This is a genomic window from Cryobacterium sp. (assembly GCF_026786305.1).
In the GTDB taxonomy this organism is placed as follows: Bacteria; Actinomycetota; Actinomycetes; order Actinomycetales; family Microbacteriaceae; genus Cryobacterium.
The window spans coordinates 1-57,671 of sequence record NZ_JAJAYI010000067.1 but is presented as its reverse complement, the minus strand read 5'-3'; the positions used below and the strand labels follow the sequence as shown (position 1 = coordinate 57,671).

The 57,671-nt window shown below is 65.4% G+C and carries 57 protein-coding genes (1 of these 57 running past the window's edge); 44 read left to right on the top strand and 13 right to left on the bottom strand.

Translation table 11 applies throughout. The features are described 5' to 3' along the window. The 16 genes from LH475_RS07630 to csrA form a co-directional block, all read left to right on the top strand. Window positions 1-801, top strand: the 3' portion of a protein-coding gene (locus tag LH475_RS07630; protein ID WP_297413222.1) for a flagellar hook-length control protein FliK. 639 nt of this gene lie to the left of the window's left edge; only the last 801 of its 1,440 coding nucleotides appear in the window; the start codon falls outside the window, past its left edge; the stop codon is at window positions 799-801. A gap of 33 nt (window positions 802-834) precedes the next feature. After that, on the top strand, window positions 835-1,260 hold the full coding sequence (locus LH475_RS07625; RefSeq protein ID WP_196843856.1) for a flagellar hook capping FlgD N-terminal domain-containing protein: 426 nt from the start codon (window positions 835-837) through the stop codon (window positions 1,258-1,260). 73 nt (window positions 1,261-1,333) lie between these two features. Further along, window positions 1,334-2,506: a flagellar hook protein FlgE gene (locus tag LH475_RS07620; protein WP_196843855.1), complete on the top strand. Its 1,173-nt coding sequence runs from the start codon at window positions 1,334-1,336 to the stop codon at window positions 2,504-2,506. A gap of 169 nt (window positions 2,507-2,675) precedes the next feature. Next, on the top strand, window positions 2,676-2,909 hold the full coding sequence (locus tag LH475_RS07615; RefSeq protein ID WP_196843854.1) for a flagellar FlbD family protein: 234 nt from the start codon (window positions 2,676-2,678) through the stop codon (window positions 2,907-2,909). After that, the gene (locus LH475_RS07610; RefSeq protein WP_196843853.1) at window positions 2,909-3,697 is read left to right on the top strand and encodes a MotA/TolQ/ExbB proton channel family protein; all 789 of its coding nucleotides are present in this window, start codon (window positions 2,909-2,911) and stop codon (window positions 3,695-3,697) included. The genes LH475_RS07615 and LH475_RS07610 overlap by 1 nt, the downstream gene beginning before the upstream one ends. Further along, the gene (locus LH475_RS07605; RefSeq protein ID WP_196843852.1) at window positions 3,694-4,545 is read left to right on the top strand and encodes a flagellar motor protein MotB; all 852 of its coding nucleotides are present in this window, start codon (window positions 3,694-3,696) and stop codon (window positions 4,543-4,545) included. The genes LH475_RS07610 and LH475_RS07605 overlap by 4 nt, the downstream gene beginning before the upstream one ends. Window positions 4,546-4,619: 74 nt before the next feature. Beyond that, entirely contained in the window at window positions 4,620-5,531 is a 912-nt protein-coding gene (locus LH475_RS07600) for a flagellar motor switch protein FliM (RefSeq protein ID WP_297413221.1), read from the top strand. Further along, window positions 5,528-6,235 (top strand): flagellar motor switch protein FliN, encoded by a 708-nt coding sequence (gene fliN, locus LH475_RS07595; protein ID WP_297413220.1) that lies wholly within the window; start codon window positions 5,528-5,530, stop codon window positions 6,233-6,235. Before LH475_RS07600 ends, fliN begins: the two co-directional genes overlap by 4 nt. After that, entirely contained in the window at window positions 6,236-6,745 is a 510-nt protein-coding gene (locus tag LH475_RS07590; RefSeq protein WP_196843850.1) for a flagellar biosynthetic protein FliO, read from the top strand. A gap of 119 nt (window positions 6,746-6,864) precedes the next feature. After that, window positions 6,865-7,629 carry a flagellar type III secretion system pore protein FliP gene (gene fliP / locus LH475_RS07585; RefSeq protein WP_297413238.1) on the top strand — a complete coding sequence of 255 codons (765 nt, stop codon included), beginning with the start codon at window positions 6,865-6,867 and terminating at the stop codon, window positions 7,627-7,629. Then, window positions 7,626-7,901 carry a flagellar biosynthesis protein FliQ gene (gene fliQ, locus LH475_RS07580; RefSeq protein ID WP_196843849.1) on the top strand — a complete coding sequence of 92 codons (276 nt, stop codon included), beginning with the start codon at window positions 7,626-7,628 and terminating at the stop codon, window positions 7,899-7,901. Before fliP ends, fliQ begins: the two co-directional genes overlap by 4 nt. A gap of 1 nt (window position 7,902) precedes the next feature. Continuing rightward, entirely contained in the window at window positions 7,903-8,661 is a 759-nt protein-coding gene (locus LH475_RS07575) for a flagellar biosynthetic protein FliR (protein ID WP_196843848.1), read from the top strand. Further along, window positions 8,662-9,792: an EscU/YscU/HrcU family type III secretion system export apparatus switch protein gene (locus LH475_RS07570; RefSeq protein WP_196843847.1), complete on the top strand. Its 1,131-nt coding sequence runs from the start codon at window positions 8,662-8,664 to the stop codon at window positions 9,790-9,792. Between the two features lies 1 nt (window position 9,793). Next, window positions 9,794-11,845: a flagellar biosynthesis protein FlhA gene (locus LH475_RS07565; protein WP_297413219.1), complete on the top strand. Its 2,052-nt coding sequence runs from the start codon at window positions 9,794-9,796 to the stop codon at window positions 11,843-11,845. Beyond that, entirely contained in the window at window positions 11,820-12,860 is a 1,041-nt protein-coding gene (locus LH475_RS07560; RefSeq protein WP_196843845.1) for a hypothetical protein, read from the top strand. Before LH475_RS07565 ends, LH475_RS07560 begins: the two co-directional genes overlap by 26 nt. Before the next feature lie 117 nt (window positions 12,861-12,977). Next, the gene (gene csrA / locus LH475_RS07555; RefSeq protein WP_196843844.1) at window positions 12,978-13,310 is read left to right on the top strand and encodes a carbon storage regulator CsrA; all 333 of its coding nucleotides are present in this window, start codon (window positions 12,978-12,980) and stop codon (window positions 13,308-13,310) included. A 20-nt stretch (window positions 13,311-13,330) separates the two neighbouring features. On the opposite strand, the gene LH475_RS07550 is transcribed toward csrA, so the two are convergent. Genes LH475_RS07550 through idi form a run of 8 tightly spaced genes read right to left on the bottom strand, consistent with a single transcriptional unit; the run spans window position 13,331 to window position 19,360 of the window. After that, a complete protein-coding gene (locus LH475_RS07550; RefSeq protein ID WP_196843843.1) occupies window positions 13,331-13,699 on the bottom strand; it encodes an RNA-binding S4 domain-containing protein in 369 nt (122 codons plus the stop codon). A 45-nt stretch (window positions 13,700-13,744) separates the two neighbouring features. Next, window positions 13,745-14,641: a prenyltransferase gene (locus LH475_RS07545; RefSeq protein WP_196843842.1), complete on the bottom strand. Its 897-nt coding sequence runs from the start codon at window positions 14,639-14,641 to the stop codon at window positions 13,745-13,747. After that, window positions 14,634-14,954: a lycopene cyclase domain-containing protein gene (locus LH475_RS07540; protein WP_297413218.1), complete on the bottom strand. Its 321-nt coding sequence runs from the start codon at window positions 14,952-14,954 to the stop codon at window positions 14,634-14,636. The genes LH475_RS07545 and LH475_RS07540 overlap by 8 nt, the downstream gene beginning before the upstream one ends. 1 nt (window position 14,955) lies before the next feature. Continuing rightward, window positions 14,956-15,273 (bottom strand): lycopene cyclase domain-containing protein, encoded by a 318-nt coding sequence (locus LH475_RS07535; protein WP_297413217.1) that lies wholly within the window; start codon window positions 15,271-15,273, stop codon window positions 14,956-14,958. Next, window positions 15,270-16,877, bottom strand: a complete 1,608-nt coding sequence (gene crtI / locus LH475_RS07530) for a phytoene desaturase family protein (RefSeq protein WP_196843839.1) — start codon at window positions 16,875-16,877, stop codon at window positions 15,270-15,272. Before crtI ends, LH475_RS07535 begins: the two co-directional genes overlap by 4 nt. Next, the gene (locus tag LH475_RS07525) at window positions 16,874-17,764 is read right to left on the bottom strand and encodes a phytoene/squalene synthase family protein (protein WP_297413216.1); all 891 of its coding nucleotides are present in this window, start codon (window positions 17,762-17,764) and stop codon (window positions 16,874-16,876) included. The genes crtI and LH475_RS07525 overlap by 4 nt, the downstream gene beginning before the upstream one ends. Window positions 17,765-17,781: 17 nt before the next feature. Further along, window positions 17,782-18,828, bottom strand: a complete 1,047-nt coding sequence (locus LH475_RS07520) for a polyprenyl synthetase family protein (RefSeq protein ID WP_196843837.1) — start codon at window positions 18,826-18,828, stop codon at window positions 17,782-17,784. Then, on the bottom strand, window positions 18,821-19,360 hold the full coding sequence (gene idi / locus LH475_RS07515; RefSeq protein ID WP_196843836.1) for an isopentenyl-diphosphate Delta-isomerase: 540 nt from the start codon (window positions 19,358-19,360) through the stop codon (window positions 18,821-18,823). Before idi ends, LH475_RS07520 begins: the two co-directional genes overlap by 8 nt. 81 nt (window positions 19,361-19,441) lie before the next feature. On the opposite strand from idi, the gene LH475_RS07510 reads away from it, so the two are divergent. From LH475_RS07510 to LH475_RS07480, 7 genes are all read left to right on the top strand, one after another. After that, the gene (locus LH475_RS07510) at window positions 19,442-20,017 is read left to right on the top strand and encodes a MarR family transcriptional regulator (RefSeq protein ID WP_297413215.1); all 576 of its coding nucleotides are present in this window, start codon (window positions 19,442-19,444) and stop codon (window positions 20,015-20,017) included. Between the two features lie 46 nt (window positions 20,018-20,063). Beyond that, entirely contained in the window at window positions 20,064-20,618 is a 555-nt protein-coding gene (locus tag LH475_RS07505; RefSeq protein ID WP_196843834.1) for an adenine phosphoribosyltransferase, read from the top strand. A gap of 56 nt (window positions 20,619-20,674) precedes the next feature. Then, entirely contained in the window at window positions 20,675-21,214 is a 540-nt protein-coding gene (locus tag LH475_RS07500; RefSeq protein ID WP_196843833.1) for an NUDIX hydrolase, read from the top strand. A 10-nt stretch (window positions 21,215-21,224) separates the two neighbouring features. Beyond that, the gene (locus tag LH475_RS07495; RefSeq protein ID WP_297413214.1) at window positions 21,225-21,842 is read left to right on the top strand and encodes a CDP-alcohol phosphatidyltransferase family protein; all 618 of its coding nucleotides are present in this window, start codon (window positions 21,225-21,227) and stop codon (window positions 21,840-21,842) included. A 211-nt stretch (window positions 21,843-22,053) separates the two neighbouring features. Next, window positions 22,054-22,467: an FHA domain-containing protein gene (locus LH475_RS07490; RefSeq protein ID WP_297413236.1), complete on the top strand. Its 414-nt coding sequence runs from the start codon at window positions 22,054-22,056 to the stop codon at window positions 22,465-22,467. A 29-nt stretch (window positions 22,468-22,496) separates the two neighbouring features. Further along, a complete protein-coding gene (locus LH475_RS07485) occupies window positions 22,497-23,201 on the top strand; it encodes a MerR family transcriptional regulator (protein WP_196843831.1) in 705 nt (234 codons plus the stop codon). Between the two features lie 279 nt (window positions 23,202-23,480). Then, window positions 23,481-24,032 carry a MerR family transcriptional regulator gene (locus LH475_RS07480; protein ID WP_196843830.1) on the top strand — a complete coding sequence of 184 codons (552 nt, stop codon included), beginning with the start codon at window positions 23,481-23,483 and terminating at the stop codon, window positions 24,030-24,032. Between the two features lie 47 nt (window positions 24,033-24,079). Here the strand turns inward: LH475_RS07480 and LH475_RS07475 are convergent, their stop codons facing one another. Continuing rightward, window positions 24,080-24,892 (bottom strand): ParA family protein, encoded by an 813-nt coding sequence (locus tag LH475_RS07475; protein ID WP_297413234.1) that lies wholly within the window; start codon window positions 24,890-24,892, stop codon window positions 24,080-24,082. Between the two features lie 78 nt (window positions 24,893-24,970). Between LH475_RS07475 and LH475_RS07470 the strand changes: the two genes are divergently transcribed. From LH475_RS07470 to LH475_RS07460, 3 genes are read left to right on the top strand one after another with little or no spacing between them, the layout of a single operon-like run. After that, the gene (locus LH475_RS07470) at window positions 24,971-28,375 is read left to right on the top strand and encodes a pyruvate carboxylase (RefSeq protein ID WP_297413213.1); all 3,405 of its coding nucleotides are present in this window, start codon (window positions 24,971-24,973) and stop codon (window positions 28,373-28,375) included. A 35-nt stretch (window positions 28,376-28,410) separates the two neighbouring features. Next, window positions 28,411-29,748 carry a MinD/ParA family protein gene (locus LH475_RS07465; protein WP_297413212.1) on the top strand — a complete coding sequence of 446 codons (1,338 nt, stop codon included), beginning with the start codon at window positions 28,411-28,413 and terminating at the stop codon, window positions 29,746-29,748. 58 nt (window positions 29,749-29,806) lie between these two features. After that, window positions 29,807-30,298, top strand: a complete 492-nt coding sequence (locus LH475_RS07460; RefSeq protein ID WP_196843828.1) for a peptide deformylase — start codon at window positions 29,807-29,809, stop codon at window positions 30,296-30,298. Between the two features lie 70 nt (window positions 30,299-30,368). Here the strand turns inward: LH475_RS07460 and LH475_RS07455 are convergent, their stop codons facing one another. Further along, a complete protein-coding gene (locus LH475_RS07455) occupies window positions 30,369-32,201 on the bottom strand; it encodes a long-chain fatty acid--CoA ligase (protein ID WP_297413211.1) in 1,833 nt (610 codons plus the stop codon). A gap of 172 nt (window positions 32,202-32,373) precedes the next feature. Here LH475_RS07455 and LH475_RS07450 point away from each other — a divergent pair, with 172 nt between their 5' ends. The 3 genes from LH475_RS07450 to LH475_RS07440 all read left to right on the top strand — a co-directional run bounded on the left by LH475_RS07450 (window position 32,374) and on the right by LH475_RS07440 (window position 35,567). Further along, window positions 32,374-33,318, top strand: a complete 945-nt coding sequence (locus LH475_RS07450) for an ROK family glucokinase (protein WP_196843826.1) — start codon at window positions 32,374-32,376, stop codon at window positions 33,316-33,318. Between the two features lie 89 nt (window positions 33,319-33,407). Continuing rightward, window positions 33,408-34,097 (top strand): lysophospholipid acyltransferase family protein, encoded by a 690-nt coding sequence (locus LH475_RS07445; RefSeq protein ID WP_196843884.1) that lies wholly within the window; start codon window positions 33,408-33,410, stop codon window positions 34,095-34,097. Window positions 34,098-34,196: 99 nt separating this feature from the next. Next, window positions 34,197-35,567 carry a class II 3-deoxy-7-phosphoheptulonate synthase gene (locus tag LH475_RS07440; protein WP_196843825.1) on the top strand — a complete coding sequence of 457 codons (1,371 nt, stop codon included), beginning with the start codon at window positions 34,197-34,199 and terminating at the stop codon, window positions 35,565-35,567. A 352-nt stretch (window positions 35,568-35,919) separates the two neighbouring features. Here the strand turns inward: LH475_RS07440 and pknB are convergent, their stop codons facing one another. Together pknB and LH475_RS07430 are read right to left on the bottom strand one after the other, a co-directional pair. Continuing rightward, window positions 35,920-37,887: a Stk1 family PASTA domain-containing Ser/Thr kinase gene (gene pknB, locus LH475_RS07435; protein WP_297413210.1), complete on the bottom strand. Its 1,968-nt coding sequence runs from the start codon at window positions 37,885-37,887 to the stop codon at window positions 35,920-35,922. A gap of 134 nt (window positions 37,888-38,021) precedes the next feature. Next, window positions 38,022-39,377 (bottom strand): LysM peptidoglycan-binding domain-containing protein, encoded by a 1,356-nt coding sequence (locus LH475_RS07430; protein WP_297413209.1) that lies wholly within the window; start codon window positions 39,375-39,377, stop codon window positions 38,022-38,024. Between the two features lie 212 nt (window positions 39,378-39,589). Here LH475_RS07430 and LH475_RS07425 point away from each other — a divergent pair, with 212 nt between their 5' ends. Continuing rightward, window positions 39,590-39,931: an Rv2175c family DNA-binding protein gene (locus LH475_RS07425; RefSeq protein ID WP_327012113.1), complete on the top strand. Its 342-nt coding sequence runs from the start codon at window positions 39,590-39,592 to the stop codon at window positions 39,929-39,931. Window positions 39,932-39,994: 63 nt separating this feature from the next. Here LH475_RS07425 and LH475_RS07420 read toward each other — a convergent pair whose 3' ends face one another. Then, the gene (locus tag LH475_RS07420; RefSeq protein ID WP_196843821.1) at window positions 39,995-41,197 is read right to left on the bottom strand and encodes a polyprenyl synthetase family protein; all 1,203 of its coding nucleotides are present in this window, start codon (window positions 41,195-41,197) and stop codon (window positions 39,995-39,997) included. 104 nt (window positions 41,198-41,301) lie between these two features. Here LH475_RS07420 and LH475_RS07415 point away from each other — a divergent pair, with 104 nt between their 5' ends. The 14 genes from LH475_RS07415 to ftsZ form a co-directional block, all read left to right on the top strand. Then, on the top strand, window positions 41,302-41,679 hold the full coding sequence (locus LH475_RS07415; RefSeq protein WP_196843820.1) for a DUF3040 domain-containing protein: 378 nt from the start codon (window positions 41,302-41,304) through the stop codon (window positions 41,677-41,679). Between the two features lie 284 nt (window positions 41,680-41,963). Continuing rightward, window positions 41,964-42,395, top strand: a complete 432-nt coding sequence (gene mraZ / locus LH475_RS07410) for a division/cell wall cluster transcriptional repressor MraZ (RefSeq protein ID WP_092110083.1) — start codon at window positions 41,964-41,966, stop codon at window positions 42,393-42,395. 99 nt (window positions 42,396-42,494) lie between these two features. Further along, the gene (gene rsmH, locus LH475_RS07405; RefSeq protein WP_196843819.1) at window positions 42,495-43,451 is read left to right on the top strand and encodes a 16S rRNA (cytosine(1402)-N(4))-methyltransferase RsmH; all 957 of its coding nucleotides are present in this window, start codon (window positions 42,495-42,497) and stop codon (window positions 43,449-43,451) included. After that, window positions 43,448-44,017, top strand: a complete 570-nt coding sequence (locus LH475_RS07400; protein ID WP_196843818.1) for a hypothetical protein — start codon at window positions 43,448-43,450, stop codon at window positions 44,015-44,017. The genes rsmH and LH475_RS07400 overlap by 4 nt, the downstream gene beginning before the upstream one ends. A 27-nt stretch (window positions 44,018-44,044) precedes the next feature. Then, window positions 44,045-45,856, top strand: a complete 1,812-nt coding sequence (locus LH475_RS07395; protein WP_196843817.1) for a penicillin-binding protein 2 — start codon at window positions 44,045-44,047, stop codon at window positions 45,854-45,856. Window positions 45,857-45,871: 15 nt separating this feature from the next. Further along, entirely contained in the window at window positions 45,872-47,416 is a 1,545-nt protein-coding gene (locus tag LH475_RS07390) for a UDP-N-acetylmuramoyl-L-alanyl-D-glutamate--2,6-diaminopimelate ligase (RefSeq protein ID WP_297413208.1), read from the top strand. Further along, window positions 47,417-48,826, top strand: a complete 1,410-nt coding sequence (gene murF, locus LH475_RS07385; protein WP_297413207.1) for a UDP-N-acetylmuramoyl-tripeptide--D-alanyl-D-alanine ligase — start codon at window positions 47,417-47,419, stop codon at window positions 48,824-48,826. It abuts the gene before it with no gap. After that, window positions 48,823-49,914 carry a phospho-N-acetylmuramoyl-pentapeptide-transferase gene (mraY, locus tag LH475_RS07380; protein WP_297413206.1) on the top strand — a complete coding sequence of 364 codons (1,092 nt, stop codon included), beginning with the start codon at window positions 48,823-48,825 and terminating at the stop codon, window positions 49,912-49,914. The genes murF and mraY overlap by 4 nt, the downstream gene beginning before the upstream one ends. Before the next feature lie 14 nt (window positions 49,915-49,928). Next, window positions 49,929-51,410 carry a UDP-N-acetylmuramoyl-L-alanine--D-glutamate ligase gene (gene murD, locus LH475_RS07375; protein WP_196843883.1) on the top strand — a complete coding sequence of 494 codons (1,482 nt, stop codon included), beginning with the start codon at window positions 49,929-49,931 and terminating at the stop codon, window positions 51,408-51,410. 5 nt (window positions 51,411-51,415) lie between these two features. Next, window positions 51,416-52,756 (top strand): putative lipid II flippase FtsW, encoded by a 1,341-nt coding sequence (gene ftsW / locus LH475_RS07370; RefSeq protein WP_297413205.1) that lies wholly within the window; start codon window positions 51,416-51,418, stop codon window positions 52,754-52,756. Beyond that, the gene (locus LH475_RS07365) at window positions 52,753-53,826 is read left to right on the top strand and encodes a UDP-N-acetylglucosamine--N-acetylmuramyl-(pentapeptide) pyrophosphoryl-undecaprenol N-acetylglucosamine transferase (protein WP_196843812.1); all 1,074 of its coding nucleotides are present in this window, start codon (window positions 52,753-52,755) and stop codon (window positions 53,824-53,826) included. Before ftsW ends, LH475_RS07365 begins: the two co-directional genes overlap by 4 nt. 81 nt (window positions 53,827-53,907) lie before the next feature. Next, the gene (gene murC, locus LH475_RS07360) at window positions 53,908-55,329 is read left to right on the top strand and encodes a UDP-N-acetylmuramate--L-alanine ligase (protein WP_297413204.1); all 1,422 of its coding nucleotides are present in this window, start codon (window positions 53,908-53,910) and stop codon (window positions 55,327-55,329) included. A gap of 7 nt (window positions 55,330-55,336) precedes the next feature. Then, window positions 55,337-56,530, top strand: coding sequence for an FtsQ-type POTRA domain-containing protein (locus LH475_RS07355; protein WP_297413203.1), 1,194 nt, complete (start codon window positions 55,337-55,339; stop codon window positions 56,528-56,530). Between the two features lie 150 nt (window positions 56,531-56,680). After that, a partial coding sequence (gene ftsZ / locus LH475_RS07350) for a cell division protein FtsZ (RefSeq protein WP_297413202.1) occupies window positions 56,681-57,671 on the top strand: 991 nt, incomplete at its 3' end.

The window sequence follows — 57,671 nt, the reverse complement described above, 5'->3', positions numbered from 1 at the left end:
GCCAACCCGACCATTCCAGCCTCAGCGACCACCCCGGCCGACGCGGCCAGCACACCACCGGCGGCCAGCACGTCGGCTCTGCCCACGTCGAGCCTGCCCACGTCGAGCCAGCTTACGCCTTCGAACCCGGCGACTACTGCACCAGTGTCGCCAGCCGCACCGCCGACGCCGACGGTCGCGCTCGCTCTGCCCGCCGACACCGTCAAGGCGGGCACCACGAAGCTTGACGCCGTTCGTCTGGTGACAGCGGATGCCGCCGCTCCGGCGGTGACCCCCACCCTCGGTGCGCTGACCCCGCTCCCCGCTGTCGTGTCAGCCGCTCCCGTTGCGCCCACCGCCCCGGTCGCCCTAATGGCACAGGCCGCGCCCGTTCCCCTGGCCGCACAGGTAGCCAAACCGATCTTCTCGCTGGCCAACGTGGGCCCCGGGGAACACATGATGACCATCAGCGTCACCCCCGACAACCTCGGACCGGTCACCGTGCGCGCCCACGTCTCGTTAGAGGGAATTCGGGTCGAACTGTTCGCACCGACCGAGTTGGCGCGCGATTCACTGCGGGCGATCATGCCCGATCTGCGCCGCGACCTGGCCGGCTCGGGGCTGAATGCCCAATTGAACCTGTCGAATCAGAACCTGGCCAGCCACAACCCGGCCAGCCAGGACAATCCGGGCAATTCGGCGGGGTCGTGGCAGCAGGGCGCTGATCGCACTGCTCGCGTCGGCCACGAACCAGACACTCCAGCCGAACCGCTGCGCCCCCAGCGTTTTGGGGAAGACTCGACCATCGACGTGATGGCGTGAGTGCCGTTTCTACTCGAGAAAGTGAGATCAGCCGTGACCGTTGAATCAATCGCAGCCGCTTCGAACGCCGGCCTGAACACCGCCGCCACGACGCGCATACCCAAACAATCGATGGACTCCGACGTGTTCATGTCCTTGCTGGTCACCCAGCTGCAAAATCAAGACCCGAGCTCGCCGATGGACACCAACGAGATGATCGCGCAGACCACGCAGCTCGCCATGATGGAGAAGATCACCGCGATGACGACGGCCAGCCAGGAGGGTTTCTCTTTGCAGATGCGCACCTCGGCGGCCGCGATGGTCGGTCAGACCGTCACCTACAGCAAGCCTGACGGTACAGAGGTCACCGGTGTGGCCACGTCGGTGTCGTTCGCCGGTGCCGTTCCCCAGGTCACCGTTGACGGCAACCCGGTTGCCCTCGACGTTATTTCGGGAGTCAGGACCCCCGTCACCACGTAGGCACCCTTCGCTGCACGTTAAACCCCCGCTCTTTCCAGCTTCACTTCTTTCTACTCATTGAAAGGCAGTACTCATGCTTCGCTCTCTCTACTCCGGTATCTCAGGTCTTCGTTCACACCAGGCCATGCTCGACGTGACCGGCAACAACATCGCCAACGTCAACACGACCGCGTTCAAGGCCTCGGCCGCGCAGTTCCAGGACACCCTCTCGCAGCTCACCTCGGGCGCCGGTGCTCCCCAGGATCAGGTCGGTGGCACCAACCCGGCCCAGATCGGCCTCGGCGTGCAGGTCGCCGGTATCGCCACCAACTTCTCGCAGGGTTCGTCGCAGGCCACCGGCAAGTCGACCGATCTCATGATCAGCGGCGACGGTTTCTTCATCACGCAGTCCGGCGGCGAGACCCTCTACACCCGCGCCGGATCGTTCGACTTCGACTCCGCTGGGCGTCTCGTGTCGCCCGACGGCGCCATCGTGCAGGGCTGGGGTGCCAGCGCCACCGGGGTCGTCAACGACGGCGGTGCCACCGGCAACATCCAGCTGCCGGTCGGCGCGATCAGCGCTGCAACCCGCACCACCACAGCATCGTTCACCGGTAATCTACCCTCGGGCGCCACAGTGAACACCGTGCTAGAGCGTGACATCCAGGTCTTCGACGATTTGGGAACCTCCAGCACGGTGAAGTTGTCTTTCACGCGGTCATCGGCAACCCAGTGGACGGTCAGTAACTCGCTCGACGCAACCACGACGACTCTCACGTCGAACGGATTGGGCGGCTTCACGGGAACTTCCACGCTCGTCGCTGGCAACATCACCGTGAATCTGTCGAAGCTCGAAGGCTTCGCCGGTATGACCACCGTCGCTGGCGCCGCCAACGACGGCAACGCCGCGGGAACTTTGAACTCCTACACCCTCGGCGCTGACGGCACCCTGATGGGCCTGTTCAGCAATGGAAACCAGCTCGCGATCGGCCGCGTCGCCCTCGCCAACTTCGTCAACCCTGGTGGGCTCGAGAAGGCCGGTTCCTCGGCCTACCGCGCCACGTTCAACTCCGGAGCGGCGACCACGGGGACCCCGGGCTCGGCTGGCCTTGGCTCGCTGCAGAGCGGTGCCCTCGAAATGTCGAACGTCGACCTGTCGCAGGAGTTCACCAACCTCATCGTCGCCCAGCGTGGCTTCCAAGCCAACGCGCGCATCATCACGACCTCCGACGAGGTTCTGCAGGAGCTGACCAACCTCAAGCGCTGACACCTGTGATCTCGACGGGCTCGACCACCGGTTGCGACGGGCTCGACTGACGAACTCCGCTGGTCGAGCCTGTCGATACCCTGACGCTGTGCAAGCTAACGCTGGCGGGCCGGTGGCCGACAGTAGCTGGTGACGCCTCACTCGAGTCGTTCAAACCAGGGATGAGCTCATGATCGTATTGACGCGGCTGAACGACAGCCACTTTGCGATCAATCCAGACCTGATTGAACGCATCCACGAAAACCCGGATACCACTCTGGTCATGGTCGACGGCGCCAACTTCATCGTGACCGAATCGATGGACGATGTCATCGAGAAGATCGCGAGCTATCGGGCCCACGTCATCGCCCTCGCCTACGAGCCGACTGCCGGCAATCTGGCCCGAGGCCCCAGGGCCATCTAGTGGATCCCGCGACACTGATCGGAATCCTCCTCGCGTTCGGCGCGCTCGTGGCGATGATCACGCTCGAACACTCATCGGTCATGTCGATTCTGCTTCCGGCTCCGATGATCCTGGTCTTCGGCGCCACCATCGCTGTCGGCATTGCCGGCGGAACCGTGCGCGACACCATCATGGCCTTCAAAGCTCTCCCCGGTGCGTTCCGTGGCAAGATCACCCCGCCGCAAACCGTCATCGACCAGGTTGTCGGCCTCGCCGAGACCGCGCGCAGCTCGGGCCTTCTGGCTCTTGAACAAGAGGCAGACACGGTCAACGACCCGTTTCTGCGCGATGCCCTGCAGAACATTGCGGACGGCACCGACGGCGATGAACTGCGAATGCTGCTCGAAGACTCCATCGCGACCAAGGCTCGATCCGCCCGGAGCGCGGCCAAGTTCTTCAACAGTCTCGGTGGCTACGCGCCCACCGTCGGCATTGTCGGAACGGTCGTCTCGCTCACCCACGTGCTCGAAAACCTTTCAACCCCCGAAAAGCTCGGTCCGATGATCGCGACCGCATTCGTAGCGACCCTCTGGGGGCTGCTCTCGGCCAACTTCATCTGGCTGCCAATCGGAGCACGGCTGCGGCGCCTTGCCGACCTTGAGGTCGACCGCATGACGCTGCTCATGGAGGGTGCCCTGGCCGTGCAGGCCGGCAGCCAGCCGCGTCTGTTGGGCGAACGACTGCGCGCCATGATTCCTTCAGAGGATCTGCCGAAAGTCAACACCAAGACGCTTCCCAAGGCAGCATGAGCGTCCGGCCTCGTCGACGCAAGAAGGTTGAGGACGAAGAGGTTCATCCCGATGAACGGTGGATGGCGTCCTATATGGACATGGTGACCGTGCTCATGTGCATGTTCATCGTGCTGTTCGCCATGTCGACGGTCGACCAGGCCAAGTTTGAGAAACTCGCCAATTCACTCGCGAGCGGCTTCGGCACGGTTGAGGCCGGCAAGATCGATACCGCCGAAGGCGTGGTCGTTCCGGCAGACAAAATCAATGATGTGGCCGAGGGATTCATCGATACCGCCCTGACCAATACCGCCCTCACCGATGCCGCGAGCGCCCGTGAGGAGGTGCGCACCTTGAAATCGATCGAAGACCAGGTGAACGCCAACCTCTCTGCTGCGGGCATGACCGATCGCATCTCGTTCACCATCGACGAACGAGGGTTGACCATGGGGCTCGTCGGGTCTGAATCGTTCTTCGCGCCCGACAGCACGGCGCTGAGCGCCGTGGCGACATCCGTTCTCGATGCGGCGGCACCGGTTCTGGCGGCGGCGAATCGACAGATCTCTGTCGAGGGTCACGCTGACAAGCACGGACAGTCGGCGATCTTCGCCACCGACTGGGAGCTCTCGAGTGGGCGCGCGACACAGGTACTGCGGCGCCTGGTTGAGCAGGGTGGCGTGACGCCGGGGCTCATCGGCGCGGTCGGTTACGGCTCGGCGCGGCCGGCTTCGACCGGTTCAACCCTCGCCGACATGGCGCAGAACCGTCGGGTCGACATTGTGTTGCTCTCCGACAAAAGTGACGGGGTGCGCGCTTTGATCCCGGCGGCCCTCGAAGCTGACGGAACAAGCGTCGCCACAACGCCGTAGAACGCAAAATATCCTCAGAAACTGTCCGGCGTCCCTCTCCTTACCTTCTGAGCGCGGTGACCGATAGTCCAAACGTGACGGTCCAGGAACACGTTGAAACCAGTGCGCCAACAAAGGCGCCCAAACCGGTGGAGTTATATGACTTCCGTCGGCCGACCACTTTGGCGCGCGATCATGCCCGCGTGCTGGAACTGGCCTGTGAAACCTTTGCCCGCCAGTGGGGCACCCAGATCACCGCCCGCGTCAGGGCATTGTGCACGATCACCTGCGACCAGGTACTCATGGCCACCTACGATGAGTACGCCGCCTCACTGCCGGCGAAAACCGCGATGGTCCTGTGCACGATCGCCGGGATCGAAGCCCGCGCTGTCTTCCAATTTCCGACGTCAACGGGCCTGACCTGGGTCAACCACATGCTTGGCGGCAACGGCACGCAGGTCATTCCGGCCGAGCGTACCTTCACCCAGATCGAACTGGCGCTCGTGCGCCAGCTCATGACCGAGGGCCTCGAAGACCTGCGCTACTCGTTCGGGCCGCTGCTGGTGCACGACATCGCCGTTGAGGCGATTCAGTACAACTCGCAGTTCGCCCAGGCCGCCGCCACCGGTGACCACATGATCGTGGCCAACTTCTCGATTCGCGTCGAAAAGGTCACCGTCGCTGCGACCCTCGCCATTCCCGCCACGGCGCTCATTCCGCAGCTCGGCGAAGTGAACCCGACCATGACCGGCACCAACTCTGCAGAATTTCTCAAGGCACAGATTGCAGCCGTGCCGGTCGAGGTGTCGCTGCGCCTGACACCGGCGCACGTGCTTCCCAGTCGCATCCTGTCCCTTGCGGTCGGCGATGTACTCCCCGTTCCCCACCCAAAGCATCGTCCGCTCGACCTGGCTGTCGGGGGACAGCCCCTGGCCCGCGCGGCCGTTGGAGCCAACGGCTCCCGCCTGGCCTGCATCATCATTGACACCGAGGAGAAAACCCAGTGATTTCGACCCAGCCCATCGCCGACGCAGCCGTGGACGAACTCATCCGGGCCTTGCCCACCGGCATGCCCTTGCAGGCCACACCGCACTTCGGCAGCTCGGCCCTGTCGGCTCGGGTCGGTTCAGCAGTCGTCGCCTCCTACGTCGGCACAACATCGGCCGACCTCGCCATTGTGCTCATGGACCCGGCCTCCCTCGACGCCGCGGCCGGCGCCGCCCCCTCGCTCGTCTCCAGCCAGGATGTGCTGCGCCCCGCGCTCGAGAGTGCCTCCTCGGTGCTCGGCATCGGCGTGCTCGGCGACTCTGCGCGCGAGGATGCCTCCGCCCTGTTCGCCGCAGAAGACACCACCGTGTTCGAACTGAGCGCAGCGGGCACCATCACCGGATGGTTCGCCATCCGGATCCGCCAGAACGGTGTCGTTCGCGGATATACCCTGCCCGCCACTCGTTCGGTCATGGGGAATCTGGGTCGCATCAACAACGTCGAAATGACCCTCACCGTTGAGATCGGGCGAACCCGCATGTCCGTGCGCGATGTGCTCAACCTCGAGCCCGGCGCGGTCATCGAACTGGACCGCTCCGCCGGCGCGCCCGCCGATATTCTGCTCAATGGCCGTCTCATCGCCCACGGTGAAATCGTCGTCGTCGACCAGGACTACGCCGTGCGCATCACCCAGATTCTTGACGTCGCCGAGGGCCAGTCATAAGTGGATACCCTCATTGTTGCGTTGCGGGTGGTGCTGTCGCTGGGCGTTGTGCTCGGGCTGCTCTGGTACCTGCAGCGACGCCTGACCAAGGGCGGCGGTCGACAGAAAGCCAAAGCCGACCTCGTCGTGGTGGTTGGCCGACAGGCGATCGGCCAGAAGGCATCCGTCGTCGTCGTTGACGTCGACGGTCAACGACTCGTTCTGGGAGTCACAGAGCAGTCGGTCAGCGTTCTGCATGGCAGCGACACACCGGTGCCAGAGCCAGCGACCGCGGCCCCCGGCTACACCGCCGACGCCTTCGCCCGGTCTCTGACCACCGCAACGTCGGCTGAACCGGTGTTGACGCCGCCGCTCGCGTTCCGTCCGCGCCGCGCGCACGGCGCACCCACCAGGGTCTCGGCAACCACGAACCCTGACGGCACTATTGCGCCGTCGTCCCGCCTGGCCGGTTCGATTCTGTCGCCGGCCACCTGGCAGCAGACCGCCGCCGCGCTTCGGCACGGCCGGTGAACAACCGGGTCTCGCGGTTCGCCACCCGACAGAACTACGTTCGCATCGGCATCCTGCTCGCCTTCGTGGTGCTGATCACCGTCGTGATCCTCTGGGTCAGCCAGAGTGCCGGCCACGCTGTGCCGGTCGACCCGGCCATGCCCGACTCCCCGACCCTTCCGAATGACCCGACCCTTCCGAGCGACCCGGCAAACCCGGCCGACAGTGGCGGGGGCGGGCTGAGCATCGACATCAACGGTCCAGACGGCGCACCGTCGTCGGCGATCGTCACCCTGCTGGGCATCACACTGCTCTCGGTGGCACCCGCGCTACTGCTCATGATGACGAGCTTCACGAAGATCTTCGTCGTGCTCGCGATGACCCGGAACGCCTTGGCCCTGCCGTCGATCCCGCCGAACCAGGTGCTCGCCGGGCTGGCCCTGTTTCTGTCGCTGTTCATCATGGCGCCGATTCTGACCGACATCAACAACATTGCCCTGCAGCCCTACCTCGAGGGCACCATGAATTTCACGGATGCTCTGAACATCGGTTCTGAGCCGCTACGGCAATTCATGCTCGCCAACACCCGCGGTGAAGACCTTGCGCTGATGACCCGTGCCGCCGACCAGCCCAACCCTGATAACCCCGACGACGTCACCCTGCTCACGCTCATTCCCGCATTTATGATCTCTGAGCTGCGCGCCGCCTTCATCATCGGCTTCGTCATCTTCATTCCGTTCCTGGTCATCGACATCGTCGTCTCGGCCGCCCTCATGTCCATGGGCATGATGATGCTCCCACCGGTCATGATCTCGTTGCCGTTCAAGATTCTGCTGTTCATACTCGTCGACGGGTGGGGCCTCATCATCACCTCACTCATCGGCAGTTATCAGATGGTCACATGAACACCAACGCGGTTCTCGATATTGGCCTGCAGGCCCTGATTCTCGCAGCGAAACTGTCCGCGCCGGTGCTCATCACCGCGCTCGTGGTCGGGTTCGTCATCTCGCTGCTGCAGTCGATCACGCAGATCCAGGAGGTGACGCTGTCGTTCGTGCCCAAGGCGATCGCCGTGTCGCTCGCCCTGCTCATCTGCGGTCACTGGATGATCTCTGAGTCGGTCGCGTTCACGAACCAGATGTTTGAAAAGATTCCTGCACTCCTCGGCGGTGGCTGAGGTGGAATTCGTCCTCAACGTGTCGTGGATCGAAGCGGTCATGCTCTCGGGTGTGCGCATGGTCGCCTTTCTCGTGATCGCGCCGCCATTCTCGTACAAGGCGATTCCGCTGCGGATCAAGGCCATGCTCTCGATCGGGCTCGCCCTGGCCATGGCACCGCGCGTCACCGAGGGCTACGTGTCACAGAGCACCGCGGGTTTCGTCGGCGCACTCATTCTCGAGGTTCTGGTCGGCGCTGCCCTGGGTTTTCTGGTGTTTCTGATCTTCGCGGCCGTGCAGTCAGCCGGTGGTCTGATCGACATGTTCAGCGGGTTCCAGATGGCGCAGGGTTTCGACCCGCAATCCATGGTGAACGGTGCCCAGTTCACCAGGTTGTTTCAGATGACCGCTCTCGCCCTCATGTTCGCGTCGGGCGCCTACCAACTCATCATCGGCGGTCTCGCTCGCAGTTTCACAGCGCTGCCCCTCGGCGGCGGTCTTGACCTCGCCGCCCCGGCTCAGGCCATGATCGCGGCAACGACCCAGATGTTTCTCGCCGCTGTGCAGATCGCCGGGCCCCTGCTCGTCGTGCTTTTTCTAGCGGATGCCGGCCTCGGCCTGCTCACTCGGGTCGCCCCCGCACTCAACGCGTTCGCGCTCGGCTTTCCGCTGAAGATCCTCATCACGCTCCTCCTCGCCGCGACCGTTTTTGTGGCCCTGCCGCACATCGTGTCGTCACTGACCGGCCAAGCCATCGACGTGATGATGGGGGTGAAGTAAATGGCCGAGGATTCCGGTGAAAAGACCGAGCTTGCCACCCCCAAGCGCATGAAAGAGGTGCGTGAGAAGGGTCAGCTCTCCAAATCGCAGGACGTCACCGCGTGGCTGGGTGTTGGCGCGGCCGCTATCATGCTTCCGGCGACCATTGCCGCCGGTGCCCTCGCCGGCACCGACCAGATGTATATGATCGGTGCGCTGGCCAACACTCCAGACCCCGACGTAGCCGTTCAGGCGCTCGGCAACGGACTCGCGTCGATGGCCGCTAGCCTGACGCCGTTCTTCGTCGTGGTGGTCGCGGTCGTGCTCGGCGGGGCAGCCCTGCAGGGCGGCATCCAGTTTAAAAAGTTCACCGGCAAGTACGAGCAGTTCAACGTTGTCACCGGCCTCAAGCGGGTGTTTGGCACCCAGGCGATGTGGGAGGGCGTGAAGGTTCTGGCCAAGACCGCCGTCGTCGGGCTTGTGCTGTACACCGTGATTCAGGGACTCATGCCGGTTCTGCTCACCGCCGGCGGCCTGCCCGTGTCTGAGCTGCTCGTCGCAGCAACCAACGGTGCGGCCGCGCTGCTGCAGGCCGCCGTCATCGCCGGGCTCGTGCTCGCAGCCGCCGATATCTTCGTCATCATGCGGCGCAACCGCAAGAAGACCCGCATGTCGAAGAAAGAGGTCAAAGATGAGAACAAGGCCTCCGAGGGCGACCCGCTGATCAAATCGCAACGTCGTTCACGCCAGCTCATAATGAGCCGCAACCGCATGATTGCCTCGGTGACGGATGCCGACGTCGTGCTGGTGAACCCGACCCACGTTGCGGTCGCCCTCAAGTACGAGCCCGGAAAATCGGCGCCGCGCGTGGTCGCCAAGGGCGTTGGCCACATTGCCACCCGCATCCGCGAACAGGCCGACACGGATCGGGTGCCCATCGTGCAGGACATTCCGCTCGCGCGGGCCCTCCACGGTGCCTGCGAGATCGGAGACGAGATCCCCGCCGACTTCTACAACGCCGTCGCCCGCGTGCTCGCCTTCGTCATGGCCCTCAAGGCCAGGGGCAGCTCGCCGGGAGTCCACACCATGAGCGCCCTATCAGCCCCATCACCAACGGAAGCCCCACAACCTCAACCAGTCGGAGGACGTTAGAGTGAACCGCAATCTCACCAAGCTCGCCGTCCCTGTCGGGGTCGTCGGCATAATTCTGCTGCTCGTCGTACCGATTCCGGCGGTGCTGCTCGACGTGCTCATCATCGTGAACATCATGCTCGCCCTCGTCACGCTGCTGACCACGATGTTTGTGAAGAAGCCGCTCGACTTCTCGGTGTTTCCCTCGCTGCTGCTGGTGGCGACGCTGTTCCGGCTCGGCCTCAACGTCGCATCCACTCGGCTGGTTCTGGGCGATGGCTACGCCGGCCAGGTCATCGAAGCCTTCGGCCATGTCGCCGTCGGCGGTTCGATCATCATCGGCGCCGTGATCTTTTTGATTCTCGTCGTGATCCAGTTCGTCGTGGTCACCAAGGGTGCCGAGCGGGTCGCCGAGGTCGGTGCTCGCTTCACCCTCGACGCCATGCCCGGAAAGCAGATGGCGATCGACGCCGACCTGAACGCCGGCCTCATCACCGACGCCGAGGCCAAGGATCGTCGCGCCGAGGTCTCGGCCGAAGCCGACTTCTACGGTGCCATGGACGGTGCCTCAAAGTTCGTCAAGGGTGATGCCATCGCCGGCCTGATCATCATCATCATCAACCTGATCGGCGGCATCGCGATCGGCATGTTCCAGCGCGGCATGGAGATCGGCGATGCGCTGAACACCTACGCGCTGCTGACCATTGGCGACGGCCTGGTCACTCAGATTCCGGCACTTCTGATGGCCGTGTCGACGGGTATGATAGTCACCCGCTCGAACGCCGAAACCGACATCGGGTCCACGGCGTCGGCCCAGCTGACCCAGTCGCGCAACGCACTCACCATCGCCGGCGCAGCCGCCATCCTGATGGCGATGATCCCCGGCATGCCGATTTTGCCGTTTCTCGTCGTGGGGGCCACGCTCATCGTGACCGCCCAGCGCATCAAGGTGCGAGAGACCGCAACCGCAGCGAACGTCGAAGCGAACGTTGCTGCCGAGAACAGCGCCCCCAAGTCAGACACCAACGAGGATCTGATCGAGCAGATGCGGGTGCACGCGCTCGAGATCATGCTCGCACCGGACCTGGTCGATATCGTCTCTGGTGCTTCCGATGACCTGCTCGCACGGGTGCGCGGCCTGCGCCGCAAGATCGCAATGGATCTTGGCGTCGTCGTGCCGCCGGTGCGCACGAGGGACAGCGTCGATCTGCCGCCTGCGACGTACGTCATCCGCATCGCCGGCGTCGAATACGGGCGTGGTCTCGCGCCGTCGGGCAAGGTCCTGGCCCTCGGCGACGCACTCGAAGCGCTTCCCGGCCAGGTCTTCGTTGAGCCCGTGTTCGGTTTGGCCGGCAAATGGGTGCCGAGCGAGATGCGGCACAGCGCCGAGATGACCGGTGCCACCGTCATCGACCGGGTGTCGGTCGTGGTCACCCACCTCGCATCGATCATCACCACCAATGCGGCCCGCCTGCTGACCCGCGAAGATGTGCGGGTGCTGACGGATGGCGTCAAGCAGGTCAACCCCTCGGCCGTCGACGATCTGATTCCCGGCCTGCTCTCGCTCGCCGAGGTGCAGCGTGTTCTGCAGGGGCTACTGATCGAGCAGATCCCGATCAACGACCTCCCGCGCATCTACGAGGCCCTGTCGCTGCGCGCAAAGACCTCGAACGACCCCGAGGGGCTGATCGAGTCGGCGCGGCACGCCCTCGGGCCGGCGCTGACCGCGCAGTACCTCGACGGTTCGGTGCTACGAGTCATCATGATCGAGCCGGGGCTCGAGCAGTCGATGCTCGAGGGCATGCGCCCCTCCGACCAGGGCACCCAGATTCTGATGGATCCGGCACGCATCGAAACGGTGCTCGCCTCGGTGCGGTCGTCGGTCGCCACGGTCGAGGCCAACGGCCAGACCGCGGTGCTGGTCTGCGCCCCAGCGCTGCGCCCCGCCATTCGTCGCCTGGTTTCGACCCAAACGGGCGGGCTGCCGGTACTGTCATACCAAGAGGTCACGTCGGCGAACGTCACCATTGAGACGGTAGGTGTGGTCCGTGGAGCCGAAACGATATCTGTTTGAGGGGCCGACCCTGCGTGAAGTGCAGGAGCGAATCCTCGCGGTACACGGCAAAGACGCCACGATCATCGCTGCCGAACGCGTCACAGTGGGCGGAATTCGGGGGTTCTTCGCACGGCAACACTACGAGGTGATCGTTGAGGTGATCGAGTCGGCGACTCGCCGACGATCGGCCCACGCCGGCCTCGACATGACCGCCCGACTGGGCATTGCCGCGCTGCTCGCCGATGCCGACGAGGAGGAGTCGCAGTTGCACCGCGTCGACACCGCACCGCGGCTCTCGACCGACTCTGACGGCTTCGCCGCTCTTATGGACGAACTCACCTTCGCGACGGCCCGGGCTCCCGTCGACCTTGTCGTCCCAGCGGCTGACCCGGTGCCCGGCGCTGCAACCGCCTACGAAGCGGGCTCGACCAGGGCTGCTACTGGGGCAGCTACCGGGGCAGCGGATGTCGGCGTGGGCACGCTTCGCGCGTCGGGTGGCACCCGATTCGGTGCGCAGCGGTTCGCACCGACCCCGCTTACCCGGCCTGGTGACCTCGTACTCGTCGTCGGCCTCGTTGACGACGCGCTCACCATCGCCCGGCTCATGCTGCGCCTGGCCGGCTCCGGTGACCTGCGCATCTCGGGAGCGCTGCTTCACGGGTCACCCGAGCGCGTTGATGATCGCCGGGAGGCCCTCGCCGCGCGAGCCAGGGGCGTCGAGCTGGGCCACAGCACGTTCATTGCCTTCGGACTCGAACCCGCCTCCGACGTCGTGGCGCGGGCGGTAACGTTCGCCGCGCTCGATGCAGACCAGGTCTGGGTCGTCGTTGATGCCGGGCGTAAGCCGGAGGACACCAAGCGGTGGGTGAACATGGTCGCCGGTGCAGTTTCGGTCGATGCGGTCGCTGCCATCGGTGCCCAGCTGACCACCTCACCGGCGACTGTCACCGAGCTTGACCTGCCGGTCGAATGGATGGACGGCCGAGATGCCGCTGCGCCGACCGGTCGTCGGGCGGCCAGCCGCCGCGCGTAGGCGGCCCGCCGCTGCGCGCTGGATCGGCCGCCGCTGCGCGCTGGATCGACCCGCGCTGCGCGCTGGATCGGCCCGCCGCTACGTGGAGGGCCGCGCTCAAACCGATAGGCTGGCACGATGCTGGTTCTGACACGCAAACTGGGGGAGAAGATCCTCATCGGTGACGACATCGTCATCACCGTGCTCGACGCCCGCGGCGACAGCGTGCGCATCGGAATCGACGCCCCCCGAGGGGTGAAGATTCAGCGCGATGAGGTCGTTCGCGCCGTGATCGAGGCGAACCAGGCGGCAAGCGCGGCCGACGATGACGCCGCGAACCGCATCAAGCGCTCCCTGGGCATTGTGGCCGGCCTGCAATCGGCCCACTCCCGCCAGTCCCAGGCCGACGCGAGCCCACAAGCCGCTGCGCCCGCTACCGAGAGTCCGGGTTCACACGGTGATTCTGAGTAGAAAACGGGTATCGCCGCGTGCTAATGCCCGCGCAGCTCGTCGATCTCCCGGCGCTCGCGCTTAGTCGGCCGCCCGGCACCCCGGTCGCGCATGGGAACCAGGGCCACCTCGTCGCGCGGCGGCGGCGGGGGAGTCTTGTCGACGTAGCAGCCGGCGGCAACGACGGCCCCGACCCGTTTGACCACGAGGCGCGACACGATCAGCACCCGGTCGAAGCCGTCGGAGCGCACCCGCACCTCATCGCCGACGTGCAGGGCCTGCGCGGCCTTAGCCTTGTCGCCATTGACCTTCACGTGCCCGGCGCGGCAGGCGGCCGTGGCCATCGAGCGGGTCCTGAACAGGCGCACTCCCCAGCACCAGCTATCGACCCGGGCGGAAGTGAGCTCCATCCATTCACTCTACTGGCCTGACTCCGGCTGGCCGGAACTTTCCAGTCAGGCGCCCTGCTGCACCCAGTAGATCAGCAGCAGGGATACCAGAGAGCCGGTGAAGAAATTGAGCCAGAGAAAACGTTTCCAGCCCCGGTTGGCACTTTCCGACTGTTCGTCACCGACCGACCAAAACGGCAGCGCCGCGAGAATATAGGGTACGGACAGCACCGCGGCGAGCGGCCCGGGCCATGGCGTCACCAGCATGAACAGGCCAGCGAGGGTCCAGAAGGTTATCGCGAGCCGCACGGTCGGCCAGGCACCGAGGGCCGTCGCGATCGACGCAATTCCCGCGTGACGGTCCGGCTCGACGTCCTGCACCGCGCCGAAGGCATGGCTGGCCATGCCCCACAGAAAGAACGCCGCGAGCAGGGCGATCAGCCCAAAGTTGACGGTGGCGCCGGCCACCACGAGGCCGTAGACGGCGGGGCTGACAAAGTGGGTGCTCGAGGTGATCGAGTCCAGAATCGGTCGTTCCTTGAATCGCAGCCCGCTCACCGAATACGCCACGACCGCGAACAGGCTCACGGCGAGGACCGCCCACGAGAGCGGATGCCCTGCCCCCGCCAACACGACCATCGCCCCGCCCACAATCCCCACGCTCAGAACCCCTGCGGCAATCACCGTTCGGTGCAGCGCGGGGTGCAGCAGCGCCCCCTCAGCACCGCCTTTTCGCGGATTACGCAGATCGGACTCGTAATCGAAGACATCGTTGATGCCGTACATCAGCAGGTTGTACGGAACCAGAAAGAACAGTGTGCCAACGATCAGCAGCGCGTCGATGCGCCCGGTGGTCACCATGTAGGCCGCTGCGAAGGGAAACGCCGTGTTGATCCAGTTGAGCGGCCGGGACGACAATACGACCTGCCGGGTCTTCCATGACGCCGTGCCGAGCTCAGTCATCCGTTCGTCCTAACGTGGTACGGCCAAGCAGCACCCACAGCGACGGAAGCAGAATCGCCGCGGCGAGCGGGTAGGCAAAATCTTCGATCGGAGCGAGACCGATGAACAGGCCCGAAATGTGCTCCGGGTCGTAGCTGAACAGTCCAGCCCCAATCATCAGGTTATCGAATACGGCCGTGAGCAGCAGGGTCAGTCCGAGGGCAACGGCCACAGCCGCCACGACACGCGCTGAAATCGTGCGGCGCACCAGGGCCACGACGGCCACGAGCGCGGTCACGGCGAGAAAGACCGCGTTGAGGACGAGGTAGGTCATCTCAGGCCTGCCGCTGGAGCACAAGCCCGGCACCCTGCACGAGATTCATGGTCAAATAACAGAGAAAGGTGAGAAAGAAGAACTCCTCCAGCGGCAGTTCCGGCGCCAGCTGCAGCCCGGTCATCAGCGCCGTTTCGCCGCGGTAGAAGATGCCCAGGCCAATGCCGAGCAGGTCCCACCCGAGAAAGAAGAGCACTCCGATGCCGAGCACGAGGGCCGCACGCCGGGGAGAGTGCCAGAAGAACAGTCGATAGCGCCAGTCCAGCAGCGTCATACCGGCAAGCGAGACCAGCAGTGTCAGCAGGTACAGAACACTCACGACCGATTCGGCGCAGACTCCAGTGGGTTTGCAGTTTTACCGGCGGGGCTGGAACGCAGCGGCTCGGCCAACGGTCCGGTGCTGGTGTCGTGGCGAAGCCGTTTGAGTAGAATCTCGGCGCTGATCAGGCACATCGGCAGGCCGATCCCGGGAATGGTGGTGCCGCCGGAATAGTACAGGCCGGCAATCTTCTTGGATTTGTTCGACCCGCGCATGAAGGCGCTCTGCCGGAGGGTGTGTGCCGGGCCGAGGGCGCCACCCTTCCAACTGTTCAGGTCGTCGGCGAAGTCGCCGGGCCCGACCGTGCGCCGCACCGTGACGCGTTGGGCGAGGTCGGGAATGCCGGCCCACTGGGCGACCTGCGCGATGGCGTCATCCGCTATCGATTCAACCGTTTTCGATCCGGCCCCGTTGATGCCGCCGCCGCCGAGGGTCACATCGGCCGGCACCGGCACGAGCATAAACAGGTTGCTGTCCCCGGCCGGTGCCACCGACGCGTCCGTGGCACTCGGCATGCAGACGTAGAGCGAGGCCGGCGACGGGACGGAGGTCTGTTTGCCAAAGATCTGGCTGAAATTCTTGCCCCAGTCCGTCGTGAAGAACAGTGTGTGGTGCTGCAGCTGTGGGAGTTGGCCGCTCACGCCGAGCATCACGAGCACCGCTCCAGGACCCGACAGGCGTTTGTCCCACCAGCGCTCCGGGTAGGTCTGCAGGTCGGCCGGGACCAGCTCGGTTTCGGTGTGGTGCAGGTCAGCGGCCGACACCACGACGTCGGCGTCGAGTTGCTGTGACGTGCCGTTGGCGTCGTCGTAATTCACACCGGCCACGGCTTTCTGGCCGGTGACGCGAATGGCCGTGACCGTGGCCTCCGTGACGATGCGCACGCCCTCGGCACGGGCGATCGCGGCGATGCTGTCGATCAGTGTTCCAAACCCGCCCTGCGGGTAGAGCACCCCGTCGGCCAGGTCGAGATGGCTCATCAGGTGGTACATCGACGGTGTCAGGTTCGGCGCTGAACCCAGGAATACGGCGGGGTACCCGAGGATCTGACGCAGCCGGGGGTCGCTCACATATCCGGCAACAAATTTGTCGAGCGGCTGCAGCAGCAGGCGGGCCAGCCGACCGAGGCGCCGCAGCACGTCGGGCACCAGGAGCGGGCGAAATGATTCAAAGCTCGAGTACAGAAACCTTTTCACGGCCATGTCATAGGTGTCGATCGCCGAATCGAGGTAGCGGTCGAGCGCCCGCCCGGCCCCCGGCTGCACACTGTCAAACAAGCGGATGTTCGCGGCCCGGTCCGCCCGGATATCTATTGCATCCGGATCCCCCTCGAAGTGCACGCGGTAGCCGGGATCCAGTTTCACGAGGTCGAGCTGTTCGGCGGCGGTCGTGCCGAACAGTCGGTAGAAATGCTCGAACACCTCCGGCATGAGGTACCAGGACGGCCCGGTGTCGAAACGAAAACCATCGCTGCTCCACTGACCGGCTCGTCCACCGAGTTCGGCGCGGGATTCCAGCAGGGTGACGTCGTGGCCGTCCCGGGCGAGCAGGGCGGCGCTGGCCAGACCGGCGATACCGCCGCCGATCACGATGGTGCGCGTCATCGCTTCCACGCACCGTGGCCGAGGGTAGAGGTCAAGGCGATCATCAGTTTTTCTCCATCCGGCACCCGAATGCGGGAGCGCAGTAGCTGGTCGGCCGGGGTCGCCCGCAGGCGCTGGGACAGCCGGGTGAACAGGCCCTGCGCGGCGGCCACGGCGCGGCGGCAGCCGGACGGCAGCAACGGCAGAACAGCGCTGGCAATGCCCAGATCGGCGTCGATGTCGTCGAGGATCACGTTCTTCTGCTGTTCGCTGAGTGTGAGCGGGTCGATGCCGGGAAAGTAGTTGCGGCCGAGCAGCTCACGATCGCAGGACAGGTCGCGGAGAAAATTGATCTTCTGAAATGCGGCGCCGAGGTGGCGGGCACCGTCCTCGAGTACGCCGACCTCAGCATCGCTGCGCGGCGACCAGTGCAGGAAACAGCGCAGGCACATGAGCCCGATCACTTCGGCGGATCCGTAAATATACTCGGCGACCCCCTGCACGGTGAACGGTGCCGGGTCGAGGTCGCGGCGCATCGAGGCGAAGAAGGGCGCGATCAGGCTGGAGTCGATGCCGCACTGCCTGGCTGTCGCGGCGAAGGCGTGCACCACGAGATTGGTGCTGTAGCCGCGCACAATCGCCCGCTCGGTCTCACGTTCGAGCTCGTCGAGCAGCTGTCGCTGTTCCTCAATCGAGACACCGGCCTCGGTGGCGGCTCCATCGACGATCTCGTCGGCGATGCGCACGAGGGCATAGATCGTGCGCACAGGTGTGCGCACCCGGGCGTCGAGCAGCCGGGCGGCGAGTCCAAACGAGGTGGAGTAGTGGCCGATGACCGTCGTCGAGCTGGCCCGAGCCGTCTGTGCGTACTTGTTCAGGTTGGTGTGGTTTCCACTCGTTCGAGCCATCGCTCGCAGGGGGCCCATCAGCGTGACCGATTCACTGCGGCATCGGCCAGTTCGGTCAGGCTCGTCCGCAGGCCTGCGGGAATGATCGCCGGGTCGAGAGCGTCGACCGCCAGCCGGGAATGGTCATAGGCGAGTCCCTCGGCTGCCGCCTTCGCCCCGCAGGCAAGCAGATGCTCTCTGGCGCGTTCGGCTTCCTCATCGCTCAGGTCGACCTTGCCGAGGTACGGCGCAATCAGCGACCAGCTCGCGGTACCGCCGGCGTGGGCGATCAGCGCGGTCTGCTTGCCCTCCCGCAGGTCGGCCGTGACGCTCTTGCCGGTCTTCGCCGGGTCGCCGAACACTCCGAGCAGATCGTCGGTCAGCTGAAATGCCACCCCGATGAGCCGGCCGTAGCGCCCGAGCAGACGGATCGCCTCGGCCGACGCCCCGGCCAGCACGGCCCCGGCCTGCAACGGCGCTTCAAAGGAATACACGGCGGTTTTGTTCTCCAACGTGGTCACGACCTCGGCCACGGTGAGCGGATGCCGCGCCGAGCTGTTCGTGACGTCGGCCAGCTCCCCAGCCGCCGAGACGAATACCGCACGGTCGAGCAGGTCCAGCAGCCGCAGCCGGGTGTGCACGTCGACCGGGAGTTTGGCCAGCGCGCGATGTGCTTCACTGAGCGCGAGATCGCCCGCGAGAATGGCCGCGGCCGCGGCCCAGACTCCGGCCTGGTCGGCGGCGGCGCCGTGCGCCAGGGCGCGGTCGTTGAACCGGCCGGCGATGTTCGCTACGCCGCGCCGGGTCAAGTCACGATCGATGACGTCGTCGTGAATCAAAAACGCCGTGTGCAGTAGTTCAAAGCTCACGGCTACCGGTGCCACGAGGGCCTGGTCGCGCCCGCCGAAACCGGCATAAGCCGCCAGAACCAGGGCCGGCCGCACCCGTTTGCCGCCGCTGCTGGCCTGCTCAAGGGAATCCCAGAGGGCCACATAGTGTTCACCGTAGTCGCTCGCGCGCAGGCGTGCCGCGGCAAAAAACCGGGCCAGTTCGGTCTCGACACCGGCCGCGACCGTGTCAAGCATGAAAACCGTCCAGCTGTTGCACCTGCAACGCCAGCCACGGGCTGAACGCCCACGGCGCGTCGGTCACCGCACGGTACAGATTCGCCGGGCGGGTCCAGGCGTACTCGGCCACTTCGTCGGGGTTCGGCGTCGGTTCCTGGTCGGTCGTGGCCAGGTAGACCGGGCAGATTTCGTTCTCGACAATGCCGCCGCTGTCAGTGGCGCGATATCGAAACAGGGGGAGGGCGAGGTCGATATTGTCGATCTGCAGCCCCAGCTCATGGTGGGCACGGCGGTCGACGGCTTGCGTTATGGGTTCAGCGGGCAGCGGATGTCCGCAGAACGAATTGGTCCAGACGCCCGGCCAGGCCTTCTTGCTCAGCGCTCGACGGGTGACGAGCACCTCGCCGAGCGCATTGAAGACGTAACACGAGAAAGCCAGGTGAAGCGCGGTGTCTGATCCGTGAATGCTGTACTTCGGTGCGGTGCCGATGTGGCGCCCCTCGTCATCGAGAAGGACCACGTGTTCATCAAGAGCGTTGGCGGTCTGCATGTGTGCTCCCCTTCTCGGTACAAGCTGATTCTGCTGCGAATAACTAACCAAGTTAGCGACGATTGAGGTTACCATGTGACCATGCGCCAGGATGAGAGTTCGCCCTCAACACACGGGGCGTACTGGTACCACTCCGAGGATACAGGCGTTCCCCTGGCCATGGAGGTCCTGCGCGCCGTGCGCCGCTTTCGGGTGGCCGGTACCGCGTTGCGTCATCGTGCTCAAGCCGAGATGCACATCAACGAAACTGACCTGATGGCCATTCGGCACCTGATCGACTGCGAACGCCAGCACCGGGTGGCCAGCCCCACATCCCTCAGTAAATTCTTGAATATTTCCTCGGCGTCGACGGCGAAGCTCCTCTCCAGGCTCTCCGTCTCCGGTCACATTCGCCGGGAGGTGAACTTTGACGACGGCCGCGCGCAACGGCTGTTCGCGACGCAGTCGTCGCACGAGCAGATGCGCCTCGCGTTGGGGGGCACGCACGCTCAGCTGCTGCAGGCGGCTCTGGAGCTCACCGTTGACCAACAGGCGGCCGTCGTGCATTTTCTGGATGCGATGAGCGCGATTGCCGTCATACCGCGACCGGACGCGGCATTCGAGCATGCGGGATTCGATCTGGCATTGCAGCTGCAACCGCAGTTCGCACACCGTTGACGTACGTTGGCGGACGCAGGGTATGAGCGCCGATTAAGCTGAATCAGTGACTCAACTCTCTACGCCTTCTGCTTCGTCGTCATCGGCCGCCGACCACGTCGAGGCTCTGCTGGCCTCCTACCCCGATTTTCCGCAGCCGGACATCCTGTTCCGCGATCTCAATCCGGTCTTCGCCGATGCCGTCGCCTTTCGCGCGATCATCGACGACCTGGCCGACCAGCATCGCGGCCAGTTCGACGCGGTCGCCGGCATCGAGGCGCGCGGCTTTCTGCTGGCCGCCGCTGTCGGGTACGCGGCCAATGCGGCCGTCCTGGCCGTGCGCAAGGGCGGAAAACTGCCCGGTACCGTGCTGACCGAAGAATACGACCTCGAGTACGGTTCGGCCCGGCTCGAGCTTGAGGTCGGCCAGCTGCCAGCCGGCACCCGGGTCCTCATCCTCGACGACGTTCTCGCCACGGGTGGCACCATCGCGGCCACGAGCCGCCTGATAGAACGCGCCGGCTACACCCTGACCGGCGTCGGCGTCGTGCTCGAACTCACCGATCTGCACGGACGTGAGCGTCTCGGCACCGCCCCCGTACACGCAATCATGTCGATCTAGGTCACCGGACGAGCGTTTTCGCGCTACCCGGGGCTCGGGTGGGGCATGCTTGGAGCATGACTGAGAGTTGGGGTGCTGACGCGGGTGACGCACGCGGGTTCACCGTTCCGTTGCCGGGCCCGAACCGGGACAGCGGCGATGCGTGGGTGCACGCCCCCGATGGCCGCAGGTATTGGGGTCTATTCGGGGCGGCCGGACTGCTCGTGTACCATCCCCGCCTCGGCGTATTGCTGCAGCACCGGGCGGTGTGGAGTCATTTCGGTGACACCTGGGGCCTGCCCGGTGGTGCCCGTCACGAGAACGAGAGCGCGATCTCGGCCGCCCTGCGTGAAGCCAGGGAGGAGGCCGGCGTACCCGCCCACCTGGTGCAGCTCAAATTCACCTCCCTCCTCGATCTGGGATACTGGTCGTACACGACCGTCGTCGTGGAGGCGACGGAGGAATTTGACCCCGTCATCAGCGACCAGGAGAGCATAGCTCTGCGCTGGGTGGCGGCAGATGCGGTTGACCTCCTCGCCCTCCATCCCGGTTTCGCCTCGAGCTGGCCCGCCCTGCGCGGGCGGCTCGCCGCGGCCGACTCTGGTCCCACTCGATAGACTCACACCTGTGACAGGGGCAGCGAACGGGGTGGTCAGCGATCGGGTCTTGACCCTGCCCAACGTGCTGAGCTTTCTGCGCCTGCTGCTGGTGCCGGTATTTCTGGTACTCCTCGCGCAGGGAGAGGATGCCTGGGCCCTCGTCGTGCTCAGCATCTCCAGTTTCACCGACTGGCTCGACGGATTTCTCGCCCGCCGCTGGAACCAGATCACCCGGCTCGGTCAGCTGCTGGATCCGGCCGCCGATCGCCTCTATATCTTTGCCGCGCTGCTCGGGCTCGCCTGGCGTGACCTCGTGCCATGGTGGATTGTGTTGGTCGTGGTGGGTCGCGACATCTTTCTACTGGCCCTCGGAATCATCCTCGCTAACTTCGGTTTCGGCCCGCTGCCGGTGCACCAATTGGGCAAGGTGGCCACCTTCTGCCTGTTCTACGCCCTGCCGATGATCATGCTCGGGCAGGCCTTTCCCCAGCTGGAATGGTGGTCACAGCCGGTGGGGTGGGCCTTCGCCATCTGGGGTGCTTTCCTGTACTGGTGGGCGGGCATCATCTATGCGATTGAAACGGTGCGAGTGATTCGACTGCCGAGGGTCTTTGGAGGGATATCTTCCGATACGCTGGAGCGATAGGAGGTGCACGATGGTCGATCTACCCGGCAAGAACAATTCCGAGAAACAAAACGATCCCGTGCCCGCAGATCAGCCCGAGAACCCGACGACAGGCGAAGCAATGCCCAACAAGGCGCAGTCCACCCCAGCATCGTCCACCCCTGTCCCGTCCCGTGACGAGACGCCCGGCGAATCGACGACGGTGCACGATATGCTCAGCACCGATACGACGATGAACTTCAGTGAGGAGTTTGCCGCACAGATCGCGTCGATCGACTCGAAAGTGACTGCGGAGGAGCAGGAGTACATCACGGCTTTGCCCTCCGGTTCAGCCCTCATGGTCGTTCGCCGCGGACCCAATGCCGGAGCGCGTTTTCTGCTCGACGCCGATCTCACGAGCGTCGGTCGCCACCCGAACGCCGACATCTTTCTCGACGACGTCACCGTGTCCCGACGTCACGCCGAGTTCTTGCGCACGGGCACCTCATTCGCGGTCAAAGATCTCGGCTCGCTCAACGGTACCTACTTCGATGGTGAGCGCATCGAAACGGCGGCGCTGACCGACGGAGCCGAGGTGCAGGTCGGCAAGTTCCGCCTCACCTTCTACGCCTCCCGCCTCGACCTCGCCCGCGCGGCGAGCGAGTAGTGGCAGTAAACGCCGCCCAAGCCCGGTCCATGTCTGTGTCCGTGTCGGTGGCGAAAGCGCACGCTCCGGGATCAGCGCCGCTGCTGAGCATCGGCCAGGTTCTCGCGCGCCTCACTCCGGAATTCACCGATCTGACCCCGTCGAAGCTGCGCTTTCTCGAGGAACAGGGGCTGGTCTCCCCGGCCCGCACCGAATCCGGCTATCGCAAGTTCTGCAGCAGTGACGTCGACCGTCTACGGCTGATTCTGTCGATGCAGCGTGATCACTACCTGCCGTTGAAAGTCATCCGCTCGTATCTGGACGATCTGGATGCCGGACTGTCGCCGGTGCTGCCGGGCGGAATCACCCCCGGGCCGTCGATGCTCGGTACCGTACGCCGCCTCACCCGCGAGGACCTATTGCGTGAAGCCGGAGCCTCCGCCACCCTGCTGCACGACGCCGTCTCCGCGTCGATCATTCTTCCCGCCGACCACTACGGCGACGGCGCGCTGCACGTGCTGCGTGCCCTGGTGGAGCTGCAACGCAGCGGCATCGAGCCGCGACACCTTCGGGGCTTTCGCGGCGCCGCCGAACGCGAACTCGGACTGATTGAGAGTGCCCTCGTGCCGCTCGCGCGACGCAAAGACGCCTCCAGCCGGGCCAAGGCGGCCGAAATGGCCGTCGAAATCGCCGGGCAGCTTGAGGTCATTCGAGGCAGCCTGATCCGTTCCGCACTGGGCCGACTGACCAAGTAGGTCGTAGACTGACTCAGGCGCAGAGTGACGTGCGGTCGTGGGTCGCGCTGGGTCTTCCTCGGCCGCGTTGGCGGCGGATGACCGACACGCCAAACCAGTCGCACGAATGTCAGGGCTGCAAGGGTTCTACCTCGATACCGTGGATACAGTGATCCACAGCAGCACGACTCCGCACCACCAGCACCACCGCACCGGTTCAGTTCCGCACCACAGTGACTGACGCTCGCCTCACAGCAGCTGCCAGTCAGCGCACGACGTAACCCTCGAGAGGCAACCCATATGAGTGAGCTCAAGCCTGACGCTGACGCTTCGCGCTACTCGTTAGGACTGCTGTTCACCGATGGCATGCCCGAGCATGATGAAAACTGCGGCTACCGCGGTGCTGTCGCCGCGCGTGCCGCCGGCATCAGCTACCGACAGCTCGATTACTGGGCCCGCACCGGGCTCGTGGAACCCACCGTGCGGAGCGCGGCCGGTTCCGGCTCGCAGCGACTCTATGGCTTTCGTGACATCCTCGTGCTCAAGCTCGTCAAGCGCCTGCTGGACACCGGCATTTCCTTGCAGCAGATTCGCACAGCCGTCAATCAGCTGCGCGAATCGGGCATCAGTGACCTCGCCCAGACCACGCTCATGAGCGATGGTGCGAGTGTCTACCTGTGCACTTCGAACGACGAGGTCATCGACCTGGTCAGCCGCGGCCAGGGCGTCTTCGGCATTGCCGTGGGCAAGGTCCTGCGCGAGGTCGAAACCAGCCTGGTCGAACTCGACAGGCAGGCGATCGACCCCACCGACGAGCTAGCCGCCCGGAGAACCTCCCGCAAAATCTCCTAGCCGCGTGCCGCGTGCCGCAAGTCGCGTGCCGCTAGCGCAGATCAGGACTAGCGAGCGGGCGTCTCGGCATACTCTCCGATGCGCGCCGTTCGCAGCACCCGTTCCAGCAGCTGATCAAAGTATCCCGCCATTTCGAGCGCACTGTCGCCGGGCCAGATGTGCAGGGGCTTTGCGGCGCCCTGTGCCTGCTGCAGTGAGGTGCGCTCGGGAAGCTGGGGGCTGAGCACGAGGGGACCGAACATGTCACGCAATTCTTTGATGCGGAACTGATGCTCCAGCGAAGCCGTTCGGGACCGATTCACGATAATACCGAGCGGCTGCAAGCGAGGGCTCAGGCCACGACGAATTTCTTCGATCGCGCGCAGGGCACGATCGGCGGCAGCGACCGAGAACAGTCCGGGCTCGGTGACGACGGCTACCCGGTCGCTCGCGGCCCACGCGGTGCGCGTGAGGGCGTTGAGCGAGGGGGCACAGTCGATGAGCACGAGCTCGTAGTCTTTTTCAATCGTCGAGAGCGCTTCCTCGAGTTTCCAGATATCGCGGATGCTCGGGTGCGGGCCGTCAAAGTTGATCGCCGACGGGCTGCCGATCATGACGTCGATCGTGCCGGGGCGATTACGGGTCCACCCACTCGGGGCGATAGCCGCGCGAACGGTCTTTTCTTTGGGCGAACCGAGAACATCGGCAACATTGAGGTGACCGGCTACCTGAATATCCATGCCGGTGGACACATCGGACTGCGGATCAAGATCCACAACCAGTGTTCGCACGCCACGGGCGAAGGCAGCAGAAGCCAGACCAAGGGTCACCGTGGTCTTGCCGACGCCACCCTTAAGGGAACTTACGCTGAGTACGTGCATGAGTAGCAACGTTACCTTCACTAGTGTTAGAGAACCTAACCGTTAGCTGTGCGCCACGTACGCCCTCGAAAGGCCTGCATGTTTGAAAAAATCCTTGTTGCCAACCGCGGCGAGATCGCGATCCGCGCCATGCGGGCGGCTTACGAGCTCGGAGCCAAGACAGTAGCGGTGTTTCCGTTCGAGGATCGCAACTCTTTACACCGTCTGAAAGCCGACGAGGCGTACCAGATCGGTGAGGTGGGGCATCCGGTTCGGGCGTACCTGGATGTGAGTGAAATCATTCGGGTGGCCAAGGAATGTGGTGCCGACGCCATTTACCCCGGCTACGGTTTTCTGTCGGAAAACCCGGAACTGGCCGATGCAGCCGCCGCGGCCGGCATCACGTTCATCGGCCCGGGCGCCGGCGTGCTCGAAATGGCCGGCAACAAGGTCACGGCGAAGGAACACGCCATCGCGGCTGGCGTTCCGGTGTTGACGTCGACTCAGCCGTCGACCGATGTCGAACTGTTGATCAGCCAGGCTGACGAAATCGGTTTTCCCATCTTCGCCAAGGCCGTCGCCGGCGGGGGCGGGCGCGGCATGCGTCGCGTCTCCAAGAAAAGCGAGTTGCGCGGGGCGCTCGAGGAGGCCATGCGCGAGGCGAACAGCGCCTTTGGCGACCCGACGATGTTTCTCGAGGCGGCGGTGCTGCGCCCCCGGCACATCGAGGTGCAGATTCTGGCCGATGCCTCCGGCGAAACGGTGCACCTGTTCGAGCGCGACTGCTCGGTGCAGCGTCGGCACCAGAAGGTCATTGAGATCGCCCCGGCGCCGAACCTGAGCGACGAGATCCGGGTGCAGCTCTACGCCGACGCCATTAAGTTCGCCCGGTCGATCGGCTATGTCAATGCGGGCACCGTCGAGTTCCTGCTCGACACGGTCGGCGAACGCGCGGGGCAGCACGTGTTCATCGAGATGAACCCGCGCATTCAGGTCGAACACACCGTGACCGAGGAAGTCACCGACGTCGACCTCGTGCAGGCACAGATTCGCATCGCGGCCGGGGAGACCCTTGAACAGATCGGCCTGACTCAGGGTGAGATCCGCCTGCGCGGTGCCGCCCTGCAGTGCCGCATCACGACCGAAGACCCCGCGGCCGGGTTCCGGCCCGACACCGGCAAGATCACCACCTATCGTTCTCCCGGTGGCGCCGGCATTCGTTTGGATGGTGGCACGATCAACCCGGGCGCGCAGATCAGTCCGCACTTCGACTCGATGCTCGCCAAGCTCACCTGCCGAGGCCGCGACTATGCAGCCGCGGTCGTGCGGTCCAAGCGGGCGCTGGCCGAGTTCCGTATCCGCGGCGTCTCCACCAATATCTCATTTTTGCAGGCCGTGCTCGACGACCCTGACTTTGCGGCCGGCGACCTGAGCACCTCGTTCATCGACGAACGACCGGAGCTGCTGCGCGGCCGTGAATCCAAAGACCGTGGCACGAAGATTCTCACGTGGCTCGCCGAGGTCACCGTCAACCAGCCCAACGGCGTGCCGCCGACCACGGTGCACCCACGCGACAAGTTGCCGCAGCTCGACATTACCCAGCCGGCGCCCGATGGCTCCCGCCAGAAGCTGCAGTTGCTCGGCCCCACCCGGTTCGCCGCCGACCTCCGCGGCCAGATCGCGCTGGCCGTGACCGACACGACCTTCCGCGACGCCCACCAGTCGCTGCTCGCTACCCGGGTGCGCACCAAAGACCTCGTCGCCGTGGCACCGTACGTGGCCCGGCTGACGCCGCAGCTGCTCTCGGTCGAGGCCTGGGGCGGCGCGACCTACGACGTGGCACTGCGTTTCCTCGGCGAAGACCCGTGGGATCGCCTCGCCGCGCTGCGTGAAGCCCTGCCGAACATCAACCTGCAGATGCTGCTGCGCGGCCGCAACACCGTCGGCTACACCCCGTACCCGACCGAGGTGACCGACGCGTTCGTGCGCGAGGCGACCGACACCGGCGTGGATATCTTTCGTATCTTCGACGCCCTCAACGACGTGTCGCAGATGCGCCCCGCCATCGACGCGGTGCTGAACACCGGCACCGCCCTGGCCGAGGTCGCCGTCTGCTACACCGGCGACCTGCTCGACCCGGCCGAGAACCTCTACACCCTCGACTACTACCTGCGCCTCGCCGACCAGATCGTCGCGAGCGGCGCCCACGTCATCGGCATCAAGGATATGGCCGGGCTGCTCCGCCCGAGTGCCGCCGAGAGGCTTGTGGGCGCGTTCCGGGAACGTTTCGACCTGCCCGTGCACGTGCACACCCACGACACCCCGGGCGGCCAACTCGCCACGCTGCTCGCCGCCGCGCGCGCCGGCGCCGACGCTGTCGACGTGGCCTCCGCTCCGATGGCCGGCACGACCAGCCAGCCGTCAGCATCCTCTCTCGTGGCCGCCCTCGCCCACACCGAGCGGGACACGGGCATTTCGCTTAAGGCCACGACCGACCTCGAGCCCTACTGGGAGGCCGTGCGCATCCTCTACACCCCGTTCGAATCGGGACTGTCCGCACCGACCGGTCGGGTGTATTCGCACGAGATTCCGGGCGGCCAGCTGTCCAACCTGCGCACCCAGGCCGTCGCGCTCGGCCTGGCCGACCACTTCGAACTCATCGAAGACATGTACACCGCGGCGAACAAGATTCTCGGCCGGGTGCCCAAGGTGACCCCCTCGTCGAAGGTTGTCGGCGACCTCGCCCTCTACCTCGCCGCGGTGAAAGCCGACCCGGCCGACTTTGAGCAGAACCCCGACAAGTACGACGTACCCGATTCGGTCATCGGCTTCATGGCCGGAGAGCTCGGCAACCTGCCCGGCGGCTGGCCAGAGCCGTTCCGTACCAAGGTGCTCGCGGGACGCACCGTGCGCATCGGCGTTACCGAAATCACCGCGGGGGAGCGCACCGCGCTGGGCGCCACGAGCGCCGAACGTCGCGCCATGCTCAACCAGCTGCTGTTCCCGGCGCCCACCCGCCAGTTCGAACAGGTCAAGGAGAACTACGGTGACCTGTCGGTCATTGACACCGTCGATTATCTCTATGGCTTGCAGCAGGGCCAGGAACACGCCGTCGAAATCGCCAAGGGTGTGCGGCTCTACGTGGGCCTCGAAGCGATCGGTGAAGCCGACGACAAGGGCATGCGCACCGTCATGACCATCCTCAATGGCCAGCTGCGTCCCGTGTTCGTGCGCGACACGAGCATCACCGTGCAGACCAAAATCGCTGAGAAAGCGGATGCCAACCAGCCCGGCCAGATCGCGGCTCCGTTCTCCGGCGTGGTCACCCTGCAGGTGGAGGAAGGCGCCCAGGTCGATGCCGGCCAAAGCGTCGCCTCGATCGAAGCCATGAAAATGGAAGCGGCAATCACCTCGCCGATCGCTGGAACGATCGACCGCGTAGCCATTCCGTTCACCCAGCAGGTCGATGCGGGCGATCTGCTGGTGGTGGTGCGTCCACGCTAAGATGAGTGCCGTTATCGACCAGTTGAGGATGTCCTGTGCCAGACAAACGTAGTGACGACCAGGGCGCGTCCGCGCGCCCGGTATCTGCCGCCGCCAAGCGGACCAGCGACGAGTACCGCGGTGACGACTACCACAGTGAGCTGCCGCCGCACACGATCGACAACCTCGCGGCGGCCCTGCCCGAGAGCCTGAGCGTGCCGATCGTCGTGCCCGCCGCGCCGCGCCGCGCCGTTGCGGCGCTCGGGCGCCCGAGCGCGAGTACCCCGACCGCCCGCGTCGTGTCGACCCCGGCCACCCACACGATCGAAATCAGCACGCGCGCGCCGGCCCGGACGGCCGGTGCCGGCTCCGCCGTGCAATCACTGTCGAGAACGGATGCCGCAGCATCCGTTCGGCGCGCACGCATCCGCACGGACAACAGCACGGCGCCCGAGTCGGCCGCCATGCTGACCTCCGATCGCCTGCTCACGGTCAACCGCAAGACCCGCAAAGCGCCACAGGGCGTCTGGCCCGAATTCGTCTACGCGGTCACCCTGCACCTGGTCAACCTGGGCGACTCCACCAAGGTGCAGGCGTACAAGGAAATGGACGAGCGCATCCGCCGCCAGTTCGAGGGCGGTACCCGGTTCGTGCCGATCCTCACCCGCAAGGGCGGCGTCGGCAAGACCACCGTCACAGCGCTGCTCGGCATGGCCCTGGCCGATGCCCGCGACGATCGCATCATCGCCATCGACGCCAACCCCGACCGCGGCACCCTCTCCGAACGCGTCAGCAAGCAGACCCGCTCGACCGTGCGCGACGTCGTCTCCCGGGCTGCCTCGATCGGCAACTTCACCGACTTCTCCTCGCTCGTCTCCCGTGACGAAACCCGCCTCGACATTCTCGCCTCGGACACCGACCCGCTGCTCTCCGAAGCGTTCGATGAGAACGACTATAACGTCGTCGCCGACCTCGCCGCCCGCTACTACTCGATCGCGCTCACCGACTGCGGCACCGGAATTGTGCACTCGGTCATGCGGGCCACCCTGCAACGCGCCGACTCCATCGTGATCGTCTCCGGCGGCAGTGTCGACGAGGCCCGGTTGGCGTCAGAAACGCTCACCTGGCTTGAAGCGAACGGTTATGGCGACCTCGTGCGCAACGCGATCGTCGCGCTCAACACCGCAACCCAGGGCACCAACCTGGTTCGACTCGAAGAGATCGAGTCGCACTTTCGCTCCCGGGTGCGCGAAATCGTGCGCATTCCCTACGACCCGCAGCTCGCTGCCGGCAGCGTCGTGTCGTATAAAGACCTCAAACCGATCACCCGGCTGGCCGCACGCACGCTCGCCGAGCTCGTCGTGGAGGGGCTGCCCGCCGACCGCAGCCTGTAGCTTGCGGCCGGTTCCTACTGGCTCGCTTTTCACCACCCGCCGACCGAGGAGTCTCCCCGTGCCCGAACGCCAGATCCGTCTCTTCGGAGATCCGGTGCTGAAGACCGCCTCCGACCCCATCACCGGGATCGACGTCCGGGTACGCGGCCTCGTTTCGGACCTGGTCGACAGCGTGCGCCTGCCCGGCCGGGCCGGCGTCGCCGCCTCGCAGATCGGGGTGAACCTGCGCGCGTTCAGCTACAACGTTGACGGCGTCATCGGCTACATTCTCAACCCCACCGTCGCGGAACTCTCCGGCGAGCCCGACCTCGTCGATGAGGGATGCCTCTCCGTTCCGGGCCTCTGGTACCCGACCAAGCGCTACCCCTTCGCTCGGGTCACCGGCATCGACCTCGACGGCAACCCGGTCGAACTCTCCGGCACCGGCATCATGGCCCAGGCCCTGCAGCACGAAACCGATCATCTCGACGGTTTTCTCTACATCGACCGCCTCGACAAGGAGAACCGGCGCGCTGCGATGAAAGAAATCCGCGAGTCGACCTGGTTCTAGGTCACGTTGGTGAAGCCAATCCCCGGCGTGGTCTCGACAGGCTCGACGTACGCATTCGACGACGCAAGAATTACTCGCGCAGCGAGATGCCCTCGGTGACCGGCGCGTCCGAATACATGGCCGCGATCTCGTCCGCGAAGTCCCGCAGAATGATGTTGCGTTTGATGCTCATCTTCGGCGTCAAATGACCGCTGTCCTCGGTGAGCTCGACCGCCAGCAGTGTGAATTTGCGAATTGACTCCGCCCGCGACACGCCCTCATTGGCGTGGTCGACCGCGCGCTGGATCTCTGCGAGCACGGTCTTGTTGACGGATGCCTGCACGAGCGACATGCCGGCATCCTCCTGGTTGTTGTTCAGCCACACCGGCAGCATGTCGGGGTCCAGCGTGATGAGCGCGCCGATGAAGGGCTTCTGGTCGCCGACGACGATGACCTGGCCAATCAACGGATTCGCGCGGATCGGGTCTTCGAGCGCGGCCGGAGCCACGTTCTTGCCGCCGGCCGTCACGATGATTTCCTTCTTGCGCCCGGTGATGGTGAGAAAACCGTTCTCGTCGAAGTCGCCGATGTCGCCCGTCTTCAACCAGCCGTCGTCAAAGGTATCGGCACTGGCCTGCGGGTTCTTCCAATACTCCTTGAAAACGTTGACGCCCTTGACCTCGATCTCGCCGTCGTCCATGACCCGCACCGAGACGCCGGGTAGCGGCGGACCGACCGTGCCGATTTTGGCCCGGGTGGCCAGGCCCACGGTGGCGGGGGCGGTCGTTTCGGTCAGTCCGTAGCCCTCGAGAATGACAATGCCGAGGCTCTTGAAGAAGTGACCGAGGTGGGCGCCGAGCGGCGCGGAACCCGAAACCGCCCAGACGACCTTGCCGCCCATGGCGGCTCGCAGCTTGCTGTAGACCAGCTTGTCGAACAGGGCGAATTTGATCTTCATACCGAGCGGAATCGACGTTCCGGCCTGCACGAGCTTGGAGTGCTCCACGGCCACGTGGGCGGCGGCGTCAAAGATTTTGCCCTTGCCGCCGGCGACCGCCTTCTGCTGCGCCGAGTTGTACACCTTTTCGAACACCCGCGGCACCGCGAGCAGAAAGGTCGGCTGAAAGCTGCCGAGCGCGGCCAGGAGGGTCTTGGTGTCGGCCTGGTGTCCGACGCGCACGCCGGCGTGCACGCACAGAACCGAGATGAAACGAGCAAAGACGTGGGCCGTCGTGATGAATAGCAGGGTCGAGGCGCCCTCGGGGTGAACCAGTACTTCCTTGAGCGCGACGGCGGCATTTCGGCTGGTTTCCAGGAAGTTCGCGTGGGTGAGCACACAGCCCTTGGGTTTTCCGGTCGAGCCGGAGGTGTAGATGAGGGTGGCCATGTCGTCGCCCACGGCCAGGTTGCGGCGGCGTTCGATCTCAGCATCCGTCACGTCGACGCCCCCGGCGACGAGCTTGTCGAGGTCGCCCAGATCGATCTGCCAGACCGAACGGATCTCGCTCAGTTCCGGGTGCACCTCGTCGAACCGGGCGAAATGGTCGGCGGTTTCGACGATGACCGCCATGGCACCCGAGTCGCTGAGGTTCCACTGCACCTGGCTGGGGGAGCTGGTCTCGTAGACGGGCACCAGAACTGCTCCGGCGAACCAGACCGCGAAGTCAATCAGTGTCCACTCATAGCGGGTCTTGCAGATGAGCCCGATCTTGTCGCCGGGCTCGATGCCCGCGGCGGCGAGGCCCTTGGCCAGCGCCACCACCTGCGCGTGGAACTCCCGGGTGGTGACGGGGAGCCAGTGGCCGCCCCGGGGCAACGAAAACAGAACGAGCTCTGGAGTCGCGGCGAGACGGTCCCGGAGGAGGTCGGTGATGTTGGCGCCCGGGTCGGCGGCAACGACGGCGGGCATATCAAATTGTTTCACGGCAACTCCTTTGGTACCGGCTGAACGTACCAACTGCTCCTGCAACCAAATTTCTGGAGTGAGCGGGTGTTTCGTGCAGCGGCAAACTGGTTTACTACACTCTAGATGGTGTCAGGCGCCGTCACCGGTGCCGCCACTCCACTTCCCGATCACCCCGAACGAAAGGTGCCCCGTGCACGCCATAGGTATCGATATCGGGGGCACCAAGATCGCCGGAGCGCTCGTCGACGAGGCGGGCGCCATCATCCGCTCTGACCGGCAGCCGACCACGCCGGGTAACCCGGGCGAGATCGAAGACACGGTGGTCGCGATGATCCTGGCGCTGTCCGAGGGCGAGGAGGTCGTCGCGGCGGGGGTCGCCGCTGCCGGATTCATCGACTCCGCCCAGTCAACGGTCTACTACGCCCCGAATATCAGTTGGCGCAATGAGCCGTTCCGCGACAAGCTCGAGGCACGGATCGACCTGCCCATCATCATCGAAAACGATGCCAACGCCGCCGGCTGGGCCGAATTCCGCTTCGGCGCCGGCCGCCCGTACACCGACATGGTCACCCTGACCATCGGCACCGGCGTCGGCGGGGCAATCGTCACCAACAACGCCCTGTTCCGCGGCGGTTTCGGCGCGGGCGCCGAACTCGGCCACCTGCGCGTTGTTCCCGACGGGCTGCCGTGCGGCTGCGGCGCGCATGGCTGCCTGGAACAATACGGCTCTGGTCGGGCTTTGCTGCGCATCGCCAACGAATTTGCGGATGCCGGCGGCATCGGCCTCGGCCTGGCCGGCGCCCGCGACCGGCGCGGCAAACTCACCGGCAACGAGGTCGGACGGCTGATTCGGAACGGTGACGGCGGCGCCCTCGCAGCCCTCCGCCAGCTCGGCGGCGCCCTCGGACAGGCCTGCGCGAGCCTCGGCGCCGTGCTCGACCCCCAGGTGTTCGTGTTCGGCGGGGGAGTGGCAGCCGCCGGCGACCTGCTGCTCGAGCCGGTTCGCGCTGCCTACCTCGATTACCTGCCAGCCCGCGGATACCATCCGGAAGCAGAGTTTGCCACCGCCCAGCTCGTCAATGATGCTGGTGTCGTCGGTGCGGCCGACCTCGCCCGGCTGCACGCGGTGCGCTGACCGGAGCGGTATTCACGTGTCGCGCGCGGTGGCATCCGCTTGGATGCGGCAGGCGGACTAAGCTTTCCTCGTCGGATAAGGGAGTGCGAATGTTCTACTGGATCATGAAGAACGTCGTCATTGGCCCGCTGTTGCTCTCGCTGTTTCGACCGTGGATCATCGGCCTGGAGAACATTCCGAAGACCGGTCCGGTCATTCTGGCCAGCAACCACCTGTCATTCATCGACTCGGTTTTTCTGCCGCTCGTCGTGCCGCGCCGCGTGGCTTTTCTGGCCAAGAGCGACTATTTCACCGGCACGGGGCTCAAGGGCTGGGCGACGCGGCAGTTTCTCACCGCGGCCGGACAGCTTCCCATCGACCGGTCGGGCGGCAAGGCCTCGGAGGATTCGCTCAACACGGGCCTGCGGGTTCTCGGCGAAGGCCGCATTCTCGGAATCTATCCCGAGGGCACCCGCAGCCCCGACGCCCGCCTGTATCGAGGTCGAACCGGCGTCGCGCGGATGGTGCTGGAATCGGGCGTGACGGTCATTCCGGTGGCTATGATCGATACCGAGAAGGCCATGCCGACCGGAACGCGGATTCCGCAGGTGCGTCGCATCGGTATCGTCATTGGCAAACCGCTTGACTTCACCCGGTTTGAGGGCATGGAGGGCGACCGGTTCGTGCTGCGCAGCGTCACCGACGAGCTCATGTACGAGCTGCAGCGACTCAGCACGCAGGACTACGTCGACGTCTACGCCTCGTCGGTCAAAGAAAAGCGGGCCAGCCTTTCGCGATAGGCTGGCGGAAGTGCTGTCTGCGCGTTGAGCGTTGCAGCACCTCATCCATTTCGGGTCGGTACGAGTTGCCGGTTCAGTATAGAAAACAGGAACCATCCCGTGGTAGACCCCACCGAACCCATCGTTGCCGCAGAAGCTTCTGTCATCACGGGTCTCGACCACTGGCGCACCCTGCCGATCAAGCAGCAGCCGACCTGGCCCGACGCTGGGAAGGTGGCTGCGGCATCCGCTGAGCTGGCCACCCAGCCGCCGCTCGTCTTTGCCGGTGAGGTCGACATTCTGCGCGACCGGCTCGCCCAGGCCGCTGGCGGACAGGGTTTTCTGCTGCAGGGCGGCGACTGCGCCGAGACGTTCAGCGGTGCCACGGCCGATCAGATTCGCAACCGGGTCAAGACCGTGCTGCAGATGGCCGTCGTGCTCACCTACGGTGCGTCGATGCCCGTGATCAAGATGGGGCGCATGGCCGGCCAGTTCGCCAAGCCGCGCTCAAGCGACTTCGAGACCCGCGGCGCCGTGACTCTGCCGGCGTACCGCGGCGACATCGTCAACGGTTACCCGTTCACCCCCCAGTCGCGCGAAGCCGACCCGGATCGGCTGGTCAAGGCGTACCACACCGCCGCCTCCACGCTTAATCTCATTCGCGCCTTCACGCAGGGTGGTTTCGCCGACCTGCGCCAGGTACACAGCTGGAATCAGGGCTTCGCCGCCAACCCGGCCAATCAGCGCTACGAAGGCCTGGCCAAGGACATCGACCGGGCGATCAAGTTCATGATCGCGTGCGGCGCTGACTTCGAGGCCATGCGACGCACCGAGTTCTACACCAGCCACGAGGGCTTGTTGATGGACTACGAGCGCCCGATGACCCGCATCGACTCGCGCACCGGCACGCCGTACAACACCTCGGCACACTTCATCTGGATCGGCGAACGCACCCGCGACCTCGATGGCGCCCACGTGGACTTCTTGTCGCGAGTGCGCAACCCGATCGGCGTCAAGCTCGGCCCGACCACCTCGGCCGACGACATGCTGCGCCTCGTCGACAAGCTCGACCCGAACCGCGAACCGGGCCGTCTGACCTTCATCACCCGTATGGGTGCCGGCAAGGTGCGGGATGCTTTGCCGCCGCTGCTTGAGGCCATCAAAACGAGCGAAGCGACGCCGCTGTGGGTCACCGACCCCATGCACGGCAACGGCGTCACCACGCCGACCGGCTACAAGACCCGTCGTTTCGATGACGTCGTCGACGAGGTCAAGGGTTTCTTCGATGCGCACCGTGCCGCGGGGACTCACCCCGGTGGAATTCACGTTGAGCTCACCGGCGATGATGTCACCGAGTGCCTCGGCGGGTCGGAGCACATTGACGAGGCCGCCCTGGCGACCCGCTACGAGTCGCTCTGCGATCCTCGCCTGAACCACACGCAGTCGCTTGAGCTGGCCTTCCTGGTTGCTGAAGAGCTCGCGGTCCGCTAGAGCCCCACGCATTCCGCACGCATTCCGTACGCATTCCCCACGCATTCCGCACGGGGCCCGGGCCCGGAACGTGGGCCCGAAAACGCTGCGCGGGAGCTACGCCAGTGCGCGGGAGTTGTTGCTTGGCCAGAAGTCCCGCGCAACACGACGCGCGGGAGCTACGCAGGTGCGCGCGAGTTGCGCCTCCCGCGCAGTGGCGCAGCTCCCGCGCATCGCGACGTTGGTGGTCACCTGGAGAGTGCGTGCTCCACGTCTGAGGCTGGACTTATCGCAGAAGCGTGGGTGCCTACGCTCCACGTATTTGGCCGCACTCCTTCGGTGACGTCCCGCCTTCCGCTTCTGGCCCGCGAGGCTAGGCCGAGAAGTTGATTTTGACGGTGGAACCCCTGGGAACTGATTGTCCGGGCCCCGGAGTGACCTTGGTCACGGTGAACAAGCCGGGTGCGGCATCGGCGAAAATGTTGTATTCCAGCTTCAGATCGGCGGCTTCGAGAATCGCTTTGGCGTCGCCCCACGACTTGCCGATGACATCAGGCACTATGACAGGCTCGGGGCCTCGGGAAATGACCAGGGTGAGGGTGGCACCCCCTCGAATGGTGCCGTCGGGTACCCGGGCGGTGATGACGTTGCCCTCGGAAACGGTGTCGCTATAGGTCTGCTCGCCCGACACCACGAGCAGGTTCTTACCGGCCAGAATGTCGGTGGCTTCGGCCACGGACTTGCCGTCGACGTTGGGAATGGCCCCGAGTGACACGACGAGGTTGACGGTCAGACCTTCGAAGTATTCGCCCCCGGCCGAGACATCGGCACCGTCGGTTTCTTTGCTCGCGGAGATGACGGAGCCCTCGGGCACGTCACCGTTGAAGACCGGGTCGATGCTGCCGACCACGGCTTTCAATTCGGTGATGACAGCGGATGCCTGCGCCTGCGTTGACCCGGCCAGGGCGGGGAGTGTGATGGGCTGCAACCCCTGGGAGACGATGACTGTGACCGTGCTGTCCTGCGGTACGCGGCTGCCGGTATCGGGATCGGTGCCGATGACGAGACCCTCGGCGATCGTGGCGCTGAAGGCGCCGCCCAGCTCGGGTTTCAGACCGAGCTCGGTCAGCTGGGACGAGGCTGCCTGCGGGGAAGCCGATGCGAAGTCGGGCACCACCACGTCGGACCCTGGGCCGGATCCGAAGTACCAGCCGGTTCCGCCAAGGGCCGCGGTGATGAGAATCACGAGTGCGAACAGCCAGAAGCCGCGGCGCTTGCGCTTGTCGGCTTTTTTGCTCAGCAGGTCGCCGCTGTCGGGCGGGCCGACCGGGCCGGTGCCGACCGGGTGGATGCCCAGCAGGGGCGCGGCGGGAGGTTTCGTGGGAGCGAGCCTGGCACGGAGAACCTGGGTTTCGGCATCCGCTACCGCGTTGACGCCGGTGCGCAGGCTGGTGGGCAGCACCATGGTCGACTGCAGGGTCAGTTCATGGGTGCCGCCGCGCACGAGCGCGCTCACATCGTGCAGTTGGTCGAGCATGACCCGGGCGTCACGGGGACGGTCTTCGGGGTCGCGTGCGGTGGCCCACAGTACAAGTTCGTCGAGTTCGCGGGGAACGGAGGCGACCTTGCTGCTCGGCATCGGAACCGTGTCGTTGGCGTGCTGGTAGGCGATCTGCATGGGAGCTTCACCCACATAGGGCTGCTCGCCGGTGAGCATTTCGAAGGTCATGATGCCGAGGGCATAGATGTCGCTGCGCGCGTCAGCGATGCCGCGGGTGACGAGTTCGGGGGAGAGATAGGCGATGGTGCCGAGGAGGGCCTGGCCCGTCGCCGTGTTGTTGTTGACCGCGCGGGCCAGGCCGAAGTCGCTGATCTTGATGCGTCCGTCGTCGGCGAGCAGCACGTTCTCCGGCTTGACGTCGCGGTGCACGATGCCCGCCTTGTGGGCAGCCGCGAGCCCGCTGAGCACGGCTTCGAGAATGTCGAGGGTTTGCTCGGGGGTGAGCCGGCCGTAATCCTTGAGCAGGTCACGCAGGGTGATGCCCGGCAGATATTCCATGACGAGGTAGGCCATATCGGCGTCTTGGCCCTGGTCGAACACGTTCACGACGTTGGGGTGGGCCAGTCGGGCGGCCGATCGCGCCTCCTGAATGAACCGGATCTTGAACGCGCTATCGTCGGCGAGATGGCCGTGCATGATCTTGATTGCGACGCGGCGTTCCAGGCGCAAGTCGGTGGCGAGGTAGACGGTGGCCATGCCGCCGCGCGCGATGCGCGAGCGCACTTGATATCGGCCGTCTATTAGACGGCCGATCATCGGGTCGGTCGAGGGAACGCTCACTCCTTGATTCTACGGAATTCGACGGCGGCACCGGCGCGCGGCGCGCAGGCTGCACGATCCCGGTCAGGGGTCAGGGGTCAGAGGTCGGTAGTCGGGGTCAGGGACCCGGCCACCGGTTCGAGCCCGCACGGGGGCTAGCCGATCTGGCTGACCCAGGCCAGTGCCGAGGTTTCCCACTTCGCGTAGTAGTCGGGGTACGCCGAAATCTGCACGGCTTGGGCCGCCTGGGTCACGGTCATCGATTCCCAGTCGGCGATGTCGAGCAGCCCCCGGGTCACGTTCGGGTTCGGGTTGCTCGTGCCGCCGAAGAAGGCGAGACTGGCCCACACCGGGTCCATCACCTGCTCCGGGGTACCCCAGCCGGCGCTCGGGCGCTGCTGGAACAGGCCGAGCGAATCCCGGTCGCCGTAGTCCACGTTGCGCAGCCCCGATTCCTGGGCCGCTGCGGCCAGTGCCACGACGAGACCGGCATTGCTCACTCCGACGCCCCGCCCGACCGAAACGATCGTTTGGGCGTTCTGCCGCATTTCCTCCGACATCGGGGTGACCACACCAGCCGTTGCGACCGTGATCGGTGCGGGGGCTGGCACCGTTGCGGTTGAAACGGACGTCGGTGCCGCGGTCAGCGGCAGGGTCAGCACCTGCCCGGGATAGATAATGCTCGACCAGCCGAGGCCGTTGGCGTCGAGCACCGCCTGCACGCTCACCCCAGACGCGTTGGCCACAGCGGCAATGGTTTCGCCGGAGGCGATCGTGTACGTGGCTGCTGCAGCGCCACTGGTCACGGGTGCGATGTACGCGGCCGACTCCATCGCGGGGGCTATGGTGAGAAGCACACTGTGACCGGGATAAATGACGCTGCTATCGGTCAGGCCGTTGGCTCCGAGAACATCAGCGGCCTTCAGGCCGTGGGCGGCGGCTATTGCGCTGATGGTGTCGCCGCTCTGCACGGTGTAGTTGTTCGGTACGGTGGAGTTGTTCGGTACGGCGCTAGCGGTTTCCGCTGGGGCAGCGGTCGGCGCCCCCGCCTGGGTCAGGGTCAGAACCTGGCCGGCAAAAATCAAGGCCCGGGGATCGAGACCGTTCAGCGCCAGCACGGTCGCCGTCGACAGGCCGAACCGCGCGGCGATGCCGCTCACGGTGTCGCCGTCCACGACCGGGTACAGGGCGGGCGCGATCTGCACGGCCTGGGCGACCGCTGCTACGGCGAGCACGGGAGTGGTCTCGGCGAGCTTGGACTCGAGCGGCTTCTTCGCCAGGGCCTGAGCCTGGGCAGGCGCGGCGAGGTTGAGGCTGATTGCGATCGTGCTGACGAGCACGATCGGCACGGTCAGTATTGCCGGCCGGGAACGCAGGTCGCTCGACTTCTTTTCCCGCCGCTTGGCAGTGTCATCAGCGCCAGCACCAGAAAAGGCGACGGCGACGCTCGCCTCGGGAAGGCCTGCGTTTCGTGCAGCGGACGCCGCGGCATCCGGTGTATTCGTTTTCACCCTGGTCGACATGGTGCTCCGTTCATTGCGCGTACCGGATCATTGTGCACAGAGAGTTCGTACAGCAACGTGGCGTCTGCAACAATCCCCACTGCGAGGTTTTCACAATTATCAGGGGGAGTCAATTGAACGGGTGGCACGAAATGGCACTGATCACGATAAAAAGCGCCCGGAGGTTTTGCCGCGGCCGCAAATCATGGGAAGCTTAACGAGTGAGTGATGTGTCTTCAGAGCCCGAGTGGCTTACTATTCCTGCCCTTGTCAACCTGCTCGGAATGAGCCAGAGCCGCGTGCGGCACCTGATCGACGACAAGTACCTGCTGGCCATCCGGCGGGACAACGTCGTATCGGTCCCTTCCCTCTTTCTACGTGACGGCGTTCCGGTACCCGAACTCCGCGGCACCCTGTTCGTGTTGGCCGACGACGGCTTCACCGACATGCAGGCCATGACCTGGCTGCTCGAGGTCGACGACAGCCTGGGTGTCCCCCCGATCGAAGCCCTCCGCGCCGGCCGTAAGGCCGAAGTGCGTCGGGTCGCCCAGGCCCTCGCCTGAACAGGTCTCACCCAGCCAAGGCCCTGCCGATACAGGCCCTGGCCAAACCAGAACGCGTTCCGGTCAGAACGTTCGGCGCGTCACCCGATCGGTGAGGTCCAGCAGTTTCTGCTGGGCCCCGGCACTGATGGGCGCTGTCTGCAGCGCTGCCAACGCCTCAGCCACCTGCGACTCGATGAGAGTCTCGACCCGGTCGATTGCGCCGCTGGCCGCAATCAGCTGCTGCAGCGCGCGAATCTGCGCGGCGTCGAGCGTGGGGTCACCGAGCTGAGCGTCGAGCGACGTGCGATCCGTGTCCTCGAGGCGCTCTCGAGCCAGCGCGATCAATACCGTGCGCTTGCCCTCGGTCAGATCGTCCCCGCTCGGTTTGCCGGTCAACGTGGCGTCGCCGAACACCCCGAGCAGGTCGTCGCGCAGCTGGTAGGCCATGCCGAGCGGCAGGCCGAACGCACGCAGCGAGGTCAGTTGTGCGGCCGAGGCGCCGGCCAGCGCCGCCCCGATCACCAGCGGGGCCTGAACGCTGTACTTGGCGGACTTGTACACGATCACCCGCAAGGCCCGATCGAGCAGCTCCGCCTCCGGCTGGGCGAGCCAGGCGCGTTCCTCCAGAATGTCGAGGTATTGCCCGGCCGTGACCTCGGTGCGCATGTGGTTGAACTCGAGGCGGGCTCGCCGGGCCGCGGCCCGATCGGTGAGTTCGTAGAGTCCTTCGTCGAGCAGTTCATCGCTCCAGCCGAGCAGCAGGTCGCCGAGCAGAATAGCCGACGCGCGACCGAACGAGACAGGGTCGCCGGCCCAGCCCTCACTCTGGTGCAAACTTTCGAACAGCTTGTGAGCGCTGGGGGCCCCGCGACGGGTGTCGGAATTATCGATGATGTCGTCGTGCACGAGCGCCGCCGCGTGAAAAATCTCGAGTGCGCTGGCTGCCGACACAACCGCCGCCAACCCGGCTGCTAAGGGCACCGCGGCAGCGGATGCTGCGCCCTCGTCGGCCGCACCGTCCACCGGTTCTCCCGCCGCTTTCTTGACTGGCTCGGGGCCCGATTCTGGGCCCGTTTGGGCGTCGCAATCGGGGAGCAGAATGCTCTGCGCACCCCAGTAACAAAACTGGGCTCGAAAGCGCTTTCCACCGCTGAGAAACTGCCGTGAGAAGTCGATTAGGGGAGTCAGATCGGAGCTGATCAGGGTCACAATTGGTTCGCGGGACATGAGGTACTCGTCGATGCGAGATTGAACCAAGTCGACCAGGCGTTTGCTTTCAGACACTCGTATAGCCTAGCCACCACGGCGGGGTTAGAATTGGGTAGATCGTTCGTACCCAGTTCGAACTTGTCAACCCACCCGCTCGATCCCGTAATGGAGGGAATGAGATGCCGCTTTCGGAACAGGAGCAGCGACTCCTTGAAGAGATGGAGCGCAGCCTCTATCACAACGATGCCGACTTTGTCGCAAGCGTTGGAGCTTCGCGACTTCGCCCGAACTATCGTTCCATTGCGATCGGCGTATTGCTTGCGGTCGCCGGCATTGTCGCCCTCATCGCGGGTGTTGCCATTGCGCAGCTCTGGCTCGGTATTCTCGGCTTCATCGTCATGTTCGGCGGGGTGCTCATCGCCGTGACGCCCGGCAGAGCCAATCCCTCCCTTCCGGGGCCGTCGTCACCGGGTCGTCGTCCAGCCCAGGCCAAGTCCAACCAGGGCTTCATGGAGCGCCTGAACGATCGTTGGGACCGCCGCCAGGATGGTCAGTAGCGCGACACCTCGGTAAACGCAGACCCTCCACCGTGCGTCCATAACTCAAGAATTCGCAGCCTGACAGGGCCGATCATCTGATCGGCCCTTTTTTTGTGCCCAAGAATGGGCCGGAAGCATCCATTCTGCGAAAAAATGCTCCATTCTCCTCCACCGATAATTTTCAATGAATTCGGGCTAATTTGTCGATTAACTCGCAAAATCGGTCCATTTTCTTAGGTTAGTGGTTGAAGGTGGAGTAAAGTGGAGCCACACCTGAATCTGGCCGGAAGAAAGGGGTGAGCGTGTTCCTTGGCACCTACGCCCCCCGGCTCGACGAAAAAGGTCGCATCATTCTTCCCGCGAAGTTTCGGGACGAACTCTCCACCGGTGTTGTGATGACGCGGGGACAGGAACACTGCATCTACGTCTTCAGCACCCGCGAATTCGAGACGCTGCACGACAAAATCCGCCAGGCGCCGGTCACGAGCAAGCAAGCTCGTGACTACCTCCGGGTGTTCCTGTCGGGTGCAAGCTCGGAAACACCGGACAAACAAAACCGCGTCACCATCCCCGGCAACCTCCGCAGCTATGCGGGACTTGACCGGGAACTGACCGTCATCGGTGCTGGCAGCCGAGTCGAGATTTGGGACAGCGAAGCGTGGGCAACGTACCTCGCCGAGCAGGAAACCTCGTACGCCAACACGACGGAGGAGGTGATTCCGGGACTCTTCTAGCCCCTGGCGCCTGACTCCCAGCCGTTTTCGCCCTGACACACTTCCCCGGTGCCAGGACGAAATGGAGGGGAATCAGGTCTCACGGACTATCCCGGCATTATGGCCAGCAATGATATTCACACCCCGGTACTGCTCGAACGGTGCGTCGAGCTGCTCGCTCCGGCGCTCACCAAGCCCGGCGCTGTGCTCGTCGATGCGACACTGGGCATGGGCGGCCACGCCGAAGCGATCCTGTCCCGCTTCTCCGGTCTGACCCTCGTCGGCCTCGATCGCGACACCGAGGCCCTCGCGATCGCCGAGGAACGCCTCAAGGGCTTTGGCGACCGGGTTCATCTCGTACACACCGTCTACGACGGTATCGGCGAGGCTCTCGATGGACTCGGCATCGGTGAGGTCGCCGGTGTGCTCTTCGACCTCGGCGTCTCCTCGCTGCAGATCGACCGCGTCGAACGTGGCTTCTCCTACTCAAAGGATGCCCCTCTCGACATGCGCATGGACGGCACCGCCGGCCTGACCGCCGAGAGCATCCTCGCCGATTACAGCGAACGCGATCTCAAGCGCATCTTTCAGGACTACGGCGAAGAGAAACTTTCCGCCCGCTACGCCAAGGCCATCATCGAGGCCCGCGAAACGGCTCCTTTCGTGCGCTCGGCGCAACTGGTCGACGTGATCACCAAGGCCACCCCGGTCGCCATTCAGCGCCTCGGTCACCCGGCCAAGCGGGTATTCCAGGCGCTGCGCATCGAGGTCAACCAGGAACTTGCCGTGCTCGAACGGGCCATTCCCGCCGCACTCGACCGCGTCGCCGTCGGTGGCCGCATCGTCGTCATGGCGTACCAGTCCCTCGAGGACCGCATCGTCAAGCGGGCCCTCGCCGCGGCATCCGGCTCCACAGCTCCCGCCGGCCTTCCGGTGGAACTGCCCGAACACAAACCACTCTTCACCCTGCTGCTGCGCGGAGCCGAACTGGCTTCCGACGAGGAGAAGGCCATCAACCCCCGCGCGACGCCGGTACGGCTGCGCGCCGCCGAACGACTGAGAAGGGCCGCCGCATGAGCGACAACCTGGCACGCGTGTCTTTCGCGGTTGAACGCGAACAGTTCGAAACTCCGGCACCGGCACATCGTGGGTTTCGTCTGGTCTCGTCGACGCCGAGCCCTCGGGCTCGGCCGCGCATCTTCTATGCCTTCACCGCAGTGGCTGGCATGGCCGCCATCATCGTCGCTCAGCTCCTGCTGAGCGTTGGCATCTCCCAGGGCGCTTACGAAATCTCGAGCCTGCAGTCGAGCCAGTCCGAGCTCGGCCGCACGGCCGCGAGCTTGAGTGAAGACCTCGTGCGGGTGTCGTCCCCGCAAAGCCTCGCCGCCAACGCCGAGGGGCTGGGCATGGTCAGCAACTCCGACCCCGTCTACCTGCGTCTGTCCGACGGCGCTGTTTTGGGCGCTCCGGCCTCGGCGTCGGGTTCGCAGGCCGGAGCGGCCAGCCTCGTTCCCAACGCCCTGCTGACCGGCAGCCCCCTGCTGTCCCAGCTGCCCGACGACGCGGCGGCGACGGCCGGCACCGTGGCCATTACGAGCGCTCCGGTAGTTCCTGCGGGACTCGCGGCGCCCACTACCCGATAGTTTCCCCGAGTCGACCAAGATGGGCAGATGAGCGTGCGCAACAGCAGTGCCCGAAACAACAACCCGACTAACTCACGGTCCAGCCGTCGGCGCACCTTTTTCACCATTGTCGTGCTGTTCGCAGTGATCGGCGTGTTCCTGGTGCGCTTGGTCGACATTCAGGTGGTGCAGGCCGATTCGCTCACCGCCGACTCCGTGGGAAACCGCTCGGTCGGCCAGGTGGTCTACGGTTCGCGGGGCGAGATCGTCGACACCAACGGTGTCGTGCTGGCCGGAACGGTCATGCGATACAACATCACCATGTCCCCGGTGAATGCGACACCATTCAAGCGCACCGTCGACGGCAAGAAGGTCGAGATCTCGGTGGCCGACGCTGCCGCCGAAATCGGTGCCGCCACCGGCCAAACCGGTGACGCCGTTCTGTTGACCATTGGGGCCGCCCTCAAGACCAACGCCAAGGCGAACTTTGCCTACGTCGCAAAGAAAGTCGACGTCGACGTTCTGCGCGCCGTGCAGGACCTGCACATTCCCTGGACCTATTCCGAAAACAGCCCGAGCCGGGTGTATCCGAACGGGGCCGTCGCTGGCAACGTGCTCGGCTTCCTGTCGGGGGAGGGCGTGCCGCAAGCCGGCCTCGAATCCGGGCAGGATGCCTGCCTGGCCTCCACCAACGGCTCGGAGACTTACGAAAAAGGCGCCGACGGCGTGCGTATTCCCGGCAGCAGTGTGACGAATACCGAAGCCGTCGACGGCGGCGACGTCGTCACCACCATCGACTCCGACCTGCAATGGTTCGTGCAGCAGACCCTCGCCGCGAGGGCGCAGGAAACCGGGGCCGCCTGGGCGACCGCGGTCGTGCAGGACGCCAAGTCCGGCAGGCTCCTCGCCGTCGCCGACTATCCCTCGGTCGACCCGAATAATGTCGGCGGCACCGAGAACCCGCAGAATCGCGGCTCCCGCGCCTTCACCCAGTCCTTCGAACCGGGCTCGACCTTCAAGGCGCTCACCGCGGCATCCGTTCTCGATGCCGGAGTTGCCACGCTCGATACCGGCATCGTCGCTCCGTACCGCTATCTGCCGGCCAACGGAGCCAATATCAACGACAGCCATCAGCACCCCGACCAGCACATGACCCTCACCGGCGTGTTGATCGATTCGAGCAACACCGGCATGTCCAAGTTCGGCGAACTGCTCACCAATCAGCAGCGTTTCGACTATATGAAGGCCTTCGGTGTGGGCACCGCGACCGAGACCGGTTTTCCGCGAGAAGATGGTGGAATCCTGCACCCGGCTGATGCGTGGGACAACCAGACCAGCTACGCGACCATGTTCGGGCAGGGCCTCACCACGAGCGCTCTGCAGGTAGCGAGCATCTACCAGACCATCGCCAACGACGGTGTACGCATGCCGGTGCAGCTGGTGGAGGGCTGTCGGCAGGCCGACGGCACCCTGACAAACGTGCCCAACGGGACCGGCACCCGGGTGCTGTCCGAGACGGCGGCGAACAAAACGAGCGATGTGCTCGAGATGGTGTACCAAAAGAGCTGGGTGGCCAGCAAATGGAACATTCCCGGCTATCGGGTCGCCGCGAAGACCGGTACCGCGCAGATGCCGGACGGCAAGGGTGGGTACTCCAAAGGGTATCTGGTGTCGGTGTCCGGGTTCGCTCCGGCCGACGATCCGCAGTATGTCGTCTCGGTCAGCATCGCCGACCCTGTTAAACTGAACACATCTGCCGCACCGGCTCCGGTTTTCCAGGAGATCATGAGCCAGGTGTTGAAAAAGTACCGGGCGGTTCCCTCAGGCGCGACTGCGCCTGACCTCCCTTCCACCTGGTAAGAAAGCGAGCCCTACGTGTCTGAATTGGCGCCGTCGGCTCTCCGTCCCGAGCATCCCGTACCGCGGTCGTTGTCAGGATTGGTTGCCGAATTTAATCTGGAACTACGTGGAGACATCGACGGTCTCGAAGTCACCGGTGTGAGCCTGAGCTCACGCACGGTGCAACCGGGCGACCTCTATGTCGGCGTTCCCGGCCAGCACCTGCACGGTGCCACCTTCGCCGCTGCGGCCGCCGAGGCCGGCGCCGTGGCCATTCTCACCGACAAGGCGGGCGGGCTGCTCGCCGCGGCCAGCGGTCTGCCCGTGCTCGTGACACCGGATGCCCGCGCCGCGCTCGGCGCGGTATCCGCCTGGATCTACCGCACCCACGACAACCCGGCGACCCTGTTCGCGGTCACCGGCACCAACGGTAAAACCAGCGTCGTCTACCTGCTCTTCGGTATTCTGAACCAGCTCGGCATCGTCTCCGGGCTCACCTCCACCGCCGAACGCCGCATCGGCGACCTCGCCGTCACGAGTGCACTCACCACGCCCGAGGCCAGCGAACTGCACGCCCTGCTCGCCCGTATGAACGAGGCCGAGGTGCGCGCGGTCGGCATCGAGGTATCGGCGCAGGCACTCACCCGTGACCGGGTCGACGGGCTCGTCTTCGATATCGCCGCGTTCACCAACCTCAGCCACGATCACCTTGACGACTACGCCGCGATGGACGACTACTTTCAGGCCAAGTTCGAGCTGTTCCAGCCGGACCGCTCGCACCGTGGCGTGGTCACCATCGACACCGAATGGGGTCGCCGACTGGCCGACGAATGCCGCATCCCCGTGACGACCATCACCAACAGCGCCGACGTTGACGCCGACTGGCGCATGACCGTGGTGGGCGAAACCGCCACCCACACCGACTTCGTGCTCGACGGTCCTGACGGCCGCCGCCTGCACACCCGGGTGCCGCTGCTCGGCTGGTATATGGCCGCCAACGCCGCCCTGGCCATCGTCATGCTCGTCGAAAGCGGATTCGACCTCTCCGCGATCCAACACACGCTGAATCGCGACGGCGGCATTGTCGCGTTCATTCCCGGACGCGCCGAGCGTATCTCCGGTGATCGCGGCCCGCTCGTCTTCATCGACTACGGTCACAGCCCCGACGCGTTTCTCAACACGCTCGCGGCCCTGCGCAAATTCACCCCCGGCAAACTGATCATGCTGTTCGGCGCCGACGGTGATCGCGACACCACCAAACGCGCCGATATGGGCAGGATCGCCGCAGAGGGCAGCGATATCGTGATCGTGACCGACTTTCACCCGCGGTTTGAAGACGCCGCGAGCATCCGTGCCGTTCTGCTTGTGGCAGCGCGCGAAGCCGTGCCAGACGGCGAGTTCTACGAGGTGGCCAACCCCCGTGCGGCATTCCGCACGGCGTTGTCACTCGCACACGAAGGAGACACCATTCTGTACGCCGGCCCAGGCCACGAGGACTTCCACGAGGTACAAGGCGTGAAACTGCCGTATTCGGCCCGGGATGATTCCCGCCAGGCGCTGCGCGACGCGGGGTGGCTGTAAATGATCGCCCTCTCCCTGGCCGACATCAGCCAGGCCGTCGACGGTGCGTTGCACCTCACCGACGCCGCATCGCCCACTGACCTGGTTGACGGTTCGGTTCAGACCGACTCCCGGCTGATCGAGCCCGGCTCCATCTTCGTCGCCAAGCCCGGCGCGGTCACCGACGGGCACCTGTTCGCGCCCGTCGCCGCCACACACGGTGCCGCGCTGCTCATCGTGGAACGATTGCTCGACCTCCCGGTCACCCAGATCGTCGTCGTCGACGCCGTCGCAGCGCTCGGCGCCCTGGCCGCCGCGGTCGTCGCCCGGGTGCGCGCCGGAGGGGCACTCAAGGTCGTGGCCGTCACCGGTTCCAACGGCAAGACCACGACCAAGAATCTGCTGCGCGGCATGTTCGAACGGGTCGGGCCCACCGTCGCCCCGCGCGGTTCCTTCAACAACCAGGTCGGTGCGCCGATGACGATGCTCGAGGTGACGTTCGACACCCGGTTCCTCGTGATCGAGATGGGGGCCAGCAGCGAGGGCGCCATCGCGCATCTCGTGCGCCTGGCCCGGCCCGACGTCGGCATCGTGCTCACCATCGGCCTCGCCCACGCCGGCGAGTTCGGCGATCTTGAGGCCACCGTACGGGCCAAATCCGAAATGGTCACCGACCTGCTCGAAACGGATGTCGCGGTGCTCAACGCCGACGATCCACGCGTCGCGCAGATGGCCGCGCTCACCCCCGCCCGCATCGTGCGCTTCGGCGAATACGGCCGGGTCGACGTGCGCGCGAGCGACCTCCACTCCAGCCGCACCGGAACAACCTTCACCCTGCACCTCGCGAGCGGGCAGAGCGCTCCGGTCGTGTTCAAGGTGCTCGGTGAGCACCACGTCATGAACGCCCTCGCTGCGGCCGCCGCCGCCGAGGTAGTCGGAGTCGCCCTCGGCGACATCGTCGATGCACTGCAAGCGACCACCCGGGCCGAACGCTGGCGCATGGAGGTGCTCGGCGGCAAAGATGATGTCACCGTCATCAACGACGCCTACAACGCGAGCCCCGACTCGATGAGCGCCGCACTCAAGACCCTCGCGCAGATCGGCACGCCCGGCCGACGCACCATCGCGGTGCTCGGCGAGATGGCCGAACTCGGTGAACTGGCCGGAGAGGAGCACGATCGCATCGGACTGCTCGCCGTGCGCCTCAACATCTCCCAGATGATCGTGGTCGGCCCAGCAGCCCGCCGCATGCACATCAGCACCATCAACGAGGGATCCTGGGACGGCGAGTCGGCCTATGTCGACACGCCGGACGAAGCCTTCGATCTGGTGCGAAGGATCGTGAATCCGGGGGACACTGTACTCGTGAAGTCGTCCAACTCCGCGGGCCTGCGATTCCTCGGCGATCGACTGGGAGACTTGTTCTCGTGAGAGTCCTTCTGCTGTCGGGTGCTTTTTCGCTCGCATTCACCCTGTTTCTGACGCCGCTGTTCATTCGATTGTTCAAGAAGTTCGGCTGGGGCCAGTTCATTCGCGACGACGGCCCCAAGAGTCACCACGCCAAGCGTGGCACCGCCACCATGGGCGGCATCATCATTATTCTGGGCGTGCTGATCAGCTATTTCACTGCCATGCTGATCGAACAACGGCCGTTCACCCCGTCGCCGCTGCTGGTGCTGTTCATGATGGTCGGACTCGGGCTCGTCGGTTTTCTCGATGACTTTCTGAAGACCCGCAACCAGCGCAGCCTCGGACTCGGCGGCTGGTCCAAGGTGCTCGGCCAGGTCATCGTCGCCGGCGCCTTCGGCGTCCTGTCGCTGCAATTCGTCGACCGCAACGGCCAGACACCGGCCTCGACCAGCATCTCGTTCATTCGCGACCTTCCTCTGGATTTCATGAAGCTCGGCACCGTCATCGGTATCGGTATCTTCCTGATCTGGATCTGCCTCATCGTCGCCGCGACCTCGAACGGCGTCAACGTCGCCGACGGCCTCGATGGTCTCGCCACCGGGTCGCTCATCTTCGCCATCGGATCCTTCGTCGTAATCGGCTTCTGGCAGTCCAACCAGAGCTGCTTCGGGGGAGCGGATGCCGCTGACCAGTACAAGTGTTATCTGGGGCCAGACTCCTTCGACCTGGCGATCGTCGCCGCCACCATCGTTGGCGGCCTGATCGGATTCCTCTGGTGGAACACCTCGCCGGCCAAGATCTTTCTCGGCGACACCGGCTCACTCGCCCTCGGCGGCGCCCTCGCCGCCCTTGCGATTCTCAGCCGCACCGAACTGCTGCTCGTGCTCATCGGCGGCCTGTTCGTGATGGAAGCCGGGTCGGTGATCGTGCAGCGGGCGTACTTCAAAATCACCCACGGTCAGAGAATCTTCCTCATGAGTCCGATCCACCACCATTTTGAACTCAAAGGCTGGGCCGAAGTCACGGTCGTCGTGCGGTTCTGGATCATTGGTGGCCTGCTCGTCGCCGCCGGCGTCGGATCGTTCTACCTCGAGTGGTTGTCGCGCTAGTGACCGTTGACGACATGGCCAACGAACGCCTGAACGGGCTCACCAGCTGGCACGCGGACTGGACAGGCCTCCGCGTTGCCGTACTCGGCCTCGGCGTGACCGGCTTCGCTGCAGCCGACACCCTCGTCGAATTGGGCGCCGACGTGCTCGTGCTCGCGTCGCCCGGCCCCGACGAACGATTCGATCTGCTCACCGTGCTCGGGGTGCCATTCGTGCAGGCGGACCTGCGCGAGGTGCCTGCAGAGCTCGCGGCGCAGCATCCGGAATTGATCATCGTGTCACCCGGTTTTCACCCCGACCACCCGCTGCTCACGTGGGCGGCCGACCATGCGGTACCGGTCTGGGGCGATATCGAGCTGGCCTGGCGGCTGCGCGATAAAGTCGGTACCCCCGCCGAGTGGATGCTCGTCACCGGCACCAACGGCAAGACCACCACCGTGCAACTCACCGCCACGATGCTCGCCGCCCACGGCAGCCGCGTCGCCCCCTGCGGAAACATCGGCGTGCCCGTGCTCGACGCCATCCGTGACCCGCAGGGCTGGGATGTGCTCGTCGTCGAACTGTCGAGCTACCAGCTGCACCATCTGCCGCACAGCGGCCCCGGCGCGCTTGCGCCCTGGGCGAGCCTCTGCCTCAACGTCGCCGACGACCACCTGGACTGGCACGGAACGGCTGCGGCCTATCGCGCAGCCAAGGCCACCGTCTACCTGAACACCGCGGTCGCCTGCGTCTACAATTTAGCGGATGTCGCGACCCTTTCGATGGTGCAGCAGGCCGACGTGCAGGACGGCGCCCGGGCGATCGGTTTCGGACTCGGCGTTCCGGGACCGAGCGAGTTGGGCATTGTCGACGGCATCGTCTGCGACCGGGCCTTTCTCGAGGACCGGTTCGAACGCGCCCTCGAGCTGACCACCGTGCCGCACCTCGTCGCCGCCGGGCTCGGTGCCCCGCACGTGATCATGGACGTGCTCGCCGCGAGCGCCCTCGCCCGGTCCTTTGGTGTGCTGCCGGAGACCATTCACACGGCGCTCGAAACCTTTCACCTCGACGCGCACCGCATCGAGACCGTCGCAATCGGCGACGGCGTGGAGTGGGTTGACGATTCCAAGGCCACCAATCCGCACGCCGCCGACGCGTCGCTGGCCGCCTACGAATCCGTCGTCTGGCTGGTCGGCGGACTGCTCAAGGGGGTCGACGTCGACGCCCTCGTGCACAAGCACGTCGGTCGGCTGCGAGGTGCGATCATCATCGGCGTCGATCGACTGGCATTACGGCAGGCATTCGCGCGACACGCCCCGGACCTGACCGTGTTCGAGATCGACCCGGACAACACTGAACAGGTGATGACGCGGGCGGTGCGGTTGGCCGCCGAACTCGCTCGCGCCGGTGACACAGTATTGCTCGCACCGGCCGCCGCATCAATGGACCAGTTCGAGAGCTACGCCGAACGCGGCCGGCTTTTCAATCAGGCAGTACACGACTTCTTGGGCAGGTGACGCGGATGGTACAGGTGCCCCGCGACCCCGCGTCCCGCACCAGGTCGGCCGCGCAGGCGGAGCGCACCACGGCGGCGTCCCGCCCTGCTGCGGCGTCCCGCCCCGCTGCCGGGCGCCCGTCGCGAGCAACCAACAAGCCGGCCGAGCCGGAAACGCCGAGCGGGCCATCCGTTCGGATCAACCTCGGTCGGGTCTTCAAAGCTGAGGGCGGCAACTACTTTCTGCTGCTCGGCACGACCCTGTTCCTGGTCATTTTCGGCCTCGTCATGGTGCTGTCGTCGTCGTCGGTGGACTCCTTCTTGGCCGACATGGGCTTCTTCGGCGGTCTGCTGCGTCAGGGTATGTTCGCGCTGATGGGTATTCCGCTCATGCTCGTCGTCAGCCGGCTGCCGCTCGCGTTCTGGCGGCGCGTGGCCTGGCCGTCGATGCTGATCACCTGCTTCTTTCAGTTTCTCGTGGTGGCCACCGGGCTCGGCCGCGGCACCGGCGGCAACACCAACTGGCTGAACATCGCCGGCGTTCAGTTTCAGCCGTCCGAGGGCATCAAGGTGGCCCTGATCATCTGGCTCGGCATGATCCTCTCGCACAAGCAGAACCAGCTCGACGACTGGAAGCACGTGTTCATTCCGGTGTTCGGGGTCGGCGGCGGCGCCGTTCTGCTCGTCATGATCGGCGGCGACCTCGGAACCGTCATGATCATGGCCGGGATTCTGTTCGGCGCCCTGTTCTTTGCCGGCGTGAAACTGCGCCTACTCGCCGTGCCGCTGCTGGTCGGCGTGGCCGGTGTCGTCGCCCTGGCCATTCTGAGCCCCAACCGCATGACCCGCATCATGAGCTTCCTCAACGAGGGCTGCACCCAGCTGAGTGGGGAGATCTCCAGCAGCTGCTGGCAGCCGCTGCACGGCACCTGGGCGCTGGCCAACGGCGGAATCCTCGGCGTCGGGCTTGGCAATTCCAAGGCCAAATGGTCTTGGCTACCCGCCGCCGACAACGACTACATCTTCGCCATCATCGGCGAAGAGCTCGGCCTGATCGGGTGCATCGTCGTGCTGGGCATGTTCATTCTGCTGGCCTTCGCCTTCCTCCGCATCATGCGAACGGCCACGACCGTGCAGGCGAAGGTCTCGACCGCCGCCGTCATGGTCTGGATCATCGGCCAGGCCTTCGTGAACATCGGCGTGGTGCTCGGAGTGTTCCCCGTGTTGGGCGTGCCGCTCCCGTTGATCTCGGCCGGTGGCACCGCTCTGCTGACCACCCTCGTCGCGATCGGTATCGTGCTCTCCTTTGCGCGCGGCGACCGCTCGAGCGACCCAACTCCTGACTCCATCGAGGCTGAACGGGCATGACCACGTACCTTCTGGCCGGCGGCGGAACCGCCGGTCACGTCAACCCCCTGCTCGCGCTCGCGGACCGAATCCGCGCCACCGAAGCGGATGCCACGGTGCTGGTTCTCGGCACGGCTGAGGGTCTCGAGGCGCGCCTGGTTCCCGCCCGCGGTTACGAGCTCATCGTCGTGCCCCGGGTGCCGTTTCCGCGCCGTGCGAATCTTGCGGCCCTGCGCTTTCTGCCGCGGTTCACTGCAGCGGCGCGGGCGGTGAGCGACATCATCCGTTCGCGCCACGTGGACGTGGTCGTCGGTTTCGGCGGCTACGTCTCCACGCCGGCCTACCTCGCTGCCCGGCGCGCCGGGGTTCCGATCGTCATTCACGAGGCGAACGCAAAGCCAGGGCTGGCCAACAAGCTCGGCGCTCGCCTGACCCGGCACGTCGGTGTCGCCTTCGCCGGTACTCCGATTCGGCACGCCCGGTTCGTCGGCATGCCGCTCCGGCCCGAAATCGAACAGCTCGACCGCGCGGCGGCCCGGCCCGAAGCCCTGGCTTTCTTCGCTCTCCTGCCCGACCGGCCCGTTCTTCTTGTCACCGGCGGATCGCTCGGAGCGCGCCGGCTCAACGCCACGATGGTCGCTGCGGCGCCCGCACTCATCGCTGCGGGCTGGCAGGTGCTGCACATCACCGGCAGTGCGGCCGAGGTCACCGACCCCGAGCTACCGCACTACCACCTGGTCGTCTACTGCGACCGGATGGATCTCGCCCTCGCCGCGGCTGATGTCGCCGTGACCCGGGCGGGAGCAGCGACCGTGAGCGAACTGTGCGCGCTCGGCATTCCCGCCGTGTACGTGCCCTACCCGGTCGGCAATGGAGAACAGCGTTTCAATGCCGCGCCCGTGCTGGCAGCCGGAGGGGGCCTGCTGATCGACGACACAGACTTCGTGCCGGCCTGGGTTCAGGGCGAGCTGGTGACCCTGTTGGGTGACCGGGCGCGGCTGGAGGTGATGGCGTGGGGGGCGGCATCCGTTGGCGCACTCGACGGAACGGCCCGCATGCTCGACCTGGTCCACGAGGCGCTCGCGTCGTGATCGTCAGGCCGCACGCGTAACGTAGTGCCCGCACCATCTGTTTCACAACTCATTAACTGCAATCGAGAAGAGCGCACCACCGTGATCAAACCAGACCTCACTTTGACCATTCCCGACAACCTCGGAGTGGTGCACTTCGTGGGCATCGGCGGATCCGGCATGAGCGGCATCGCTCGCTTGTTTGTGAACCGTGGCTTCACGGTCACCGGCTCCGACGCGAAGGATTCGCCCAACGTGCAGGCGCTCCGCGACCTGGGCGCGACCGTGTTCATCGGGCACGACGCGGCCAATGTCGGCAACGCCGACACGCTGGTAGTCACCGGGGCGCTCTGGCAGGACAACCCCGAGTATGTGCTCGCGGGCGAACGCGGCCTCCCGGTGCTGCACCGCGCCCAGGCCCTGGCCTGGCTCATTCGCGAGCACCGGCTCGTCGCGGTGGCCGGCGCGCACGGTAAGACCACCTCAACGGGCATGATCGTCACCGGTCTGCTTGGTCTCGGCCGGGAACCCAGCTTCGTCAACGGCGGCGTGATCGAATCGCTCGGGGTCAGCTCCGCGAGCGGAGCCGACGACCTGTTCGTGGTCGAAGCCGATGAATCCGACGGCTCCTTTCTGCTGTATCACACGGCGGTCGCCCTGGTCACGAACGTCGACCCCGACCACCTCGACCACTACGGCTCGCTCGAAGCGTTCGAGGCCGCGTTTGTCGAGTTCAGCCGCAACGCGAGCGAGCTCGTCGTCATCTCCTCCGACGACGTCGGTGCGGTGCGCGTCACCGCGACCATCACCGCGAGCATGAGTGAAGCGGATGCCGCCGCCCGCGTGATCACGTTCGGCGAGCACCCCGATTCCACCGTACGCGTGCACTCCATCACCCCGACCGGACCGGTGAGCTTCAGCGTCGCCTGGCGAGGCCAGGATTACAGCGCCACCCTGCGCATCCCCGGCAAACACAACGCCATCAACGCGGCCGGCGCCTTCGCCGTTCTGGTCGGCCTCGGCTTCGACCCCGCAGCCAGCCTTGCCGAGATCGCCGGCTTCGGCGGCACCCAGCGCCGGTTCGAACTGCACGGCACGGTCGGCGGCGTCAGCGTGTACGACGACTACGCCCACCACCCGACCGAGGTCGCCGCCGCTCTCGCGGCGGCCCGCACCGTTGTCGGCGAGGGCCGCATCATCGCGGTGCACCAGCCGCACCTATACAGCCGCACCCGCCTGTTCGCGCGGGAATTCGCCGAGACCCTCGAGACTTTCGCCGACCAGACCATCGTGCTCGGCGTCTATGGCGCCCGCGAAGACCCCGAGCCCGGCGTGACCGGTGCGATCGTCTCCGAGCTGTTCCGCGACCCGTCCCACGTCGCCTACGTGCCCGACTGGCAGGATGCCGCCGACTACCTGGCCGGCATCGCCCGCGACGGCGACTTCGTCGTGACCCTCGGCTGCGGCGACGTCAATCGCATCGTGCCCCAGCTGCTCGCCTCGCTCGAAAAGGTCCGCGGATGAGGCGGCGGTGAGGCGGCCGGCCGGCTTCGACAGCCCGGCCCCGTCCACACCCGAGCCGGCTCGCAAGCCGAGTCGCAAGCCGACTTCTTCGTCGATTCAGGGCTCGAAACCGCCCCGAGCCAAGCCGGCTTCGGCACCGCACGACGAATCTGACCGGGAAAGCGCCACCGCGCCGCACTCAGACCAGCGGAATCCCGACACGGCGAAGGCGAAGAACACCCGGGGCGGCGTTGTCGCCGCCCCGAAACGCACGTCGAAACCCTTCGATCCCTCCGACACGACGACGGAACCGATCGTGCTCGCCGGGAAAGTCGCATCAGATTCGTCGATCACGGTGGTTCCCGTGCCGATTGTCGCTACCGCAGCTTCCGCACCTCCTGCGGCCCCTGCAGCGAAGGGACAAACGCCCGATGAGTCCCCCGGTGCTTCGGCGGGAGCCCGTGCGGCACGGTCCGTGCTGCGCGCGGCCCAGCGTGCCCGCAAACGCTTCGAACGCGCCGAGGTGCGACGGTTCACCGGACGCACCCGGCGTCGGCGCACGGCGTGGATTCTTGGTGTCGGTACCGTTGGTCTCGCTTTCGGCCTCATTATCGGTGCCGCCTACTCGCCGCTGATGGCACTCGGCACGATCGAGGTCGTCGGCACCAACCGCATTCCGGCCGGAGACGTGTCGGCGGCCCTGGCCGACCAACTCGGAACCCCGCTGCCCCTCATTGATGGCGATGTGGTCAAAAGCGAACTGTCGAAGTTCACGCTCATCCAGAGCTATGTCACCGAAAGTCGCCCGCCCGGCACACTGGTAGTGCGCATCGTCGAGCGGGTTCCGGTCGGCGTGTTGGCCGGCCGGACCGGCTTCGATCTGGTCGATGCCGCCGGCGTCGTCATCGAAACGACGCCGGAACGAAGCCCAGGCTACCCGTTGATCGACGCGCCGAACGGAATTGGCAGTGCTGGGTTCAAGGCGGCCGCCGCGGTCCTTGCCGTGCTGCCCGGCAGTATCCGCACCCAGTTGGATTTGGTGACCGCGGTGACAACGGATGACGTCACCCTCAATCTGCTCGGCGGCGAACGGGTGGTGTGGGGCAGCCCGGAGAAGTCCGAGTACAAGGCCGTCGTGCTCGCCGCTCTTCTTATCGGGCACCCGGCCGGCACCGTCAACGAATACGACGTCTCCTCGCCCGACAGCGCCGTGCTGCGCTAGTTCGCAACGGATTCAGAGAGATCTTCGCGACACGCGGGCGCGCCTCCCCAGCGACGCGCCGTGCCCGCATACTTTCGTAATCAGGAATTGCATACTCAGCATAACTTTAAACTTCGACTAGAGGTTTAGGGTTCCACCCGGAGGCCGGACGTGTCAAACAATCAAAATTATCTAGCCGTCATCAAGGTTGTCGGTATCGGCGGTGGCGGCGTCAACGCCGTCAACCGCATGATCGAACTGGGTCTGCGCGGTGTCGAGTTCATCGCCATCAATACGGATGCCCAGGCTCTGTTGATGAGCGACGCCGACGTCAAGCTCGACGTCGGTCGTGACCTCACCCGCGGACTTGGTGCCGGCGCTGACCCCGAGGTGGGTCGCCGCGCCGCCGAGGACCACGCCGAAGAGATCGAAGAGGCCCTCGCCGGGGCCGACATGGTCTTCGTCACCGCCGGTGAAGGTGGCGGGACCGGAACCGGTGGCGCCCCCGTCGTGGCCCGGATCGCCAAGTCGATCGGCGCGCTCACCATCGGTGTTGTCACCAAGCCGTTCGGCTTCGAGGGCAAGCGTCGCCAGGCTCAGGCCGAGACCGGTGTCGCCTCGCTCAAGAACGAGGTCGACACTCTCATCGTCGTGCCCAACGATCGCCTGCTCGAAATCAGCGACCGCGGCATCAGCATGCTCGAGGCCTTCGCGACCGCTGACCAGGTGCTCCTGGCCGGTGTGCAGGGCATCACCGACCTGATAACCACCCCCGGCCTGATCAACCTCGACTTCGCCGACGTCAAGTCGGTCATGCAGGGCGCCGGCTCGGCCCTCATGGGTATCGGTTCCGCTCGTGGCGCCGACCGTGCGATCAAGGCGGCCGAACTCGCCGTCGCCTCGCCCCTGCTCGAAGCGAGCATCGACGGCGCCCACGGCGTTCTCCTGTCGATCCAGGGTGGATCCAACCTCGGCATCTTTGAGATCAACGACGCGGCCCGTCTCGTGCAAGAAGCCGTGCACCCCGAAGCCAACATCATCTTCGGTGCCGTCATCGACGACACCCTGGGTGATGAGGTGCGGGTCACCGTCATCCCCCCCCGCTTCGACGGCCGCCAGCCCCGCGCCCAAACCGTCGAGGTGCGGCGTGCCCACCACCGCG

Bases quoted from the DNA above. Each gene is read 5' to 3' on its own strand.
- LH475_RS07620 (WP_196843855.1), top strand. From the start codon at position 1,334: ATGCTTCGCTCTCTCTACTCCGGTATCTCAGGTCTTCGTTCACACCAG.
- LH475_RS07500 (WP_196843833.1), top strand. From the start codon at position 20,675: ATGACTGAGAGTTGGGGTGCTGACGCGGGTGACGCACGCGGGTTCACC.
- LH475_RS07400 (WP_196843818.1), top strand. From the start codon at position 43,448: ATGAGCGACAACCTGGCACGCGTGTCTTTCGCGGTTGAACGCGAACAG.
- LH475_RS07525 (WP_297413216.1), bottom strand. From the start codon at position 17,764: ATGGCTCGAACGAGTGGAAACCACACCAACCTGAACAAGTACGCACAG.
- LH475_RS07545 (WP_196843842.1), bottom strand. From the start codon at position 14,641: ATGACTGAGCTCGGCACGGCGTCATGGAAGACCCGGCAGGTCGTATTG.
- LH475_RS07485 (WP_196843831.1), top strand. From the start codon at position 22,497: ATGTCTGTGTCCGTGTCGGTGGCGAAAGCGCACGCTCCGGGATCAGCG.
- LH475_RS07470 (WP_297413213.1), top strand. From the start codon at position 24,971: ATGTTTGAAAAAATCCTTGTTGCCAACCGCGGCGAGATCGCGATCCGC.
- LH475_RS07490 (WP_297413236.1), top strand. From the start codon at position 22,054: ATGAACTTCAGTGAGGAGTTTGCCGCACAGATCGCGTCGATCGACTCG.
- LH475_RS07540 (WP_297413218.1), bottom strand. From the start codon at position 14,954: ATGACCTACCTCGTCCTCAACGCGGTCTTTCTCGCCGTGACCGCGCTC.
- LH475_RS07480 (WP_196843830.1), top strand. From the start codon at position 23,481: ATGAGTGAGCTCAAGCCTGACGCTGACGCTTCGCGCTACTCGTTAGGA.
- ftsW (WP_297413205.1), top strand. From the start codon at position 51,416: ATGGTACAGGTGCCCCGCGACCCCGCGTCCCGCACCAGGTCGGCCGCG.
- LH475_RS07550 (WP_196843843.1), bottom strand. From the start codon at position 13,699: ATGGAGCTCACTTCCGCCCGGGTCGATAGCTGGTGCTGGGGAGTGCGC.
- murF (WP_297413207.1), top strand. From the start codon at position 47,417: ATGATCGCCCTCTCCCTGGCCGACATCAGCCAGGCCGTCGACGGTGCG.
- murD (WP_196843883.1), top strand. From the start codon at position 49,929: ATGGCCAACGAACGCCTGAACGGGCTCACCAGCTGGCACGCGGACTGG.
- csrA (WP_196843844.1), top strand. From the start codon at position 12,978: ATGCTGGTTCTGACACGCAAACTGGGGGAGAAGATCCTCATCGGTGAC.
- LH475_RS07365 (WP_196843812.1), top strand. From the start codon at position 52,753: ATGACCACGTACCTTCTGGCCGGCGGCGGAACCGCCGGTCACGTCAAC.
- crtI (WP_196843839.1), bottom strand. From the start codon at position 16,877: ATGACGCGCACCATCGTGATCGGCGGCGGTATCGCCGGTCTGGCCAGC.
- rsmH (WP_196843819.1), top strand. From the start codon at position 42,495: ATGGCCAGCAATGATATTCACACCCCGGTACTGCTCGAACGGTGCGTC.
- LH475_RS07415 (WP_196843820.1), top strand. From the start codon at position 41,302: ATGCCGCTTTCGGAACAGGAGCAGCGACTCCTTGAAGAGATGGAGCGC.
- LH475_RS07520 (WP_196843837.1), bottom strand. From the start codon at position 18,828: ATGCTTGACACGGTCGCGGCCGGTGTCGAGACCGAACTGGCCCGGTTT.
- LH475_RS07510 (WP_297413215.1), top strand. From the start codon at position 19,442: ATGCGCCAGGATGAGAGTTCGCCCTCAACACACGGGGCGTACTGGTAC.
- fliQ (WP_196843849.1), top strand. From the start codon at position 7,626: ATGAACACCAACGCGGTTCTCGATATTGGCCTGCAGGCCCTGATTCTC.
- LH475_RS07615 (WP_196843854.1), top strand. From the start codon at position 2,676: ATGATCGTATTGACGCGGCTGAACGACAGCCACTTTGCGATCAATCCA.
- LH475_RS07570 (WP_196843847.1), top strand. From the start codon at position 8,662: ATGGCCGAGGATTCCGGTGAAAAGACCGAGCTTGCCACCCCCAAGCGC.
- LH475_RS07605 (WP_196843852.1), top strand. From the start codon at position 3,694: ATGAGCGTCCGGCCTCGTCGACGCAAGAAGGTTGAGGACGAAGAGGTT.
- idi (WP_196843836.1), bottom strand. From the start codon at position 19,360: ATGCAGACCGCCAACGCTCTTGATGAACACGTGGTCCTTCTCGATGAC.
- LH475_RS07395 (WP_196843817.1), top strand. From the start codon at position 44,045: ATGAGCGTGCGCAACAGCAGTGCCCGAAACAACAACCCGACTAACTCA.
- LH475_RS07475 (WP_297413234.1), bottom strand. From the start codon at position 24,892: ATGCACGTACTCAGCGTAAGTTCCCTTAAGGGTGGCGTCGGCAAGACC.
- LH475_RS07445 (WP_196843884.1), top strand. From the start codon at position 33,408: ATGTTCTACTGGATCATGAAGAACGTCGTCATTGGCCCGCTGTTGCTC.